Consider the following 57,360-nt stretch of genomic DNA (forward strand, 5'->3'; position numbering starts at 1 on the left):
CGCCCTGCTTGAGCACGGCAATGATCTGGGTCTCGGTGAACTTCGACTTCTTCATACAACCTCCTGGCGGGGAAAAGATGCCAGAAAGTTCTACTTATTGGGTGTCTACCGACCGGGGAAGCTTACGCAGTCACCGATCACGCGGCTGGCGTGTTGCGGGAAAGGAGACGGAGGCAACTAAGACAGATTAACCACCTTCGTCCCTGTTGCTCTGGATTAATCACCTCCGTCCACTTTAGCTCGATTACATCGAGACCTTCTACAACCGGACACGCATGCACTCGGCTCTAGGCTACCAATCGCCGGCAAAGTACGAAGAGCGGCTCAATCGCCTGGGGTATGTGCCCTAGGTCCACTGTCCGAAGAACCCGGGTCACTCCACTCCGTACCCTTTAGCCATTTTCTTTCTTTTCCCTGAATTTTGCTTCTACAGCGCTGTTCACGACCTCGTTCTTCACGCGCTCCATGAGATCAAGAACTTGAGACTGTATAGACTCGTACGCCTCGCGATCAATATCTACATCTTCGCCATGGCAGATAGCATTTCTCTTTGCCAGCAATGCCTCATCGAGGAAAATACTGGCCGTCTCAAATGATGACACATCAATTCCTGCGCAAGCGACTAATCCAATAAACCGATTCGCATTCAGATTAGATTCCGCGTCGATTAGCTTATCTGCCTTCAAGTCGACAGGCCTACTAAGCGATTCTTCGTAATCAACCAGTAGACGCACGCGATTCAATGAGCTCGGCGATAGTTCCAGCTGCCTCAGCTTGGATATAACCCCTCCCACGCGCATCGCTGGCGTGATCTCACGCAGCGTCAATCTCTGCATATGCACGTAACTAACATAGAGGCGCAGCGTCGCGACCACAAAACCTTCCCAATGTGCGTAGAGAAGCGCTACTGAAGCTCTCAAGTAAGTGGCACGGGCGCTCGATGCACTCCTGTCAATAGCAGTCTTGAGATAGGAAAGTTCCTTTTTTCTCCAACCCAACTCGCCGTCTACAAGCTCTGCAAGTTGCGATAAGGTTCTGACTTTTGGCGTCGCCATAGCGCCTACTTAAAGTGCGCCCGCGCAAACGGAACGATCTTAACGATGCGAGTGGTGCCGCGTACGCCTGCGCCGGTGTTCTTCTTGAACGCATCATCGGACCACATGTCGGCAACCTTGGCCACAAGCGTGCCGGGCTTCTTCGCGATAGCAGCTAGGTTAGCCCGTACGCCTATAGCAAGAGCCTCAAATGCCGCATCCGAGAACGATCCAACTATACGCCCAGAGGACTCCCTTCTGAAAGCCTTCTGCCCGAGTGCCTTGTTGATTAAATTGAAAACATCCTTGAACTTTTTCTCCTCCGCCACGCGATCAAACTTTTTGTCAAGAGCTAGACTTACCACCCCTTCGTCCAAGTAATCATGCAGGTCCCACTCGGCCTTGTACTCGACCAAATTGAAGACCAAGTACTTGATCACCAGCTCAACTCCCCGCTGACGCTCCTTAGCGCTGGGAGTCAACTTCGTGCAGTCCAGAAAATCTTTGTTCGAACTTAGCTTCTCCAGCCAAGTCTGGAAGCTCTCATCTGCCATGATCACTGAGCAAGTTCTGATCTCTTGCCTAGTGAGCAACGAGCCTCCGGTGTTGAGTCGCTGGAACAGCTCGAATCGGCTACGTGGGCTGCTACCTGTTTGGAGTATTTCCACCCGAATCCGGGCACGCTGCAATCGCAGCTTCAGCGGCTCCGGTAGAGCACCGGTTCCCTCCCAGGCAGCGCCTTCAAGCGCAGGCATAAGAGCTGTACCGGAAAGTTTAGACGCTACCTGCCTCTTTCCGGACTTTCCACGAAGAACCCCTCTAAACTCGAGCAGAGTAGAAACTCGCTGAAGACCATCCACCAGCTCCCACTTGCCATCTGACGACTGGAAAACAAATATTGGCGGTATAGGAATGCCGATCAGAATGGATTCAATGAACTTGCTTTTCTGATCGAGTGACCACCGGAAGAGACGTTGATATCGAGGTGATATTTGAATCTCACCTTTTTCATAGATGCTAATTAGCTCGCCGATTGACATCTCATATCCGTCGGCTCGCACTTCCGCTTGCGCCGCCGACAACTGAGCCTCTAGCTCACCCTTCTTCGCCTTCTTCTGTGCCACCGCGAACTCCTCATAAATAAACGTTCCGCGGAACTTCACATATTCCGCCGATACTCCCCCCCCACCTCATACAAGGCATGACTGATCTGCCCCAATGAGTGGGTCTTGACCGCGTCCATCAGCGCCTCGAACACGTTCCCCCGGCGGCGCGCGGTGTCCTGAAGATAGCCCAGGCCGTGCCCGTCGTGGGCCTCGGTGGCGATGGTTTCAGGTGAATTGGAATCGTCGGTGGTGGGGGTGCCCCCATCCCGGCCTTCCCCCGCGGGCGGGGGAAGGAGCGAGGCAAGGCGGTTGCGGATGGACTGCCAGTTGCGGACGTTGGCGATCTGCTGGGCCTTCTCTTCCTCCGTCGAGCGGATCAGCTCGATCTCGGCGGCCACCTCGCCGCCGTGCTCCTTGGGCAGGAATGTGTTGACGCCGATCAGGGGCAGGCTGCCGTCGTGCTTCTTCTGCTCGTAGTAGAGGCTCTCTTCCTGGATCTTGCCGCGCTGGTACATGGTGTCCATGGCGCCGAGCACGCCGCCGCGCTCGCTGATGGCCTCGAACTCCTTGTAGACGGCCTCCTCCACCAGGTCGGTGAGCTGCTCGACGATGAAGCTGCCCTGCCAGGGGTTCTCGCAGTAGTTCAGCCCCAGCTCCTTGTTGATGATCATCTGGATCGCCACGGCGCGGCGCACGCTCTCTTCGGTCGGCGTGGTGATGGCCTCGTCGTAGGCGTTGGTGTGCAGGCTGTTGCAGTTGTCGAACAGGGCGTACAGGGCCTGCAGCGTGGTGCGGATGTCGTTGAACTGGATCTCCTGGGCGTGCAGGGATCGGCCGGAGGTCTGGATGTGGTACTTCATCATCTGCGAGCGCTCGTTGGCGCCGTAGCGCTCGCGCATCGCTCTTGCCCAGATGCGGCGGGCGACGCGGCCGATGACGGTGTACTCCGGGTCCATGCCGTTGGAGAAGAAGAACGACAGGTTGGGCGCGAAGTCGTCGATCTTCATCCCGCGCGCCAGGTAGTATTCGACGATGGTGAAGCCGTTGCTTAAGGTAAAAGCGAGCTGGCTGATCGGGTTCGCCCCGGCCTCGGCGATGTGGTAGCCCGAGATCGACACCGAGTAGAAGTTGCGGACCTTGTGGTCGACGAAGTACTGCTGGATGTCGCCCATCATGCGCAGGGCGAACTCGGTGCTGAAGATGCAGGTGTTCTGGGCCTGGTCTTCTTTCAGGATGTCGGCCTGCACGGTGCCGCGCACGGTGGACAGCGTCTCGGCCTTGATTTTCGCGTAGGTCTCGGGGTCCACCAGCTGGTCGCCGGTCATGCCGAGGAAGGCCAGGCCGAGGCCGTCGTTCCCCTTGGGCAGCTCTCCGTGGTAGCGCGGGCGCTCACGGCCTTCGAAGAAGGCGTCGATCCTCGATTGCGCCTCGGCCCAGCGCTGCGGATCGGCCCGCAGGTACTTCTCCACCTGCTGGTCGATGGCGCAGTTCATGAACATCGCGAGGATGATCGGCGCCGGGCCGTTGATGGTCATCGACACGCTGGTGGTCGGCGCGCACAGGTCGAAGCCCGAGTAGAGCTTCTTCATGTCGTCCAGCGTGGGGATGTTGACGCCGGAGTTGCCGATCTTGCCGTAGATGTCCGGGCGCGGCGCCGGGTCCTCGCCGTAGAGGGTGACGCTGTCGAAGGCGGTGGACAGGCGCGCGGCCGGCTGGCCCAGGCTCAGGTAGTGGAAGCGGCGGTTGGTGCGCTCGGGCGTGCCCTCGCCCGCGAACATGCGGGTGGGGTCCTCGCCGGTGCGGCGGTAGGGGTACACGCCGCCGGTGTAGGGGTAGTAGCCGGGCAGGTTCTCCTTGCCGAGGAAGGCGAGCAGTTCGCCCCAGCTGCGGTACCTGGGCGCGGCGATCTTGGGGATCTTCTGGTGGCTGAGGGACTCTCGGTAGTTCTCGACCCGGATGGTCCTGCCGCGGACCTGGTACTCGTTGACCTCGTCGGTGATGGACTTCAGCCGCTGCGGCCACTCGCGCAGGTTGCGCAAATGCCCGGCTTCGATGGACTGGATGGCGTCGTTGTAGCGCTGGCGCAGGGTGAGCAGCGAGCGGTCGACGACCGCCGCCCCGTCCCCCGCGTGCGGGAGGTGAGGATGATCCGCTTGCGCGGCACTGCCGCGCGGACCGTCCGGGCGCCCGGCGCGCTGCGCGGAGCCGGACGGGTCGGGGTGGGGGGCGGCTTCGCTCGCGTCGGGCCCGCCCCCATCCCCCGCTTCGCGGGGACTTCCCCCGCTGGGCGGGGGAAGAGGGGTGCCGCCGCCGGCGAGCAGGTCGGCGGCGTCGTAGAGCTCGAGCGGCTTCGGCAGCCTGGGGTCGTCGAGCTCCTTCAGCGCCTGCCAGCAGGCCTGGGCGCGGTCGGCGGCCTCGGCCTGCTTCTCGATCGAGGCGTTGATGGCCCTGCCCTGCTCCGCGATCTCGGACAGGTAGCGGACCCGGTTGCCGGGGATCAGGACGGTGGCGCGCGGTTCGCGGACCGAGGTGTCGATGCGGGGGTTGAAGTCGCAGCGGGGGGCGGCGGGCACGGCCGCCGGGGCGGCTGCAGGAGCGGCTGTAGGAGCGGCTTCAGCCGCGACCGTCGCTCCAGGGGTTTCGTCGTTGGCCGGGGTTGGGGTCGCGGCTGAAGCCGCTCCTGCAGGGGCCACCGGGGTGCCCGGGAGGTTGAGTTTTTCGCGCAGCAGGCGGCACAGGTTCACGAACATCCAGCTGATGCCGGGGTCGTTGAACTGGCTGGCGATGGTGGGATAGACGGGAACGTCGTCGTCGGCGACGTTGAAGGCGGCGCGGTTGCGCTTCCACTGCTTGCGCACGTCGCGCAGGGCGTCCTCGGCGCCGCGCTTGTCGTACTTGTTGAGCACGATCAGCTCGGCGTAGTCGATCATGTCGATCTTCTCGAGCTGGCTGGGCGCGCCGTAGTCGCTGGTCATCACGTACATCGGGAAATCGACCAGGTCGACGATCTCCGAGTCGCTCTGGCCGATGCCGGCGGTCTCGACGATCACCAGGTCGTAGCCCAGGCCCTTGAGGAAGGCGATGCAGTCGGTGAGCACCGCGTTGGTGGCCACGTTCTGGCGGCGGGTGGCCATCGAGCGCATGTACACGCGGTGGCTGCGCAGCGAGTTCATGCGGATGCGGTCGCCCAGCAGCGCGCCGCCGGTGCGGCGGCGGGTCGGGTCCACCGAGACCACGGCAATGCGCATCTGCGGGAAGCAGGACAGGAAGCGGTTGAGCAGTTCGTCGGTCACCGAGCTCTTGCCGGCGCCGCCGGTGCCGGTGATGCCGATGACCGGCGTGGGACCGGCATGGCCGGCCGCGCCCGCGGCCCACCGTTTGCGCAGCATGGCCAGCTCGGCGTCGGAGTACGCGCCGTCCTCGATCGCGGAGAGCACGCGGCCGATGGCGATCTCGTCGTCCAGCGACGGGCGGGTGCCGGCCGGCTGGCGGGCCTCGGCCGCGCGCGCGTCGCGCGCCCTGGACACGCGCTCGACCACGTCCTCGATCATCTCCACCAGGCCCAGCTTCATGCCGTCGTTGGGGTGGTAGATGCGTTCGACGCCGTAGGCCTCGAGCTCGCGGATTTCCTCGGGCGTGATCGTGCCCCCGCCCCCGCCCACCACGCGGATGTGGCCGGCGCCGCGCTCGCGCAGCATGTCCACCATGTACTTGAAGTACTCGACGTGGCCGCCCTGGTAGCTGGACAGGGCGATGGCGTCGGCGTCCTCCTGCAGGGCGGCGCGCACCACGTCCTCGACCGAGCGGTTGTGGCCGAGGTGGATGACTTCCGCGCCCTGGGCCTGGATCAGGCGGCGCATGATGTTGATCGCCGCGTCGTGCCCGTCGAACAGGCTGGCGGCGGTGACGAAGCGCAGCGGGGTGGCGTTGGACTGGCGCGCGGGGAGCTGGTTGGCGGGCGTGGCCATGGCGCACTCCGGAATGATTTCAGATGTGACCAATTGTAGCGCGGGGGTGTCGCGGCCTTCGGGCGGTTTCCTGCCTGCGCGGGGCGCGCAACCGGGTCCAGCGTGCCATGCCTTTGCCACGCTTGGCGCGCCGCCCCCCGCCGACGCCAGCGTTTCCAGCGCGGAGGTTCGGGAGGGCATGGCGTGGCAGCCCCGGAACGGCGGCCAGCCTCCGCTGGACGCCCGCGGCTGCCCTTTCCAGCGGGGGGAAGGACAGTGCGTGGCGCAAATGCCACACTTGCGACCCCATCCACCCCGCCCACCAGGCCCCGCCACGCCACGACGCCCCAGGACCCCGGCATCCGATGAAGCAGCGCATCAAACGCATCCTGGCCTGGGGCCTGTTCTCGCTGGCCATGCTGGTGGGCAGCGGCATGCTGCTGGCCGACCACCTGATGCCGCCGGCCACCGGCCTCCCCGGCTTCGCGCTGCCGGTGCAGCCGGGGCAGACCGAGCTCGACCGCGAACTGGAGCCGCTGCTGGCGCGGCACCCGGGCAAGACCGGGGCGATCCTGCTGCCCGACGGGCTGGATGCGTTCGCCGCCCGGGCCCTGTCCGCGCGCAAGGCCGGGCGCAGCCTCGACCTGCAGTACTACATCTGGCACGACGACCTCACCGGCCACCTGCTGATGCACGAGGCATGGAAGGCGGCCGAGCGCGGCGTGCGCGTGCGCATGCTGCTCGACGACATCAACACCTCGGGCAAGGACGCGGCGCTGCTGGCGCTGGACGCGCATCCGAACATCGAGATCCGCGTCTACAACCCGTTCCGCAACCGCGAGGGCCTCGGCCGCCTGGTCGAGATGGTGCAACGCATGTTCAGCATCACCTACCGGATGCACAACAAGGCCTGGATCGCGGACAACCGGGTGGCGATCGTGGGCGGGCGCAACGTGGGCACCGAGTACTTCGACGCCCACGGCGAGACCAACTTCCGCGACCTGGACGTACTGCTGTTCGGGCCGGAGGTGGAACAGGCCAGCGCCATCTTCGACACGTTCTGGAACAGCGACGCGGTGGTGCCGATCGACCGGCTCAACTCCAAGCCGCGGCAGAAGCTCGACACCGTGCTCACCGCGATCAAGGAGGAGGCGCGTGGCCGGCTCGCGCGGCGCTATCTCGACCGCGTGGACCTCTCGCCCAACCTGCGCGCCTACCTGGCCCAGGAACTGGAGCCGCACTGGACCGACCGGATCCGGGTGCTCTCCGACCCGCCGCTGAAGTGGAAGGAAACCCAGCCGGGCACCTACCTGGTGGCCGAGCTGTTCGAGGTGGTGCGCGAGACCCGGCGCAAGGCGCTGCTGATCTCGCCCTACTTCGTGCCCGGCGACGAAGGCGTGGCGGCGCTGGCGGCCCTGGTGCGCGAGCGCGAGGCGCACGTGGGCGTGATCACCAACTCGCTGGCGGCCAACGACGTGGTGGCCGTGCACGGCGGCTACGCCAACTACCGCAAGCGCCTGCTGCGCACCGGGGTGAAGCTGTACGAGATGCGGCCGCAGGTGACGCAGTCGGAGGCGAGCCTGTTCGGCAGCAGCGGGGCCAGCCTGCATACCAAGGCGTTCGTGGTGGACGACCGCTACGGCTTCGTCGGCTCGTTCAACATCGACCCGCGCTCGATCGACCTCAATACCGAGATGGGCGTGCTGTTCGACGACGTGCCGCTGGCGCTCGCGTTGCGCGAGGAGTACCTGCGGCTGTCGGACAAGGACAACAGCTACTGGGTGTACCTGGACGGGGACGGCGAGCTGCGCTGGCTGGACCGCGCCTCGGAGCCGCCGGTGGTGCTCGACCACGAGCCCGAGTCCGGCCTGTGGCCGCGGATGCTGGCGCGACTGGTGGGGTGGCTGCCGGTGGAATCGCAGCTCTGAGGGATGGGGCCCTTCCGGCTCCCTCGCCGCCCGCCCCCACCCCGGCCCTCCCCGCAAGCGGGGGAGGGAGCCAACGCAGCCACGCTCCTGCCCCTTCCCCCGCTTGCGGGGGAAGGCCGGGATGGGGGCACGCCACGAAGCCGCGATGCCCGACCGTGCCCCCTCGCCCACCCCCGCCCTCCCCTGCCGAAAGTCACGGGCAATTTCCGCTTGCCGGCGTAGAATTCGCTCACCTGAAACTTTCCGGCTGCCCCTGCGGGCGATCCAGACCGCCGGCCAACCCATGCCATCCAGCCGAGCCTGGAAGGGCCCCGCGACCACGCGCGCGGCGCCCGCGACGGAGTTATATCCATGATCTTCGAACAGATTGGACACTACGGCCACGAGCAGGTCGTGTTCTGCCACAACCCCGACGTCGGCCTGAAGGCCATCATCGCGATCCACAACACCGTGCTCGGCCCGGCCCTGGGCGGCACCCGGATGTGGCCGTACAAGAATGATGCCGAGGCCCTGGACGACGTGCTGCGCCTGTCGCGCGGCATGACCTACAAGAACGCTGTGGCCGGCCTGAACCTGGGCGGCGGCAAGGCGGTGATCATCGGCGACCCGGCCAAGGACAAGTCCGAGGCCCTGTTCCGCGCCTTCGGCCAGTTCGTCGATTCGCTGGGCGGTCGCTACATCACCGCCGAGGACGTCGGCATCGACGTCAACGACATGGAGTTCGTGTTCCGCGAGACACAGTTCGTCACCGGCGTGCACCAGGTGCACGGCGGCTCGGGCGACCCCTCGCCGTTCACCGCCTACGGCACGATGCAGGGCCTGATGGCCGCGCTCAACCGTCGCTTCGGCGACGAGGAGATCGGCAAGTACAGCTTCGCCGTGCAGGGCCTGGGCCATGTCGGATTCGAGTTCGCCAAGCTGCTGAGCGAGCGCGGCGCCAAACTGTTCGTCACCGACATCCACCAGGACCGCATCGACCGTGCGGTGAGCGAACTCGGCGCCGAGGCCGTGGCCCCGGACGACATCTACGACGTGGACGTGGACGTGTACTCGCCCTGCGCCCTGGGCGGCACGCTCAACGAGCAGACCCTGCCGCGGATCAAGGCCAAGGTGGTGTGCGGCGCGGCCAACAACCAGCTGGCCAGCAACGCGATCGGCGACGAGCTCGAGCGCCGCGGCGTGCTGTACGCGCCCGACTACGCGGTCAACGCCGGCGGCGTGATGAACGTGTCTCTGGAGATCGACGGCTACAACCGCGAACGCGCGATGCGGATGATGCGCACGATCTACCACAACCTTACCCGCATCTTCGAGATCGCCGAGCGCGACGGCATCCCGACCTACCAGGCCGCGGACCGCCTGGCCGAGGAGCGCATCGCCACCATCGGCAAGCTCAAGCTGCCGATGGGCCGCAGCGCCCCGCGCTTCCAGGGGCGGATGCGCGGCGGCTGAGGCTGCCCGCAAGTTCCAGCACCACGCCGGCGCACCGCTTTCGCGCGCTACTCCTTCCCCCGCTTGCGGGGGGGAGGCCGGGATGGGGGCCGCCTGGCCCTCGCTGTGGCATCCCCGTTCCCGTGCTCCGATGCCCCCACCCCACCCTCCCCCGCACGCGGGGTAGGGAGCCAAAGAAGCCGCGCCGCGCGCTCCTGCCCCTTCCCACGCTTGCGGGGGAGGGAGCCAAGGCGGTTGCGCCGCAAGCGCCCCGACTCCTTCCCCCGCTTGCGGGGGAAGGCCGGGATGGGGGCCACCTGGCTCTCGCCGTGGCATCACCGTTCCCGTGCTCCGATGCCCCACCCCAACCCTCCCCCGCACGCGGGGAGGGAGCTGGAGGTTGGCGCGTGGACGGTGGCCGCGTTCGCGTTTCGGGACACGCGAGTGGGTACGCTACGTGGATCTGGGCGATTGAAGCGGGCGCCGTGCCGGGTCGTCGGCGGGCGCGGCCGGTCCCGCCCGGCAAAGTAGTAGCATGTGAAACAGTCCATCAGGGAGCATGGAATGCGGACGTTTCCGCTTGGCGAGGAGATCGATGCGCTGCGCGAGGCGGTGAGGCGGTTCGCCGAGGCCGAGATCGCGCCGCGCGCGGCGCGGATCGACGAGGAGAACGCGTTCCCGCAGGACCTGTGGCCCAGGCTCGGCGAACTGGGCCTGCTCGGCATGACCGTGCCCGGCGAGTTCGGCGGCAGCGACATGGGCTACCTCGCCCACCTGGTGGCGATGGAGGAGATCTCCCGCGCGTCCGGCTCGGTCGGCCTGAGTTACGGCGCGCACTCCAACCTCTGCGTGTCGAACCTGTACGCCAACGGCAACCAGGCCCAGCGCGAGAAGTACCTGCCAAAGCTGTGCAGCGGTGAGTGGAAAGGCGCGCTGGCGATGAGCGAGCCGGGCGCCGGCTCCGACGTGGTCGGCTCGATGAGCTGCCGCGCCGAACTCAAGGGCGACCGCTGGATCGCCAACGGCAGCAAGATGTGGATCACCAACGGCCCCGAGGCCGACGTGCTGGTGGTCTACATGCGCACCGCCAGCCGCGAACTCGGCAGCAAGTGCATGACCGCCTTCATCGTCGAGAAGGGCTTCAAGGGCTTCCGCACCGCGCAGAAGCTCGACAAGCTCGGCATGCGCGGCTCCAACACCTGCGAGCTGGTGTTCGAGGACTGCGAGATCCCGGCCGGGAACGTGCTCGGCGAGGTCAACAACGGGGTCAAGGTGCTGATGAGCGGGCTCAACACCGAGCGCCTGGTGCTCACCGGCGGGCCGTTGGGGCTGATGCAGGCCGCGCTCGACATCGCCCTGCCCTACGTGCGCGAGCGGCGCCAGTTCGGGCAGCCGATCGGCAGCTTCGGGATCATGCAGGCCAAGATCGCCGACATGTACACCGCGCTGCAGTCCTCGCGCGCCTACGCCTACCAGGTGGCGCGCGACTACGACGCCGGGCACCGCTCGCGCATCGACGCGGCGAGCTGCCTGCTGCATGCCAGCGAGGCCGCGGTGCAGGTGGCGCTCGAGGCGATCCAGGCGCTGGGCGGGAACGGCTACATCAACGAGTACGCGACCGGGCGGATCCTGCGCGATGCGAAGCTGTATGCCATCGGGGCAGGGACCAACGAGATCCGGCGGATGCTGATCGGGCGGGAGTTGTTCGCCGGGAACCACTGAGGGCAGCAGCTCCTGCGGGGGCCTTGCCTGCGTTCCGGGCTTGCTTCCGGCCGTGACGGGCGAATGGCCGGCGGCTGCGCCCCTCCAGCCGGCCATCGGTGAAGGGGGCAGCGTCCCTGCCCCTGCCCCTGTTACAACCGTCCATCCCTTCCTCGTCCCATTCAGAACGCCAGCAGGTATCGCAGGTGCGCCATGCGGTCGCCGCCGCGCGGTCCGAAGCGCTGGTCGACGCCCAGCTCCAGGCGACCAGCGCGGCCCAGCCAGGTGTCGAGGCCGAGGCCGACCAGGCCGCCCGGCTTCGCGGCGTCGGCCAGCGGCAGCGGCGACCAGCTGTCGATCCCGGCGAGGCTGGCCTGCAGCGCGAAGCCCTCGGCCTGCAGGGTCTGCTGCCATTCCGACCAGGCGCGGAGGCTTGCGCCGCGCCAGTCGCGGCGGGCGCGCAGGCCCACGGTGGCCTGGGTGCGGGCCAGCGTGGCATCGGCCGTGCGCAGGGCGAAGGCGCTGCCCCATTCCTCGAAGCCGTCGCTACGCATTCGCACATGGTCGGCGCCCAGGTAGGGAGTGAGTCGCCACGCGCCGCGATGCAGGTGGCGGCCGGCCTCTACCGCGAGGCTGGCGTAGCCTCCGGAGGTGGTGCCGTGCACCCCGGCGCGGGCGTCCGGACCGTCGAACAGCCAGCGTTCAATGTCGCGATCGAAGCGGCCCGAAGTGGCCTGGCCCAGGGCGTAGCCGTCCGCGCCCAGGCGACCGAGGTAGACGCTGGCCGCCGTCTGCCGGCCGCGGCTGCGGTCGTGGTTGCCGCCCACCCGGCCTTCGGCGCGGACCTCGCCGAACGCGAAGCCGGACACCAGGCCCGGCGCCGGCGCGTGGTCGCGGCCGATCATCCAGCCATCGAGGTGGAAACCGCCACCGGCGATGCCGGTGCCCTGCCCGCTCACGCCCAGCGCCTGGCGCCAGGCGCCGGCGGCGTTGCCGGGACCCATCCGCTCGACCCGCGCCGACAGCGCACGGCGGCCGATGTCGATCGCGTCGAAGGCCAGGCTGGTGGCCAGCGCGTGCGATTCGCCGGACAGGCTGTCGAGCGCGGACGCGGCAGCGCGTTCGTCCGCCAGGGCCTGGAAGCGGCCGGCCAGCGCGAGCACGGCATCGTCCGCCGCGTCCGCGCCGCCGGCGTCGATCCGCGCGAACGCCTGCTCCAGCCGCCGCGCCGCGGCCAGGCCCGCGGGCGATACGGACGGCAGGCGCTTGGCGGCGGCCATGACGTCCAGGCGCGCGATCTCCAGGATCACCTCGTCCAGGTCGTAGTCGTAGGCCAGCCCGGCCTCCAGGAACAGGCTCGCGGCGTAGCTCAGCGCATCGAACCGGCCTTCCAGGCCGCCGAGCGCGGTGAGCACGGTTTCGCTGGCCTGGGCCACGTAGCCCGGCGCGAGGCCGGACACGTGCAGCGTGCCGCCCTCGATGGTCGCCGTACCGTGCACCCTCAGCTGGCTGCCCACCTGCACCGACAGCGTGCCCGAGGCGGCCTGCACGTAGTCGCCCCGCGCGACCAGCGCGTTGTCGACGTCGACCGCCACCGTCCCGGAGTTGTGGATCTGCATGCCGATCCCGCCACGGCCGGTCAGGGTGCCGTCGCGACCGACCAGCACGCGGGTGTTGGCAAGCTCGCCATCGACCACGAGCGTGCCCGCCTCCACCCGCGTGTCGCCGCGGTAATCGCCTGGGGCGGTGAGCACCAGGCGGCCGTCGCCGCGCTTGACGATGCCGCCGTCGCCGGTGATCGGGTTGCGCCAGGCCGAAGTGAGCCCGTCGAAGTCGGCGACCACGTCGCCCCAGTCCAGCCGCTCCGGTCCGCGCACCGCGGCGCCGACGTCGAGGCGCCCGTGGCCGAACACCGGGTCCACGCCCGGCGCACCGATGTCGGTGGCGGTGCCGAGCAGGGTCTGCCGCACCAGGTCGTTGTCGAAGTACGGGAACGCCTCCCAGACCAGGGCCGCGGCGCCGGAGACGATCGGCGCGGCGAACGAGGTGCCCGACCAGCGCCAGTAGCTAGGCGCGTCGGGGGCATCGTCGGTGCCGGTCACCACCACCGTGCCCGGCGCGGAGAGGCAGTAGTCCATCGCCAGCCCGCAGGCGTTGGAGTAGTAGGCCAGCTGCGAGTCGCTGCCCTCGGCCAGCGCGGCCACCGCCAGCCAGCCGCGTTCGAGGTCGGCCGCGGGCCGGCTTCCGCCGCTGCCCGGCTGGCTCGGCAGCGCGGCCGTGTCGGACGGGTCTTCGAAGCCGGAGTTGCCCGCGGAGAACACCACCAGGCCGCCGCGCTCGACGACGAAGGGCCGGTATTCGGCGGCGATCTGCGCGGTCGCCGCGGGGTCGGTCCAGTACAGGCCGCCCCAGGAGTTGTTGATGATCCGCACGCCCTGCGCGACCAGGTCGTCGTGGATCGGGCCGATGCCCAGCGGGCCGGAGATCTCGTTGCCCTGGCCGCTGCCGTCGTCCTCGGGCGGGGTGTCGCTGATGATCCGCGCCGAGACGATCTCCGCACCCGGCGCCAGGCCGCCGGGCCATCGGCCGAACGGCCGGCCGGCGATCACCTGCGCCACCGCGGTGCCGTGGCCGTGGACGTCGTCGACCGACAGGTCGTTGCTGCGCGGATCGAGGTAATGGAGGTTGGCCACCACCCGGCCGGCGAGCGCGGGATGGTTGCGCTGCACGCCGCTGTCGATCACGCCGATGCGGATCCCGGCGCCGTCCAGCCCGGCTTCGTGCGCCTGCGCGGCGTTGGTCCAGGCGAGGTGGTGGCTGTAGGCGGGCTCGGGCGGCTGCACCACCGGCGGCGATGGCGGCGGCGCGGGCGGAGGCGGCGGCGGTGGCTCGGGCGGCGGGCCCTGCGGCGGCGGATCGGCGCGCGTGCCGCCTCCGCCACCCCCGCAGGCGCCCAGCGCCAGGGCGACCGCCAGTCCCACCGACAGCCGCGACAGCCAACCGCACGCCATTTGCGACATCGCCGTGTCCTCCCGCTGCACGCCCGTCCCGGGCGCCCGATGACTCTATACGCGACGCGGGCCGCGCGACCAGCACCGGGTTTGCCGCCCCGCCGGCGCGGGCGCGATAATCGGGTTCCTTCTACTCCCCCACCCCCGGAGTCCCGCCATGAGCGACGTCGTCATCGTCGGTGCCAAGCGCACCGCCATCGGTTCCATGCTCGGCCAGTTCACCGGTGTGCCCACGCCCACCCTCGGCGCCGCCGCGATCCGCGCCGCCGTCGAGCAGGCCGGGGTCAAGGGCGAGGACGTGTCCGAGGTGATCATGGGCTGCGTGCTGCCGGCCAACCTCGGCCAGGCGCCCGCGCGCCAGGCCTCGCTCGCCGCCGGCCTGCCCAAGTCGGCCGGCTGCACCACCATCAACAAGGTCTGCGGCTCCGGCATGAAGGCGATCATGCTCGGCCACGACCTGATCAAGGCCGGCTCGGCCACGGTCGTCGTCGCCGGCGGCATGGAGTCGATGACCAATGCCCCGCACATGGTCTCGGCGCGCCCGGGCCTGCGCTACGGCGACGCCAGGCTCGTCGACCACATGGCCTGGGACGGCCTGACCAATCCCTACGACGGCCAGTCGATGGGCGTGTTCGCGGAAGCCTGCGCCGACAAGTACGGCTTCACCCGCGAGGAGCAGGACGCGTTCGCGATCGAGTCGGTCACGCGCGCCAAGGCGGCGATCGAGTCGGGCGCGTTCAAGGACGAGATCGTCCCGGTGAAGGTGGCCTCGCGCAAGGGCGAGGTGGAGGTCGCCACCGACGAGCAGCCGGGCAAGTCCGACGTGGCCAAGATCCCGACCCTGCGCCCGGCCTTCCGCAAGGACGGCACGGTCACCGCGGCGAGTTCCTCGAGCATCTCCGACGGCGCCGCGGCCACGGTGCTCACCAGCGCCGACGAGGCTGCCCGCCTCGGGCTCAAGCCGCTGGCCCGCATCGTCGGCCACACCACCTGGTCGCAGGAGCCGGAGTGGTTCACCACCGCCCCGGTCGGCGCCATCCGCAACCTGCTCGACAAGGTCGGCTGGAAAGTCGAGGACGTGGACCTGTTCGAGGTCAACGAGGCCTTCGCGGTGGTGGCGATGGCGCCGATCCGCGAACTCGGGATTCCGCACGAGAAGCTCAACGTCAACGGCGGCGCCACCGCCCTGGGCCATCCGATCGGCGCCAGCGGCGCGCGCCTGGTGGTGACCCTGCTGCACGCCCTGCGTGCGCGCGGCGGCAAGCGCGGCATCGCCTCGCTTTGCATCGGTGGCGGCGAGGCCACGGCGGTGGCCGTGGAGCTGGTCTAGCCCTGCATCTGGTGGCGTCCGGTTAACATCCTGTTGACAAAATGGCCAGTGGATTCCGCTTGACAGCCGTCAACGGCTTGTCATCATGTTGGCGGCGCGCAGGCTTGCGCGTTTTTCACCTTTTACGACGAGGAAGAAACGACATGACCATCAACAAGGCTCTGCTTGCGCTGGCCCTGGGCTTCGCCCTTGCCGCCTGCAGCAACGAGCAGCAGGCGCAGAACGCCGCTGCCGACGCCGCCGAGGAAGCCGCCGACGCTGCCGAGGCCGCTGCCGAGGCTGCGGGCACCGCGACCGAGGAGACCGCCCAGGCGGCTGCCGACGAGGCCGCTGCTGCCGCCGACGCCGCTGCTGACGCCGCTGCCGACGCGGCTGCCGCCACCACGTCCGAGGCCGCGGACGCGGCTGCCGATGCCGCCGAGGAAGCCGAGGACGCTGCGGAAGCCGCTGCCGACGCCGCCGAGGAAGCCAAGCAGTAATCCCGGCGTCGCCAAGCGACAGTCGAGGGAAGCCGCCGGCCATCCGGCGGCTTCTCTTTTTCTGAACATTCGGGTCCGCAAAATGACGGGGCGGCCACGGGGACCCGGGGCCGGTCGCGACAATCCAATCCCTTGCACCGGAGAGACCATTTGAACGCCAAGCTCATCGCCATCGCCGCAGCGAGCGTGCTCGCCCTTGCCGCCTGCGAAAACACCGCCGACGGCGCCAGGCAGGACGCCGCCGCGGCTGCCGACGCCGCCGAACGGGCCGCGGCCGAAGCCGCTGCCGAGACCGAGCGGGCGGCTGCCGAGCTCGAAGCCGCCGCCGAGGAAGCGGCCGCCGAGGCCGACGCCGCCATGGATCAGGCTGCCGCCGAGGCCGAGCAGGCCGCGGACCAGGCTGCCGACGCCACCCGCGAAGCCGCTGCCGACGCTGCCGGCGCGGTGAAGGACGCCGCCGCGGAAGCCGAGGAAGCCGCCCGCGACTGATCGCGGTTGGCATGACCGGAGAGAAGGCCCGCCAAGTGCGGGCCTTCTTGTTCTCCGAACACCTGCCCCTGCTGCCGCCTGTTGAAACGCCACCTCCCGCCCCTCCCCCGCTTGTTGAAACGCCACCACCGGCCCCTTCCCCGCTTGCGGGGGAAGGCTGGGATGGGGGCAGCCCACAGACGACAACCCATCAGCTGCACCGACACGACCCGCCCCCACCCCCAACCCTCCCCCGCACGCGGGGGAGGGAGCCGGTCGCCGCCCCTGCTGCCGCCTGTTGAAACGCCACCTCCCGCCCCTCCCCCGCTTGTTGAAACGCCCCCACCTGCTCCTTCCCCCGCTTGCGGGGGAAGGCTGGGATGGGGGCAGCCCACAGGCGACAACCCATCAGCTGCACCGACACGACCCGCCCCCACCCCCAACCCTCCCCCGCACGCGGGGGAGGGAGCCGGTCGCTGCCCCTGCTGCCGCCTGTTGAAACGCCACCTCCCGCCCCCTTCCCCCTCCTGTTGAATCGCCACCATCTGCCCCTTCCCCCGCTTGCGGGGGAGGGAACCGGTCGCTGCACTCCTTCCCCTCGTGGCGAAGGGGTCAGCGGACGGGGGGCCGGCTCACGTATCCTTCGGGTCCGCCCAACCGCCACGTACCCATGACGGTCATCGAATCCCGGCTCGATCCCCGATCACAGGAATTCCGCGACAACGCGCAGTACCACCGCGCCCTGGTGGAGGAGCTCGAGCGCCGCCTGGCACGCGCCGCGGACGGCGGCGGCGAGGCCGCGCGTCGCAAGCACACCGGGCGCGGCAAGCTGCTGGCGCGCGACCGCATCACCGCCCTGCTCGACCCGGGCTCGCCGTTCCTGGAAATCGCGCCGCTCGCCGCCGAGGACATGTACGACGGCGCCGCGCCCGCGGCCGGCATGGTCTGCGGCATCGGCCGGGTGATGGGCCAGGAAGTCGTGGTCGTGGCCAACGACGCCACGGTCAAGGGCGGCACCTACTTCCCGATGACGGTGAAGAAGCACCTGCGCGCACAGGAGATCGCGCGCGAGAACCGCCTGCCCTGCGTGTACCTGGTCGATTCGGGCGGCGCCTTCCTACCGCTGCAGGACGAGGTGTTTCCCGACAAGGAGCACTTCGGCCGCATCTTCTACAACCAGGCGCGGATGAGCGCGGAGAACATCCCGCAGGTCGCGGTGGTGATGGGCAGCTGCACCGCCGGCGGCGCCTACGTGCCGGCGATGTGCGACGAGAGCGTGATCGTGAAGGAACAGGGCACGATCTTCCTCGGCGGCCCGCCGCTGGTGAAGGCGGCCACCGGCGAGGTGGTCGACGCCGAGGCCCTCGGCGGCGCCGACGTGCACGCCAGCGTGTCCGGCGTGGCCGACCACTTCGCCGAGGACGACCGCCACGCACTGGAGATCGCGCGCCGCATCGTGGGCCACCTCAACCGGCGCAAGACCCTGCCGGTCGCGGTGCGCGAGGCGCGCGAGCCGCTGTATCCGGCCGAAGAACTCTATGGCGTGGTGCCGAAGGACACCCGCCGGCCGTTCGACATCCGCGAGGTGATCGCGCGCATCGTCGACGGCAGCGAGTTCGACGAGTTCAAGGCGCGCTACGGCAAGACCCTGGTCACCGGGTTCGCCCACCTGCACGGCTATCCGGTGGGCATCGTCGCCAACAACGGCATCCTGTTCTCCGAGAGCGCGCTCAAGGGCGCGCACTTCATCGAGCTGTGCAACCAGCGCGGGATTCCGCTGGTGTTCCTGCAGAACATCACCGGCTTCATGGTGGGCCGCAAATACGAGAATGCGGGGATCGCCAAGGACGGAGCGAAGATGGTCACGGCGGTGGCGTGTTCGAGCGTGCCCAAGTTCACCGTGGTGATCGGCGGCAGCTTCGGCGCCGGCAACTACGCCATGTGCGGCCGCGCCTATGGCGCCCGCTTCCTGTGGATGTGGCCGAACGCGCGCATCAGCGTGATGGGCGGCGAGCAGGCCGCGAGCGTGCTGGCGACCGTGCGCCGCGACGGCATCGAGGCTCGCGGCGGCCAATGGAGCGCGGAGGAGGAAGAGGCGTTCAAGGCGCCGATCCGCGAGCAGTACGAAACCCAGGGCAGCCCGTGGTACTCGACCGCGCGGCTGTGGGACGACGGCATCATCGATCCGGCCGATACGCGGCGGGTGCTGGCGCTGGGGATCTCGGCTTCGCTCAATGCGCCGATCGAGCCGGCGAGGTTCGGGGTGTTCCGGATGTAGTGCGTGGGGGGTGGCGGCATCGCTGCGGCGACGTCCTGCCCCGGTCTCGGGGTTGGGACAGCGACCGCCCCCCACTCCTTCCCCCGCTTGCGGGGAGGGAGCTACGACCTGCTCCTTCCCCCCGCGTGCGGGGGAAGGTCGGGATGGGGGCAACTGCCGGAGGCTTGTCGTGCCCGTCGCAATGCCGCGTGCCCCACCCCAGCCCTCCCCCGCGTCGCGGGGGAGGGAGCCTGCGCCTGCTCCTTCCCCCGCTTGTGGGGAGGGGGCCGCCACCTGCTCTCCTTCCCCCGCTTGCGGGGGAAGGTCGGGATGGGGGCGACCGCCGGAGAGGCGCTGCGCGATGCGTCTGGTACCTTCGGCCGCTCCCTGGCTTCGTTCCGGTGACCATGCTCCAGACTTCCCATCGCGTCCTGCGCGCCTGCGTCCTGCTTCTCTCCGCATTCCTGCTGTCGTCCTGTGCCGGGCACCCGCAGCCTGGGGAGTCGCAGGCCGCCGGCGATGGCGCCACCACCAGGGCCGGCGCCGCGCACACGGGCGAATACCCCAACCTGTTCGTGGAAGCGGGTTACCCGCGCGACGTGGTCGACGCCCGGATCGAAGCCGCGTTCGCGCAGCTCTTCCATGGCGATCCGGACAGCGAAGCGGTCTATTACGAAGCCGGCGGGAACGAGCACGGCCCGCTCGCCTACATCCACGACGTCAACAGTGACGACGTGCGCTCGGAAGGCATGTCCTACGGGATGATGATCGCGGTGCAGATGGACCGGAAGCGCGAGTTCGACGCGATCTGGAACTGGGCCCTGACCCACATGTACCACGACGACCCCGGCCACCCGGCGTACGGCTACTTCGCCTGGTCGGTGCGCACCGACGGCACCGCGATCGACGAGATGCCCGCGCCCGACGGCGAGGAATACTTCATCACCGCGCTGTACTTCGCCTCGGCCCGCTGGGGCGACGGCGAAGGCCGCTACGACTACCGGGCGCACGCCGATCGCCTGCTGCACCACGTCCTGCATCGCGAGCCGGTCACCGGCCCGACCAACCGCGGCACGATGACCGCGGTGAACCTGTTCGACCGCGACACGAGGATGGTGCGCTTCACGCCCGACGTGGAGAACGCCGGCCACACCGATGCCTCCTACCACCTGCCTGCGTTCTACGAGCTCTGGGCGCGGGTGGGCCCGGAGGCCGACCGCGCGTTCTGGCGCGAGGCGGCGGCCGCCAGCCGTGACTACTTCGCCAGGGCCGCGCATCCGCGCACCGGGCTCACCCCCGACTACGGCAACTTCGACGGCACGCCCTGGGCCGCGCCATGGCGGCCGGAGGCGGCGGACTTCCGTTACGACGCCTGGCGCACGGCGATGAACTGGTCGATGGACTGGTCGTGGTGGCGCGCCGACCCGCGCCAGGTCGAACTGTCCAACCGACTGCAGGCGTTCTTCCTCGACCAGGGCCTCGACGACCACCAGAGCCTGTACTCGCTCGACGGACAGCCCCTCGGCGGCGGCCGCACCACGGCCCTGGTGGCGATGAACGCCACCGCCTCGCTCGCGGCCGACCACCCGCGCCGGCTCGATTTCGTGCGCGCCCTGTGGGACCTGCCGGTGCCGACCGGACAGTACCGCTACTACGACGGGATGCTGCAGATGATGGCCCTGCTCCACCTCTCGGGCCGCTACCGGATCTGGTGGCCGCCCGGCACCGCGCCGTGACCACGCGCGGCCGCGGCTCAACAAGATGCGCCAAGTGCTTGCCACGAAACGAATTCGGTGAGCCCCGTCACAGCGTGAAGCCGGTGTGTACGTGCTAGGCTCAGGCCCATTCCCCCGTCCGGCCGGCGTACCGGCCGTTCCCTGTCCAGCTCGAGGAACTCCGCGAATGGCCATCTTCAACTCCCAGAGCAACGCCCCCAAGAAGGACCAGCCCTCCTTCGCCGCCGACACGCCGGCCTCCGTGCCGCCGCGCGAGGCGCCGGCCGTCGCCGATTTCACCCCGACCCAGGTCACCCCTCCGCGGGCGGCCCCGCCCGAGCCGGTGGCCAAGGAATCGCTGATCGCCGCCGACCTGACCATCGAGGGCAAGATCGAGGGCAGCGGCCACGTCCGCATCGCCGGCAAGTTCAAGGGCGACGTGAACGTGCAGGGCAACCTGCGGATCGAGGAGGGCGCCAGGCTCAACGGTGGCGTCAAGGCCCGCCAGGTGGTGGTGGCCGGCGAGCTGGATGGCAACATCCAGTCGGCGGAGAAGGTGGAATTGCTCGCCTCGTCGGTGCTCACCGGCGACGTCAAGGCCGGCTCGATGACCGTGGCGGCCGGCTCGAAGATCCGCGGCCACGTCGAGTGCGGCTGGGACGCGTCCGAGGCGTCGGCGCGTCGCGGCGGCAAGGCCGAGGCGGTGGAGCAGCGCGAGCGCGCCACGGCCTCCTGAGCTCCCGGTGAGCACCCCGAAGCCGGGCACGGCAGGTGCGACCCGCACCTGCCCCCACTGCAAGACCACGATCCTGGCGAGCGCGGCGATCTGCCCGTCGTGCCGGCACTACCTGCGCTTTGATTCGCCGCGCGCCGAACCGGGCGCGGCGCCTGCCGAAAGCACCACTGCGCTGCAGGTCGAGGGCATGATCCGGCATCCGGCCGAGGGGGGCGCCTGGGAATACTCGGTGCTGCTGACCGTACGCGACGACGAAGGCAACGAACTGGCGCGACACGTGGTCGGTGTGGGCGCGATGCACGCCGGCGAGGAGCGCACCTTCCACCTGTCCGTGGAAGTGACCCCCACCAACGACACGCGACGTCCCCCGCGCGCGCCCAGGCGGGTATTCAGCAAGCACTGACCGGCGCTGGCGAGGAACATCGGCGAGTCCTGCGTGTGTACTTGCCGTTGGACGCACGCGGATATGCCTGCCTGCTCCTTCCCCCGTTTACGGGGGAAGGTTGGGATGGGGCCGGGACCGAAGGCGGGGGGCATCCACTGCCGCGCCCGCTTTGCCCCCACCCCAGCCCTCCCCCGCAAGCGGGGGAGGGAGTTGTCTGCCCTTTCCCGCCAGCGGACGGAGTTGTCTGCCGTTCCCCGCGAGCGGTGGAAGGGGTGGTCTTTCCTCTCCTGTATGCGGGAAGGGGTCATCTGCTCCTTCCCCCGTTTCCGCGGAAGAAGCGGCTTTCCTCCCTTGTCGGGGTTGGATGCCTGGCGTGGCGCTGGCGGCGGGTCAGGCAGCGGCCGCCCGCGCCTTGCGTCCGGACCAGGCGAAGCCAGCGACCAGCACCGCCACTACCAGCAGCTGCACGGCCACGCCCAGCAGGGTTGGGGACAGCCCCAGCCACTCCAGGCGGGGCCAGCCGTCGAGCCAGGTCACCGGCAGCCAGCCCGCCTCCTGCAGCGCGGACACGGCCTTGCCGGCCAGCACCACCGCCAGCACCGCGATCAGGATCGCGCTGTAGCGGAAGAACCGCGCGATCGGCAGGCGGCGGCTCCAGCGCATCAGCGCCCAGCCCACCACCGCCAGCGCCAGCGCGCCGGCGGCGCCGCCAGCAACCACGCTGCTACGGCTGCCCTGGCCCCACAACGCGGCGAAGAACAGGATCGTCTCGAACACCTCGCGGTACACGACCACGAACACCAGCGCCAGCAGGAACAGGCCCGACCCGCGCCCCAGCGCCTGGCCGAGCTTCTCGCGCACGTAGCGCTGCCAGGCGTCGGCCTGGCCCTTGCCGTGCATCCAGATGCCGACCCAGACCAGCACCACCGCCGCCAGCAGCGCGCCGAAGCCCTCGGACAGTTCGCGGCTGGCGCCGCTGATGCCGATCACCCAGGTCGCCAGCGCCCAGGTCGCCGCGCCGGCCGCCAGCGCGGCGATCCAGCCGCCGTGCACCCAAGGCAGCATCTCGTCGCGCCCGGCCTTGCGCAGCAGCACGATCATCGCGACCACGATCAGCAGTGCCTCCAGGCCCTCGCGCAGCAGGATGGTGAAGGCGGCGAGGAAGCTCGCCGCAGACGAGGTGCGTCCCTGCCCCAGCGCCGCCTCGGCCTGCGCGAACAGCCCGTCCAGCGCGTCGACCTGGGCCTGCAGCACGCCAGGATCGGCGTTCGCGGCGATGCCCGAGCGCAGCTGCGCCATTGCGGCCTCGATCCGCACCATCAACGGCTTGTCGCGCGCGGCCAGCAGCGGTTCGACCGGTTCGAAGCCGTCGAGGTAGGCCGACAGCGCCCGCTGCCGTGCGCCGGTGGCATCGCCGGCGCGGTAGGCGTCCATCGCCTCGCGCAGCAGCCGGCGCGAGGTGGCAAGCGCCGCGCCCTCGGCATCGGTCGCCTGCCGCAACGCCTCGGGATGGCGGCGCAGGTAGGCGACGACCGCGGCCGCGTCCTCCGCCGATCCCAGTTCCGCGGCGAGGTCGGCGGGCGTCTGTCCGACGAAGCGCGCCAGGTCGAACGACGCACGCAGCGCCGGATCCCCGTCCAGTCGCGCCCTGCCCGCTTCCACCAGCGCTTCGGGGTAGGCCAACGCGCCGCTGTAGGTCGCCAGCGCCCACAGGTCGTCCGCCGGCAGGCCGCGGTAGCTCGCCATCGAGGTGCCCTCCAGGCCCTGCTCGATGACCTGGTAGAGCGCGAACACGCTGCGCTCGTCGGCGCGTTCGCGGTCGGTGAAGTCGATCGGCGGCGGGTCCAGGCCCGCGCCGGCAGGGCCGTCGCCGGCGCCGGTCGGGCCGTGGCAGCTGGCGCACAGCCGGGCGTAGAGCTCGGCGCCGCGGGCATGGTGCGGCAGGGTGTCGGGGACCAGCGGGATCGGATGCGCCTGCACCAGCAATGCCGCCAGCCCGCGTGCGCGTCGGGCGATGTCCACCGGGTCGCCCTTGTCCAGGATCGCCTGCCGCAGCGCCTGCGCATCGCCCTGCAGCCGGCCGGCCTCGGGCGTCGGCGGCAGCGCCGCGATGGCCTCCGCCGCGGTCTGCGAGAACTCGAGCATCTCGTCGTACTCGAGCTGGTTCACGACTTCGCCCTCGGCCACGGCCTCGCGGTAGTCCACCGCGATGTAGTCGAGCAGCCGCCAGGTGGTGGCCACGCTGGACTCGGAGGCGCCGGCGGGGAGGCAGGCGAGGATCAGGGCGAGACCGGATAGCAGCGTCGCCAGCAGCAGGCGTGGGGACATGGCAGAAGTGAGAATGGGACTCATCCAGTGTACGCCATGTCCCGGCCGCCGCACACTCCGGCCGCCCCGCCGATGCCCCGCCCGTGGCCCGGCCAGCGCCGGGGGCTGTGGCTATCATGGCTGCTCGCTTCCAGCCGCCCTGCCACGCCATGACAGAACCGCTTTCGACCCGCCGCGCGGGCCCGGTCGTGCACCTGGTGCTCGACCGCCCTGCCCTCCACAACGCCTTCGACGCGGCCCTCATCGCCCGCCTGACCGGCGCCCTGGAGGAGGTCGCGGCGGACGATGCGGTGCGCGTGGTGGTGCTGTCGGGCGCCGGCGCCTCGTTCTCGGCCGGCGCCGACCTCAACTGGATGCGCGGCATGGCTGCCGCCGGCGAGGCGGAGAATCGCGCGGACGCCCTCGCCCTCGCCCGGCTGATGCGCACCCTCGACGAACTGCCCAGGCCGACCATCGCCCGGGTGCATGGCGCGGCCTTCGGCGGCGGCGTGGGCCTGGTCGCGTGCTGCGACATCGCCATCGGCGTGCCCGGCGCGAAGTTCGGCCTCACCGAGAGCCGCCTGGGCCTGCTGCCGGCGGTGATCTCGCCCTATGTGGTGGCCGCGATCGGCCCGCGTCAGGCCCGGCGCTGGTTTGCCACGGCGGAAGTCTTCGACGCGGCGCAGGCCTTGCGCATGGGGCTGCTGCACGAGGTGGTCGAACCCGAGGCCCTGGACGCCGCGATCGAACGCCAGATCGCCCTGCTGCTCAAGGCCGGCCCGATTGCCTCCGCCCGCGCCAAGCGCCTGGTGCGCGAGGTCGCCCTGCAGCCCGACCGCGACCGGCTCGACCGCGCCAACGCCGACCTGATCGCCGCGCTGCGGGTCTCGCCCGAGGGCCAGGAGGGCCTGGGCGCCTTCCTCGACAAGCGCGCCCCGCGCTGGGTGCAGGAGGACTGAAGGATGATCGACCACATCGGCCTCACCGTCGCCGACTATGCCCGCAGCCGGGCGTTCTACGAGCGCGCGCTCGCGCCGCTGGGCTACCGCCTGGTGATGGAACTGACTCCGGAGCAGACCGGCGGCAGCTACCATGGCGGCGGGTTCGGCGACGGCAAGCCGGACTTCTGGATCGGCGCCGGCCGCGACGGCCAGACGCCGACCACGTCCATGCACGTCGCCTTCGCCGCGAACAGCCGCGCCGCCGTCGATGCCTTCCACGCCGCGGCGCTGGCCGCCGGCGCGCGCGACAACGGCGCGCCGGGGCTGCGCCCCGATTACCACGCCAATTATTACGGCGCGTTCGTGATCGACCCGGACGGCCACAACATCGAGGCGGTCTGCCACCTGCCCGAGGACGCGAGCCGCTGATGTTCCGCAAGATCCTGATCGCCAACCGCGGCGAAATCGCCTGCCGCGTGATCCGCACCGCGCGCCGGCTCGGCATCCGCACCGTGGCCGTGTATTCCGAGGCCGACGCCGACGCGCTGCACGTGCGCCTGGCCGACGAGGCCTGGCCGATCGGCGGCCCGCGCCCGGCCGACAGCTACCTGCGCGGCGACGCGATCGTGCGGGCCGCCCTCGACAGCGGCGCCGGGGCCATCCACCCCGGCTACGGCTTCCTGAGCGAGAACGCCGGGTTCGCCGACGCGGTCGAAGCGGCGGGCCTGGCGTTCATCGGCCCGAAGGCCGCATCGATGCGGAAGATGGGCAGCAAGGCCGGCGCCAAGGAGCTGATGCAGGCGGCCGGGGTGCCGGTGGTGCCCGGCTATACCGGCGAGGACCAGTCGCCGCAGGCCCTGGCGCGCGAAGCGGAGCGGATCGGCTTCCCGCTGATGATCAAGGCCGCGCACGGCGGTGGCGGCAAGGGCATGCGCGTGGTGCGCGACGCGGCGGAGTTCCTGCCCGCGCTCGAGAGCTGCCGGCGCGAGGCGGCCAACGCGTTCGGCCGCGACCGCGTGCTGCTCGAGCGCTACATCGAGTCGCCGCGCCACATCGAGATCCAGGTGTTCGGCGACGCGCACGGCAACGTCATCCACCTCAACGAACGCGAATGCTCGGCCCAGCGCCGCTACCAGAAGGTGCTGGAGGAGTCGCCCTCGCCCTTCCTGACCCCGCCGCTGCGCGCGGCGATGGGCGAGGCGGCGGTGCTGGCCGCGCGCGCGATCGACTACACCAACGCCGGCACGGTCGAGTTCATCGTCGACCCCGACGGCGGCTTCTACTTCATGGAGATCAACACCCGGCTGCAGGTCGAGCATCCGGTGACCGAGATGACCACCGGCCTGGACCTGGTGGAATGGCAGCTGCGCGTCGCCGCCGGCGAGCCGCTGCCGCTGGCCGCGGACGCGGTCCGCAGCCACGGCCACGCGATCGAGGTGCGGCTGTACGCGGAAGACCCCGACGCCGGCTTCCTGCCCGCCTCCGGCCGCCTGCACCACCTGCGCCTGCCGCGGCCGTCGCCGCACGTGCGCATCGACGCGGGCGTGACGCAGGGCGACACGGTGAGCATCTTCTACGACCCGATGATCGCCAAGCTCATCGTCCACGACCGCGATCGCCCGGCCGCCCTCGCCCGCCTGCGCGAGGCGCTGGCGGCCTGCTCGGTGGACGGGCCGAAGACCAACATCGCCTTCCTCGAGGCGCTGGTGCGGCATCCCGCGGTCGTCGAGGCGCGGATCGACACCGGCTACCTCGACCGCCACCTCGACGAGTTCATCGCCGCTGCGGCGGTGGACGAACCCGCGCTGCTGCTGGCCGCCGCCACCGCGTACCTGCTCGACCAGGAACGCGCGCAGCGCGACGCGGCCGCGGCGTCCGCCGACCCCACCTCGCCGTGGGCGCTGGCCGACGGCTGGCGGCTGGGCCACGCCGGGCAACGGCCGCTGGCGTTCGAGCACGCCGGCGGCCGCATCGACCTGCTGGCGCGCGGCCACGGCGGCGACTACCACATCACCCTGGACGGGCGCACGGTGGCGATCGAGGGCGCACGGCTGTCCGGGGACGCGCTCTGGCTGCGTATGGACGGCAAGGGGAGCCGTTTCCATCTCGCGCTGCAACCCGGGCGCATCGAGGTGCACGACGGTGACCGCCGGATCACGCTGCGGCCACTGGCGGCGTACCGGCACGAGGAGTCCGGACAGTCGGCGGCCGACGATCGCGTGCGTGCGCCCATGCCCGGGCGCGTGGTGGCGCTGCGCGTCGCGGCCGGTGACCGGGTGGAGGCAGGACAGGAGCTGGTGGTGCTCGAAGCGATGAAGATGGAACTGGCCCTCAAGGCTCCGCGCGCGGGCGCGGTCGCCGAACTGCGCGCCGCGGCCGGCGACTTCGTCGAGGCCGACGGCGTGCTGGTGGTGCTGGAGGACTGAGGTGGCCCTGCCCGACCGCGTGCGCATCGTGGAGGTCGGGCCGCGCGACGGCCTCCAGAACGAACGGGCCATGGTGCCCACCGCGGCCAAGATCGAGCTGGTCGACCGCCTCTCCGCCACCGGGCTGCAGACGATCGAGGCAACCAGCTTCGTCAGCCCGAAGTGGGTGCCGCAGCTGGCCGATGCCGCCGAGGTGTTCGCCGGCATCACCCGGCGGCCCGGCGTGTCCTACCCCGTGCTGGTGCCCAACCTGCAGGGCTACGAACGCGCGCTCGCGGCCGGTGCGCGCGAGGTGGCGGTATTCACCGCCGCTTCCGAGGCGTTCAACCTCAAGAACACCAACGCCGGGATCGACGCGTCGCTGGAGCGGTTCGCGCCGGTGCTCGAGCGCGCCCGCGCCGACGGCGTGCGCGTGCGCGGCTACGTCTCGACGGTGCTCGGCTGCCCTTACCAGGGCGAGGTGCCGCTGGCCGACGTGGTCCGCGTCGCCCGCGCCCTGCACGCGATGGGCTGCTACGAGGTCTCGCTCGGCGACACCATCGGCGTCGGCACGCCGATGCGCGCGCGGGACATGCTGCGCGCGGTCGCGGCCGAAGTGCCGATGGCCGCACTGGCGGTGCATTTCCACGACACCTGGGGCCAGGCGCTGGCGAACGTGCTGGCCTGCCTGGAGGAAGGCGTGGCGGTGGTCGACAGCGCCGTGGCCGGCGCCGGCGGCTGCCCCTACGCGCGCGGCGCCTCGGGCAACCTCGCCAGCGAGGATCTGGTGTACATGCTCCACGGCATGGGCCTCCACACCGGCGTGGACCTCGACCGGCTGGCCGACACCGGCCGCTGGCTGGCCGGCCTGCTCGGACGCGAGACCGGCAGCAAGGCGGGCCGGGCACTGGCGGCGGGCGGATGACGACGGCGGACCTTCCGGGCATCGCCCGCCCGCCGGAGGATGCGGCGGGAATCGCGGCCGGCCTGGAGGCCGCCAGCCGCGACCCCACCCTGCCGGCCGGCCTCCGGGCACTGCTCGCCGCCGCGCGCGACGCGCTGGTCGCGGCCGTGGGCGAAGCCGAGGACGCGCGCCTGGGCTACCGCGCCCTGTTCGACGCGGTGCCCGACCCGGTGAGCATCATCGACGAGGACGGCATCGTCCTGGACCTCAACAAGGCCGGCATGGCGGCCTACCGCCGGCCGCGCGAGGAGATCGTCGGCCAGCCGATCGAGGTGCTCAACCCCGACCTGCCGCGCGACCACATGGTGCCGGTGCTCGAGGCGCTCGACCGCGGCGAGACCTACGTGATCGAGGTCGCCAACATGCGCGGCGACGGCAGCCGCTTCCCGGTCGAGGTACACTCGGCCGGCTTCATGTACGGCGGCCGCCGCTGCATCGTCGCGGTGGCGCGCGACCTGACCGCGCGGCGCATGGCCGAGCTGCGCTACGGCCAGCTGATGGAGGTGATCGACAAGGGCGTGCTGGTGCTCGACGGCCGCGGGCGCATCGTCCAGGCCAATGCGGCGGCGATGCGCATCCTCGGCGCCGAAGGCCATGCCGACCTGCGCAGCTGGTGGAATCCCGACGACTGGACCATGGTCGACAAGGACGGCCGCCCGCTCACCTTCCGCGAACTGCCGCCGGCGCGCACCCTGCGCACCGGGCGCGCCACCGGCAGCGAGGTGGTCGGTCTGTACCACCGCCCCGAGCGGCGCCTGCGCTGGCTGTCGGTGAGCAGCGTGCCGCTGTTCGCGCCGGGCGCCAGGCGCCCGAGCCAGGCGCTGTCGTTCTTCAGCGACGTCACCGAACTCAAGCGCGACAGCGCCCTGTTCGACCGCGCCCAGGCCCTGGCCCGCATCGGCGGCTGGGAATGGGAGGTCGACCGCGACGCGCTGTACATGACCGACCAGGCGCTGCGGATCCTGGGCGACCGCCCGGTGCGCCGGATCGCCGACCTGCTCGTCGCGCTGGCCCGCGAGGACCGCGCGCGCCTGGAGCAGGCCCTGCGCAGCGCCACCACGGACGGCGGCACCGTGGACCTGGAGGTGCAGGCTTCGCGCGCCGACGGCAGTCCGCTGTGGCTGCGGATCATCGGCGAGGGCGAGGCCGGGCGCAGCGAGGGCACCAGCATCACCGGCACCTTGCAGGACATCACCGAGCGCATGCTCGAGCGCGAGACCCTGCGCGTGCGCGCGCGCACCGATCCGCTCACCGGCCTGCTCAACCGCGATGCGATGCTGTACGAGATCGAGACCCGCCTGCGCGAGCCGACCCACGGCGGGCTGGCGGTGCTGTACATCGACCTCGACCGCTTCAAGATGGTCAACGATGTGCTCGGCCACGCCGCCGGCGACGAACTGCTCGACGCCGCCGCGCGCCGGATCTCGCGCGCGGTCGGCACCGAGGGGCTGATCGCGCGCTTCGGCGGCGACGAGTTCCTGGTCGCCTGCAACACCCGCGACGACCCCGAGCGCCCCGAGCGCATCGCCGACGCGATCCTCGAAGCGTTCACCGAGGGGTTCCGCTTCGGCTCCGAGGAGTTCGCGATCACCGCCAGCATCGGCATCGCCCGCGCGCCGCGCGACGGCGACCGGCCGCAGCTGCTGATCCAGAACGCGGATGCGGCGATGTACGACATCAAGCGCCGGATCCGCAACGGCCGCCAGGAGTTCACGCCCGAGCTCGCGCAGTCGCAGGAGACCCGGCTGCGGATGGAAACCCAGCTGCGCCGCGCGACCGACAACGCCGAGTTCCGCCTGCTCTACCAGCCGCAGGTGGACCTGCGCGACGGCCGCACGGTCGCGGCCGAGGCGCTGATCCGCTGGCAGAACCAGCAGTTCGGCGGCATGCGCCCGGACCATTTCATCGGCCACGCCGAGAGCACCGGCGACATCGTGCGCATCGGTGGCTGGGTCCTGCGCGAGGCCTGCCGCCAGGTGGCGCAGTGGCGCGACCAAGGCCTGGGCCTGGTGCGGGTGGCGGTGAACGTGTCCTACCGCCAGTTCCTGGTGGAAGACTTGGCGCGCGCGGTGCGCGAGGCGCTGGAGGAGCACGACCTGCCCGGCCCCGCCCTGGAGCTGGAGTTCACCGAACGGGTGCTGATCGAGGACGCGCCCGACACCCTGCGCACCTTCGAGGCGCTGCGCGAGATGGGGGTGATGCTGACCATCGACGACTTCGGCGAGGGCTACAGCGCGCTCAACTACCTGCGTCGGCTACCCATCCACGGCCTCAAGCTCAGCCAGCTGTTCGTGTCCGGGGTGCCGGGCAACCAGTCCGACGTCGCGGTCTGCCAGGCGGTGGCCGGCATCGCCCGCAGCCTCGGCCTCGGGCTGGTGGCCGAGGGCATCGAATCCGATTCGCAACGGCGCTTCCTGCTCGAGCTCGGCATCCAGTTCGGCCAGGGCTTCCTGTTCGCGCCGGGCCTGCCCCCGGACGAGTTCGCGCGCCGCTTCGCCAACCGCTGACGCCGGCCGGCGGGCGCGCCGGCCGGCCGGGCGCGGCAGGCTAGAATGGGCACCTGTTTTCCTGACGGCAGTCCTCCATGCACGCCAATTCCGTCCGCGCCATCGTCACCGGCGGGGTTTCCGGCCTGGGCCTGGCCGTGGCCGAGCGCCTGGTCGCCGATGGCGGCCGCGTGGCCCTGTTCGACCTCAACGACGAGCGCGGCGCGGCCGCGGTCGCGACCCTGGGCGAGGCCAACGCGCGCTATTTCAAGGTCGACGTGTCGAGCGAGGACGCGGTCGCGTCCGCGGTGGATGCGGCGGCCGGCTTCCTCGGCGGGCTGAACGTCGCGGTCAGCTGCGCCGGCATCCTCGGCGCCGGCCGGGTGCTCGGCCGCGAAGGGCCGATGCCGCTGTCGCAGTTCGCCACCACCGTGGCGGTGAACCTGGTCGGCAGCTTCAACGTGGCCAAGGCCGCGGCCGCGCGCATGCAGCACAACGAGCCCGGCGAGGACGGCGAGCGTGGCGTGATCGTCAACACCGCCAGCATCGCCGCCTACGAGGGCCAGGTCGGCCAGGCGGCGTATTCGGCCTCCAAGGCCGGCGTGGTCGGCATGACCCTGCCGATGGCGCGCGAGCTCGCGCGCTTCGGGATCCGGGTCAACACCATCGCCCCGGGCATCTTCTGGACCCCGATGGTGGATGGCATGCCCGAGCAGGTGCAGCGGTCGCTCGCCGCGTCGATCCCGTTCCCGTCGCGCCTGGGCCAGCCGGCGGAGTTCGCCGACCTGGTCGCCACCATCGTGCGCAACCGCTACCTCAACGGCGAGACCATCCGCCTCGACGGCGCCGTGCGGCTGGCGCCGAAATAGGCCCGCCAGCGCCCGCTCCCGTCCCTCCGAACCCTCCCCCACCACGACCGTATGAAAGCTTCCGAGATCAAGAAGGGCACCGTCGTCGAGCACAACGGCGGCGTCTACCAGGTGCGCGACATCGAGCGCAGTTCGCCGCAAGGGCGCGGTGGCAACGTGCGCTACCGCTTCATCATGTACAGCGTCCCCGGCGGGAACAAGCTCGACGCCAGCTTCGACGCCGAGGACCAGCTGGCCGAGGTCGAACTGCTGCGCCGCCAGGCCACCTACTCCTACCGGGACGGCGACGCCTTCGTGTTCCTCGACGACGAGGACTACACGCCCTACACGCTCGACGCGGACGCAGTGGGCGAAGCGGCCGGCTACATCACCGACGGCCTGTCGGGCTGCCATGTGCAGCTGATCGACGAGCAGCCGGTGGCGCTGCAGCTGCCGCAGCACGTGGTGCTGGAAGTGGTCGACACCCCGCCCGAGCTCAAGGGCGGCACCGCCACCAAGCGGCCGAAGCCGGCCAGGCTCAGCACCGGGATCGAGATCATGGTGCCCGAGTACATCGGCAACGGCGAGCGCGTGCTGGTGAACACCACCACCGGCGAGTTTGGTGGTCGCGCCGACTGAACGTCCGGTGCCGGCTCAGTCCGGCGCTTCCGCGGCGAGCGCGCGCAGGCGTTCGCCGATCCGTTCCAGGTTGCCTTCGGCGTCCCGCAGCCGCCTGCGCTGCCGCTCCGGCAGCCAGGCGAGCGCGGTCTCGTACAGCCCTGCATGCGCCGCGCGCAGGCGCGCGTCGACCTCGGCGACGCGCGTGGCAAGCAGCTCGCGTTCGGCCTCCTGCGGCAGCCCGTAGCCGGGGCCGGGCAGCAGCACGGCCGGCCGGCCCGCGCCGGCGCCGTCCGACCACAGCGCCTGCAACAGCGCTTCGACCGTGCCGTCCCCCTCGCCATCGCGGCGGTAGCGGCGGCGCAGGGTCTCGCGCGCCCGCGCCTGCTCCTGCCGCAGCGCCGCCTCCTCCAGCACCAGCAGGGCCGCTGTGGCGCGCAGGCCGCCGCGCACGAGCCATTCGCCGCGTACCGCCGGATCGAGTCGCAGCCAGGCATCGGCGTTGCGCGCCGGCAGCGCCAGTTCCGCGGAGGCGACCGCGTACATCTGGCCGAAGTGGCGCGCCAGGGAATCGAAGCGATGCCCCAGGCGCAGCGCCTCGGCCTCGTCCCCGAACACCGACGCGTCGGCGATCCCGGCGCGTTCCAGGCGCCGCAGCAGCCCGGTGGGCGTGATGCTGCGCATGCGCTGGCCATCGAGCCCGGGCAGCGCGTCGTTGAGCAGCTTCCAGGCTTCCACCGCGCAGTTGCTGGTGACGAACCGGTAGCGGCCGTCGTAGCTCCAGTGCACGCGCGCGGCGCGTTCGAGCAGGCGTGCGACCTGGTCCGGCCCCAGCCGCAGCGGCACCGAGCGCAGGCCGCGCAGTTCGATCCGGGTGTACTCGTCCACCACCTGCGCCAGCGGAAGCACGAACAGGCGCGAGGGATAGCCGCCGGTCAGGCCGCGCCAGTTCGAGACCTGGAGGTCGTCGACGAAGGCGCGGAACGAGAGCACCAGGTGGTGTTCCAGGTCGAGCCGGCAGTCCGGCCCTGGCGCACGGCCGGGCGCGCACACCACCAGCCGCAGCATGCCGTGGCCCCAGCGGCTCATCGGCGAGGCGTCGGGTTCGGCGAGCAGGTAGTCCACCCCGGCGACGCGCGCCGGATCCAGCGCCAGCAGCTGCAGGCCCGCCCCGGCCTCGCCGGCGGCTACCAGCGGCAGGGCATCGTCGCAGTCCACCTCCGGCAGCCGGGGCGCTCCCAGGCGCGCGACGAAATGGCGATGCAGCGCCGGCCGGCGGCAGGCGTAGGCGGGGTCAAGGAGGAAGTGTTCGAGGTTGACCGCGAGGAATTCGGCCGGGGACGCCAGTTCGTAGGGATCCGGGCTGCGGTCGCGGAAATCGTTGCGCCCGGTTCGCAGGCCCAGCCGCAAGGGGCGCACCGGCCAGCCGGCCAGGTCGAGCAGGCGCGGATCGCGCGACAGGCCGCCCGCGGGCGAGCGGTCGAGGACGTGCGCCAACTCGTGCAGCAGCGCCGCCAGCGCGGCGCGTGCGCGCGGATCGTGGTCGTCGGCCCGGTCGCGCGCCATCCAGCCGGCCAGCAGGCGGCGGTCGAGGCCGATGCGGCCGTTGCGGGTGCGGCCGTGTACGCGCTCAGGCAGGTCGTCGCGCCAGCGCAGCATGACCTCGCGATCGAGTCCGGCGGCCAGACGCGGCGGCAGGCGCGAGGTCGCCGCCGCCACGAGGTCACGGCTGGCGGCCAGCTCGGCAGGCGACAGCCCCTCGCCGTCGACCGCCACGCGCGGCTGCGCCGCGGCCGCCGCGGCGCAGGCCAGCAGCCCGGAGAGGCAGAGCGCGCGGAAGCGTCCGCGCACGGGGATCAGCGGGCCAGGATCGCCCGGGCCAGGTCCAGGTCGCTGGCCCCGCGGGCCGCCGCGTCGTGCTCGCGCAGCTGGCGCAGGGCCGCCTCCAGGCGCGCGCCGCGGATGGCGCCGTCGCTGGCCACGAACAGGGCGGCGTCGTCGCGCGCGGCCAGCACCACCTTGTCGTCGCCCGAACTGCTGCCCGACGAGGCGGACGTCCCGGCCGAGGTGGCGCCGCCCGTGGTCCCGGCGAAACTCCCGGCCCAGGCCGGCGCGGTGCAGGCCAGCAGGGCGGCGGCCAACAGCAGTCGCTTCATCGCGGATGTCCTGAGGGAAAACGTGGCGGAAGCATATCGCGGCCTCTGCGGCAGCGGCTGAACAGCACTCTGGCGGCGGGCCTCAGGGATCGAACAGCTTGCCCGGGTTCATCAGCCCGTCCGGATCGAGCACGCGGCGGATGCCGCGCATCACCTCGATCTCCGCCGCGCTGCGGGTCGAGGACAGGTAGGGCTTCTTGACCAGGCCGATGCCATGCTCGGCCGAGATGCTGCCGCCGTGGCGCTGGAGCGCGCCGGCCAGCAGCCTGGTCACCCGTTCGCAGTCGGCCACGAATGCGTCCTGGGCCATGTCGTCGGGCTTGAGCACATTGATGTGCAGGTTGCCGTCGCCGATGTGGCCGAACCAGACCACGTCGAAGTGCGGGTACTCGCGCGCCAGCAGGGCCTGGGTCTCGGCGAGGAAGGCCGGCATCGCCGAGATCCGGACCGAGACGTCGTTCTTGTAGGGCACGTAGCGGGCCACGCTCTCGGTAATCCCTTCGCGCAGCCGCCACAGCTGCGCGGCCTGGGCCTCGCTCTGGCTGATCACGCCGTCCACCACCCAGCCCTCGCCCACGCAGTGCTCGAAGGCCTCCAGCGCCGCGGCCTCCTCCGCTTCGCCGGCGGCGAATTCGGTGACCACGTAGAACGGGTACGTCTCGGCGAACGGCGGCTGCGCGCCGTGCGCGACCACGTGGTGCAGGGCGCGGTCGGTGAGGAACTCGAAGGCCTCCAGCCGCAGCCGCGCGCGCAGGGTGGAGAACACCTGCATGAGCGCCTCGAAATCCGGCAGTGCCAGCAGCATCACGCTGGTCGGCGGCGGCGGGTCGGCCAGGCGCAGGGTGGCCTCGACGATGATGCCGAGCGTGCCCTCCGAGGCCACGGTCAGGTGGCGCAGGTCGTAGCCGCTGGAGTTCTTGACCAGGCCACGGCCGACGTCGAGCAGTTCGCCGCGCCCGTCCACCAGCTTCAGCCCGGCCACCCACTCGCGGGTGTTGCCGTAGCGGATCACGCGGATGCCGCCGGCGTTGGTGGCGATGTTGCCGCCGATGCTGCACGAGCCGCGCGCGGCGAAGTCCACCGGGTACGCGAGTCCGCGTTCGCGGGCGGCGTTCTGCACCGCCTCCAGCGGCGTCCCGGCCTGGACGGTGAGCGTGCGGTCGACCGGGTCGAAACCCAGCACCCGGTTCATCCGTTCCAGGCTGACGACCAGCTCGCCGTTGGCCGCGACCGCGCCACCGGACAGGCCGGTGCGTCCGCCGGAGGGCACGATGGCCACCCCGGCCCCACGTGCCCAGCGCACGATGGCCTGCACCTGCGCCACCGAGGACGGCAACGCGACCGCCAGCGGCGCGGGCGTCCAGCGCCGGGTCCAGTCGCGGCCGTAGTGCTCGAGGTCGGCGGGATCGGTGAGCAGGCGCAGGTCGGGCAGCGTCTGCACGAGCCCGGCCAGGCGCGGGTCGGTCATCGTCGGGAGTGCGTGCGGCGGGAGCGCAAGCGTGCCAGTCGCGATGTCGGGCGTCCAGCGCAGGCGCATTCGCCATCGCCTGGGGAACCGGTCGACCCGGCGCGTGACACTGCGCTCGACGCGGTTCGTTTCCGGCGCAACGAACCCCGCGCGCAGTGTTCCGTCCATCGCGGCCGTTGTTCCGCATGCCGCGCCAAAAATGTCCTTGTGCAGCGCGGAAAACCCCGTCGCTTCTGGGATAATGCCAAGCCCATCCACACAGCACGGGACTCCCACGCGCATGACCCCCCTCACCTCGTTCCCCAAGCAGGACATCCGCGTGGTGCTGTTCGAGGGCATCAGCCAGAGGGCGGTGGAGGTGTTCCATGACGCAGGCTACCGGCAGGTGGAGCTGCTGCCCAAGTCGCTCACCGGCGACGAGCTGATCGGGAAGGTGTCGGGCGCGCACATCATCGGCATCCGCTCGCGCACCCAGGTCACCGCCGAGGTGATCGCGCATGCGCGCAAGCTGATCACGATCGGCTGCTTCTGCATCGGCACCAACCAGGTCGACCTGGAAGCGGCGCAGCTGGCCGGCATCCCGGTGTTCAATGCGCCCTACTCCAACACCCGCAGCGTGGCCGAGCTGGTGGTGGCCGAGGCGATCATGCTGATGCGCGGCATCCCGCAGAAGAACGCCGAGTGCCACCGCGGCGGCTGGAGCAAGTCGGCCGCCGGCAGCCACGAAGTGCGCGGCAAGACCCTGGGCATCATCGGCTACGGCCACATCGGCACCCAGGTCGGCGTGCTGGCCGAGGCGCTGGGCATGCACGTGCTGTTCCACGACATCGAGGCCAAGCTGTCGCTGGGCAACGCGCGCGCCGCGGCCAGCCTCGACGACCTGCTCGAGCGCTCGGACGTGGTGACCCTGCACGTGCCCGAGACCCCGGCCACCCGGATGATGTTCGGCGCCGCGCAGATCGCGCGGATGAAGTCCGGTGCACACCTGATCAATGCTTCGCGCGGCACGGTGGTCGATATCGACGCGCTGGCCGCGGCGCTCGAATCGGGCCACATCGGCGGCGCGGCGGTGGACGTGTTTCCGGTCGAGCCCAAGGGCAACGGCGAGCCCTTCGAGTCGCCGCTCACCCGCTTCGACAACGTGATCCTGACCCCGCACGTGGGCGGCAGCACGCTCGAGGCCCAGGACAACATCGGCGCCGAGGTCGCGGCCAAGCTGGTGCGCTACAGCGACAACGGCTCCACCCTGTCGGCGGTGAACTTCCCCGAGGTCACCCTCCCCGAGCACGCCGGCAGCCACCGCATCCTGCACATCCACCGCAACGTGCCGGGCGTGCTGTCGCGGATCAACGAGCTGTTCTCGCGCGAGGGCGTGAACATCAACGGCCAGTTCCTGCGCACCGACGCCAAGGTCGGCTACGTGGTGATGGACATCGCGTCCACGCCGGAGATCACCTCGCGCCTGCGCGCCGCGCTCAACGCCATCGAAGGCACGCTGCGCACCCGCGTCCTGTACTGAGCGGCCGCGCAAGCCGGCGTCGTCCGCGCGGCCGGCGGAGACGCGGCGGCCGGCACGGAACCGTGGCGTCGGCGGGCCGCCATCGCGCCTTCATCGGCCGTGGCTATGCTGGGCGGGTCCGCAGCACGCCGGACCGCCCGCGCCGATGCAGGCAGTAACGGCGCCCATCGCAGAGGAGTCCGCAATGCCCCGAGTTCCCACCGCGTTCCTGTTCGACCTCGACGGCACCCTCGTCGACAGCGTCTACCAGCACGTGCTGGCCTGGAAGGAAGCGCTCGACCGTGAAGGCGTGGACCTGTCGGTCTGGCGCATCCACCGCAAGATCGGCATGAGCGGCGGCCTGTTCACCAACATCCTGCTGCGCGAGACCGGGCTGGAGATCACCGAAGACCGGCTCGAGCGCCTGCGCGCCTGGCACGCAGAGGCCTACAACCGCCAGGCCGCGGCCGGCGCGATCCGTCCGCTGCCCGGCGCGCCCGAACTGCTCGCCTACCTCAGCGCCGAAGGCATCCCCTGGGCGATCGCGACCAGCGGCCGGATGGAGACCGCGGCGCCGAACATCGCCGCGCTCGGGGTCGATCCGGCAAAGGTGCCGGTGATCACCCGCGACCAGGTGCGCTACGCCAAGCCCGACCCGGACCTGTTCATCGCCGCCGCCGAACGCCTGGGCGTGGACATCGCGCATTCGCTGGTGATCGGCGACAGCATCTGGGACATGCTGGCCGCGCAGCGCGCCCGCGCCCTGGGCGTGGGCCTGCTCTCGGGCGGCTACGGCCGCGAGGAGCTCGAGCGCTCGGGCGCGTTCCGGGTGTACGACGACCCGGCCGACCTGCTCCGCCACGTGGACGAAGTCGCGGCGCGGCGCTGACGCGGCCGCCGCGGCGGCCGGCTCAGGCCGGCGCCGGCGACCGTTCCACCAGCCAGCGCCGCGCCATCCGCCGCAGCGAGGGATCGGCACCGGCGTCCGCGGCCACCGCCTGGATCCCGCGCCACGCCAGCGCCAGCGATTCCTCGCCGACCACGAAGTCCTCGTCGTCCCCCGCCCGGACCACGTAGCGCACGTCGTAGTGCCAGTGGCCCGGCACCCCGCGATGCTCGGGGATCCAGTGCCGGTCGAGGTCGAAGATGGCCGGCTCCACCCGCAGGCCGTGCAGTCCCGACTCCTCCTGCGCCTCGCGCAGCGCCACGCGGGCGAGATCGCGGTCGCCGTCGGCATGCCCGCCCGGCTGCAGCCAGCGGCCGAGCTTGCGATGGTGGGTGAGGAGCGTGCGCGATCCGGTGCGGTCCACCAGCCAGGCCGAGGCGGTGAAGTGCCCCTCCAGGCGCTCGCGCACGAACGGATCGGCCCGGTCCTCCAGCAGCCGCGCGAACCCGGCCGCCTCCGTGGCCTGGGCGGGGTGGCGGCGTGCAAACCCCGACAATGCCCGCGCCAGCCGCGCCCGTGCGTCCACGTCCACCGCATCCCCTCCCCGGTCCAGGCCCCGCATTCTCGCCCATGCGGAGGGGAATGTTGTGCGACGCATCGCCGCCCGGTAAGGTCGCGACGGTAACCTTTCGTCCTCGCGCATCGCGCCAGGTCCATTCTCCAGGGGAAACGCCAATGTCGAAGAGTCTGTTCAGGGTCAAGCCGGTCGAGCCGGCGCCGCACGTGGATGCGGGCGAACCGGTCGAGGGCTCCCTGCACGGCGAGGCGACGCTCAAGCGGACCCTGACCGCGCGCCACCTGGTACTGCTGGGCGTCGGCGCGGTGATCGGCGCGGGGATCTTCGTCCTCACCGGCCAGGCAGCGGCCAACCATGCCGGCCCGGCGATCATGCTCAGCTTCGTGTTCGCGGGGATGGCCTGCGCCCTGGCCGGGCTGTGCTACGCCGAGTTCGCGGCAATGATGCCGGTCTCCGGCAGTGCGTATTCGTACTCCTACGCCACCCTGGGCGAGTTCACCGCCTGGTTCATCGGCTGGTGCCTGGTCCTCGAATACCTGTTCGCGTCCTCCACCGTGGCGGTGGGCTGGTCGGGGTACATGGTGAGCTTCCTGACCACCACCCTCGGCGTGCCCTTCCCCGCCGAGCTGGCCACGGCCCCGATCACCTGGTCCAACGGCGAATTCGTGCGCACCGCCGGCATCGTCAACCTGCCGGCGATCCTGATCGTGGCCGCCGTCAGCGGTCTGTGCTACGTCGGCATCACCCAGTCGGCGTTCGCCAACGCAGTGGTGGTGGCGATCAAGGTGGCGGTGATCGCCGCGTTCCTGGGCTTCGGCGTGATGTACGTCGATCCGGCCAACTGGACCCCGTTCATCCCCGCCAACGAGGGGCCGGGCCAGTTCGGCATGGACGGGGTGTTCCGCGCCGCGACCATCGTGTTCTTCGCCTACATCGGCTTCGACGCGGTTTCCACGGCCGCCGGCGAGGCCAAGAACCCGCAGCGCGACATGCCGATCGGCATCCTCGGTTCGCTGGTGGTATGCACGCTGATCTACATCTCGGTGTGCGCGGTGCTGGTGGGCATGGCGCCGTTCCGCGAACTCGACACCGCCAAGCCGGTGGCCACCGCGATCGAACTGGCCATGCGCGCCGACCCGGGCGCCAACCTGGGATGGCTCAAGACCGCGGTCGAGGTGGGGGCCATCGCCGGCCTGTCCTCGGTGATCCTGGTGATGCTGATGGCGCAGCCGCGCATCTTCTACTCGATGTCGCGCGACGGCCTGCTGCCCCGCGTGCTGGGCAAGGTGCACCCGAAATACCAGACCCCGCACGTGGGCACGATCCTGGTCGGCGTGGTCGCCTGCCTCCTGGCCGGGTTCATGCCGCTGAGCGTCCTGGGCGAACTGGTGTCGATGGGCACCCTGATCGCATTCGCCACGGTCTGCCTGGGCGTACTGGTGCTGCGCTTCACCCGCCCCGACTTGCCACGTCCGTTCCGGGTACCGCTGTTCTGGCTGGTCTGCCCGCTCGGCGTGCTCGCCTGCCTGTTCCTGTTCCTGCAGTCGTTCATGGAGCACTGGCTGATCTTTGTGTTGTGGACCCTGCTGGGCCAGGTGATCTACTTCGCCTACGGCTATCGCCACAGCCGGCTCAACCGCGCCGCGGGCGCCGCTACCGCCTGACCGCCGCGGGCCGGCGACGCCGGCCCGCTCCACGCAGACGTATCGATCCAGCCAGCGCACGCCATGAGTTCTCCCGCCCCCCGAGCGCCCAGCCTGCTGCAGGCGCTGACCCCGCTGCTGTTCCTGGTCGCGCTGCTGGTGCTGGGCATCATGCTGTTCGCCGACGACGCGGTGTACGGCGCCAGCCAGATTGCGCTGCTGCTCGCCAGCGGGGTGGCCGCCCTGGTCGGCCTGCGCAACGGGATGCGCTGGAAGGAGATCGAGGACGCGATGGTCCAGGGCGTCGCCCACTCGGTCGGCGCGATCCTGATCCTGCTCTCGGTCGGCGCCCTGATCGGCAGCTGGCTGCTCAGCGGCACCGTGCCGACCCTGATCGTGTACGGCATGAAGCTGCTGCACCCGGCCTACTTCTACCCGGCCGCGTGCCTGGTCTGCGCCGTGACCTCGCTGGTCATCGGCAGCTCCTGGACCACGGCCGGAACCGTCGGCGTGGCCCTGGTGGGGATCGGCCAGGGGATGGACATGTCGCTGCCGATCACCGCCGGCGCGGTGATCTCCGGCGCGTACTTCGGCGACAAGCTTTCGCCACTGTCGGATACCACGATCCTCGCACCCGCGGTCAGCGGATCGGAGCTGTTCTCCCACATCCGCAACATGGCCTGGACCACCTTGCCCTCGCTGCTGATCGCACTGGGCATGTTCACGGCGGCCGGCCTGCTGGGACAGGCGCCGTCCGGCGAGGCGACCTCGGCCGGCATGGCCGCCACGCTGGAAGCGCAGTTCAACCCGGCCTGGTACCTGCTGCTGCCGATGGTGCTGGTGTTCACGCTGGCGTTCCGCCGCTTCCCGGCGTATCCGACGATCCTCGTCGGCGCCCTGGTGGGACTGGCGTTCGCGGTCGTGTTCAACCCCGACCGTGTGGTGGCGCTGGCGGGCAACGAGGCGCTGTCGCGGCCGATGGCGCTGGTGGCCGGCGCCTGGACCGCGCTGTTCAACGGCTACCAGGCGCAGACGGGCAATGCCGCGGTCGACGAGCTGCTCAGCGGCGGCGGCATGTCCAACATGCTCAACACCGTGTGGCTGGTGATCTGCGCCATGTGCTTCGGCTCGGTGATGGAGCGCACCGGCCTGCTGGAGCGCATGGTGCGGGGCGTGCTAGGCTGGGCGACCACGGCCCGATCGCTGATCGCCGCGACCCTGGTAACCGCGTTCGGCACCAACGTGGTGACCGCCGATCAGTACATGTCGCTGGTGCTGCCGGGCAAGCTTTACCAGTCCGAGTACGCGCGTCGCGGGCTGTCGCCGCTGAACCTGTCGCGCGCGCTGGAGGACGGCGGCACGATCACCTCGCCGCTGGTGCCCTGGAACACCTGTGCCGCGTTCATGGCCGCCACCCTGGGCGTGGCGACGCTGGACTACCTGCCGTTCGTGTTCTTCAATCTGGTCAACTTCGCGCTGGCCTTCCTGGCGGCCGCGGTCGGCTTCCGGATCCTGCCGCGGCAGCCCGACGAAGGCCCGGCCGCGGCCCTGGCGCCCGGGGCGCCGGTCGCGGACACCGCCAGCAGCCCCTGAACGCGCGCCGGATCGCCTAGAATCGGCGCATGAGCGACCTTCCCTACGACCGCCAGCGCCTGGCCGCGCGCGCCGACGAGATCATCGTCAACGTGCGCGAGCTCGCGTCCCTGGGCTGGACCCCGGCCACCAGCAGCAACTTCTCCTCGCGCCTGGACGAGGGCCACGCGGCGATCACCGTGTCCGGCCGCGACAAGGGCCGGCTGGTGCCCGACGACATCATGGTCGTGAACCTGGACGGCAAGGCCGTGGGCAGCGACCACCGGCCGTCCGCCGAGACCCTGCTCCATACCCAGCTGTACCGCCGGTTCCCGGACGTGGGCTGCGTCCTGCACACCCATTCGCGCAACCAGACCGTCGCCTCGCGCCTGTTCGCCGGCGTCGGTCACGTGCGCCTGGCCGGCTACGAGCTGCTCAAGGCGTTCCGCGGCAACGAGACCCATGAGACCGCGCTCGACCTGCCGGTCCTGCCCAACAGCCAGCACATGCCCACCCTCGCCGCCCAGGTCGACGCGCTGCTCGACCGCCGCCCGATGTGGGGCTACCTGATCGACGGCCACGGCCTGTACGCCTGGGGCCGCGACATGGCCGAGGCCCGCCGCCACCTGGAGGCGTTCGAGTTCCTGCTGGGCTGCGAGCTGGACCTGCGCCGGCTGTCCACGGTCCGCTGACCGCCCGCGTTGCGGCTCGCGAACGCCGGTGTTGCACCGATGCCGGCCACGGCGGCGGCGCCAGCTGCTAGCCTGTCGTTCTGCCCCACCATCCCTGCGAGGGAGCCCGCGATGAGCCGACTGCGCATCTTCTCAGACACCAACCCCGACGCGCCCGATTTCACCAGCCACGACGGCGACGAGATCGCGCGCGAGCTGGCGAAGATCGGCGTCCGCTTCGAGCGTTGGCAGGCCAGCCAGCCGGTCGCCGCCGGCGCCAGCCAGGAGGAAGTGATCGCGGCCTACAAGGCCGACATCGACCGGATTTCGGCCGAGCGCGGCTTCACCACCGTGGACGTGATCAGCATCAGCCCGGACAACCCGAAGAAGGATGAGCTGCGCGCCAAGTTCCTCGACGAGCACTACCACAAGGAAGACGAGGTGCGCTTTTTCGTGGAGGGCTCGGGCCTGTTCACCCTGCACGTGGGCGACAAGGTCTACGAGATCGAATGCGTCAAGAACGACCTGATCGCCGTGCCCGACGGCACCACCCACTGGTTCGACATGGGGCCGGAACCGAACTTCGTGGCGATCCGCTTCTTCCAGCAGCCCGACGGCTGGATCGGCCACTTCACCGGCACCGACATCGCGCAGAAGTTCCCGCGCTACGACAAGCGCGGCGCCGCCTGAGCCACCGCCCCGGCCGCCCGCCGCGCGGCCGTGGGTTACGCTCTCCCGTCCCAGTCTCCGGGCCTGCCATGCGCACCGTGATCCTCACCGACATCGAGGGCACCACGTCCTCCATCTCGTTCGTCAAGGACGTGCTGTTCCCGTACGCGCGCCGCGAACTCCCGCGTTTCGTCGCCGAGCACGGCCACGAGCCGGAGGTGCGGCGCTGGCTGGACCAGGTGGCGATCGAGAACGGCGGCCTGTGCCAGGACGCGATGATCGTCGAGACCCTGCAGGGCTGGATCGACGAGGACCGCAAGCACACCGCGCTCAAGGCGCTCCAGGGCATGGTCTGGACCGCCGGCTACCGCAACGCCGACTTCACCGCGCCGGTGTACCCCGACGCGGTCGCCGCGCTGCGCCGCTGGCACGGCAACGGCCACCGGCTGGCGGTGTACTCCTCCGGCTCGGTGCCGGCGCAGAAGCTGCTGTTCTCGCACACCGACGCCGGCGACCTGTCGGGCCTGTTCTCGGGCTGGTTCGACACCACGGTGGGCGGCAAGCGCGAAGCGGCGAGCTACGCCCGCATCGCCGGTGAACTGGGGGTCGAGCCCGGCGCGATCCTGTTCCTGTCCGACGTGGTGGCCGAACTCGACGCCGCGCGCGAGGCCGGGCTGCGCACCACCCTCGTCGACCGCGCCAGCGACTACCCGGAGCCGCGCACGGGTGCGGCTGCGGGCGGCCACCCACGCGTGACCGGGTTCGACGAGGTCGCGGTGGCGTAATGCGCCGGCCGGGGGCCGCGGGCGGACCGGGCGATGCGCGAAGGGCGCGCGCGTCCCGCTCTGCCTGGCTCTGGCTGGCGCTGCTGGTGGCCGCCTTCGCCGGCAACACCCCCGCCGCTGCGCAGGGGCCCGAGGGGCCGGACCCCGCCGGTCCCGCAGGCGACCAGGCCACCGCTCCGGACGAGGCCACCGCGCGCGACCGCGCCCTGATCGACGACCGGCTGTCGCGGATGCCGCCCCAGCGCCCGGGCCAGGTCGACCTGTTCGCCCTGGCCGTGGCCGGCGACGGGCGCGAGAACGTGTTCCGCAACGAGGCCGCCTATTTCGAAGACCTGGCGACGGCACGCTACGGCGCGCAGGGCCGCACCCTGGCGCTGGTGAACCACCCCGACAGCGTCGGCCCCACCCCACGCCCGCTCGCCACTCCCGACAGCCTGCGCCATGCGCTGACCGGAATCGCCGCGCGCATGGACCCGGACGAGGACATCCTGCTGCTGTTCGCCACCAGCCACGGCAAGCGCCCCCACGCGCTGGTGCTGCACCAGCCAGGCGCCTTCGACCTGTCGCTCACGCCGACCGACCTGCGCGCCGCCCTCGACGACGCCGGCATCCGCCACCGGGTGCTGGTCGTCTCGGCCTGTTTCTCGGGCGGCTTCATCCCCGCGCTGGCAGGCCCCGACAGCATCGTGATCACCGCCGCCCGCCGCGACCGCAGTTCGTTCGGCTGCGGCGACGCCACCAGCGCCACCTGGTTCGGCCGGGCCCTGCTGGTGGAGGGACTCAACCGCGACGGCGGGCTGCTGGACGCCTTCGCCTACGCCCAGCGCCAGGTCGAGCGTCGCGAGAAGATGGAGGGCCATGCCCCCTCGCATCCACAGATCCACGTGGGCGAGGCGCTGCGTGCGCGCCTGCTGGCCTGGGAGGCGCAGCTCGAACGCGGGCCGCCGCTGCCCTACCCGCATCCGCTCTAGCGCCCCCGGGGCGCGGGACGGCTGCCCGCCCGGCGCCCGCGGCGATGTCCCCTTTATCTGGCCGAAAGCGTTAGCCATGATGGCCCCGTTGGCCGCCGTCGGGAGCGATTGGGGATGGAACCAGCGATGGACCGGTACTGGCGATGAACGTGCGCAGGTGTCTCCTGGCATGGCTGGCTACGCTGCTGAGCCTGCCCGCCTTCGCCGGCCCGGCGCTGGAGCTCGCGCCCGGAGTGCGTAGCGTGGCGCTCTCGCCCCACCTGAGCTACCACCACGACCGCCAGGCCAGCGACCGGCCGGTGGACGCCTGGCGGCGCGTGGCCGACGGCGGATTCGAACCCCTTCCCGACGGCAAGGACGCGTTCGGATTCCAGCGCGGGGCGTTCTGGTTCCACGCCACCATCGTCAACCACGCCCCGGACGAATCGCGCTGGCTGCTGGTGCAGGAGTATCCGCTCAGCGACCGGCTCGAGATCTACCTGCGCTATCCCGACGGACGCGTGGTCGAATACGTCGGCGGCGACCATGTGCCGTTCTCCGAGCGCGCCGTCCGCTACCGGCACCCCAACTTCTTCGTCGACCTGCCCGCCGGCACCCCGGTGGAGTTGCTGCTGCGGGTGAAGAGCGAAAGCTCGATGCAGGTGCCGCTGCAGCTGTACACCCAGGCCGCGTTCACCGAGGTCTCGCGCGACGCGCAGCTGGCGATCGGCCTGTACTACGGGATCCTGCTGGCCCTGTTCTTCTACAACCTTGTGCTGTGGATCTCGCTGCGCGACGCCAGCTATTTCTGGTACCTGTGCCACATCACCGCGTTCGGGCTGGTGCTGTTCACGCTCAACGGCCTGGGCTTCGAGTACCTGTGGCCGCGCTCGCCGTGGCTGGCCGACCACATGGTGCCGATCTCGATCTGCCTGGCGCTGGTGGCGATGCTGCAGTTCGCGCGGATCTTCCTCGAGCTGCCGGACCGCGCGCCGCGGCTCAACGCGGGCACCGTGGCGCTGATCGCGTTCTTCGTGGTGTTCGGCGTGGCCTCGGTGTGGCTGCCCTACCGTATCTCCACCCCGGTCGCTTCGCGCGCGGTGCTGCTGGGCGTGCTATGGATCGTGCTGGCAACGCTGTACGTCCTGCGCCGCGGCTACACGCCCGCCCGGCTGCTGCTGCTGGCCTGGTCGATGTTCCTGCTCGGCACCGCGATCTTCACCCTGCTGGCCTTCGGCGTGCTGCCGAAGAACTTCGCCACCGAGTACGGGGTGCAGATCGGCTCGGCGCTGGAGATGCTGCTGCTTTCGGTCGCGCTGGGCTACCGCTACGCGCAGCTGCGCAACGAGAACCAGCGCATCACCGCCGAGGCCAACCGCCGGCTCGAGCGCAGCGTCGCCGAGCGCACGCGCGAACTGCAGAAGGCGCTGTCGCAGCTGGAGGAGACCCATGAACGGCTGCAGGATTCCAGCCGCCGCGACGCGCTCACCGGGCTGTACAACCGCAGCTACTTCCACGAGGGCTTCGAACGGCTGCTCTCGCGCTGTCGCCAAGCGCGACGCCCGCTGTCGTTGCTGATGGTGGACCTGGACCATTTCAAGTCGATCAACGACCGCTACGGCCACCTCGTCGGCGACGACTGCCTGCGCTGGGCCGCGCAGCGGATCGGCCGCACCCTGCGCCCGCACGATGCGCTGCTGGCGCGCTTCGGCGGCGAGGAGTTCGTGGTGGTGCTGCCCGACCACGACCTGCGCTCGGCGGTGGCGGTGGCCGAGGAGGTGCGCAGGTCGCTGGTCGCCGAGGCCTGCGAATCGCAGGGCGTGCGGCTGCGGGTGTCCGCCAGCATCGGGGTGCACACCATCGCCCCGGACGCGGCCGACGACATCGACGACGCGCTCGACACCGCCGACAAGGCGCTGTACGCGGCCAAGGCCAACGGCCGCGACTGCGTGCGCACCTCGATCACGGCGGCGTAGGCGGGTCCGGAACCGCACGCCATGGGCGCGTTGGACCGCCGGGCTCGGGCGTGCCCCGCACCGGCCCTCCCCCGCGCGCGGGGAGGGGCAGGCCGGGCGAACCCGGTCATCTGCTGCGCGTTCCGCGGCAAGGGTGGCTGGCGCCGCGGGGGCCCTTCAACGCCGCCGCGTGCGCAGCTTCGCTTCCACGTCCTCCAGCCCCAGCCCGCGGGCGCGCAGCAGCACAAGCAGGTGGAACACCAGGTCGGCCGCTTCGCCCAGCAGCGCGTCGTCGTCCTGGGCCACGGACGCGAGCGCCGTCTCGACCCCCTCCTCGCCCACCTTCTGCGCGATCCGGCGCACCCCGCCCTCGAACAGCTTCGTGGTGTAGCTGCCTTCCGGCCTCAGCGTCGCGCGCGCCTCCACCAGCGCCGAAAGTTCGGCCAGGGTGGCGCCCGGCGCGGAATCGAAGCAGCTCGCGCGCTGCAGGTGGCAGGTCGGGCCGCGCGGGCTGGCCTGCACCAGGAGGGCGTCGCCGTCGCAGTCCACGTCCACCGACACAAGGTCGAGGAAGTGGCCGGACGACTCGCCCTTGGTCCACAGCCGGCCCTTGCTGCGGCTGAAGAACGTCACCCGGCGGCCGGACAGCGTGGCCTCGAGCGCGGCGCGGTCCATGTAGCCGAGCATCAGCACCCGCAGCGTGCGCGCGTCCTGCACCACCGCCGGCACCAGGCCGCCGGCCTTGTCCCAGTCGATGGCCTCCAGCGCCCCGGTCCGGACCTCAGTCATCGCGCACCTCCACCCCGCGCCCGCGCAGGTAACGCTTCAGTTCCGGGATCCGCAGCTTGCCGCTGTGGAAGACGCTCGCGGCGAGGGCGCCGTCGACGTCGGCCTCGCGGAACACCGCTTCGAAATGCGCCGCCTCGCCGGCGCCGCCCGAGGCCACCAGCGGCACCGAGCACAGCGCCCGCACCGCGCGCAGCTGTTCGATGTCATAGCCGCGGCGCACGCCGTCGCTGTCCATGCAGTTGAGCACGATCTCGCCCGCGCCCAGGCGCTGGGCCTCCACCACCCAGTCCAGGGTGCGCACCTTCGGCGCCCGCATCCGGTCCGGGTCGCCGGTGTGGGTGCGCACGCGCCACTCCCCGTCCGGCTCGCGGAGCGAATCGATGCCGACCACCACGCACTGGACCCCAAAGGCCTCGGCCAACTCGCCGATCAGCGCCGGGCGCTCGAGCGCCGGCGAATTGATCGAGATCTTGTCGGCGCCGGCGTGCAGCACCGCGCGCGCGGTGTCCACGTCGCGGATGCCGCCGGCCACGCAGAACGGGATGTCCAACTGTGCCGACACGCGCTCCACCCAGCCGCGGTCGACCGAGCGCCCCTGCGGGGTGGCGCTGATGTCGTAGAACACCAGCTCGTCGGCGCCCTCGTCGCGGTAGCGCAGGGCCAGCTCGACGATGTCGCCCATGTCGACGTGGTCGCGGAAGCGCACGCCCTTGACCACGCGGCCGTCGCGCACGTCCAGGCAGGGGATGATGCGGCGCGCGAGCATCAGGCCGGCTCCGGGCCGGCGGCCACGCGTCCGATCGCATCTGGCAGCTCCAGCCTGCCCTCGAGCAGCGAGCGGCCGAGCACGATGCCGGCGCAGCCCAGTTCCCGCGCCGCGAGCACGTCGGCCAGCTCGCGCACGCCGCCGGAGGCCTGCAGCGCCACCCCCGGGACCTCGGCCGCGAGCAGCCGGTACAGCTCGAGGTTCGGACCGGTGAGCATGCCGTCGCGGCTGATGTCGGTGCACAGCAGGTGGCGCAGGCCGCGCTGCGCATAGCGTCGCGCCATCTCCTGCAGGGTGCCGGCCGCGGTCTCGGTCCAGCCGTGCACCGGCAGGCGCCAGGTGCCTTCCCGGTCCCGCCGGGTATCGAGGGCCACGGTGATGCGCTCGGCGCCGAACTCCTCGATCCAGCCAGCCACCATGTCCGCCTCGCGCACCGCCAGCGAGCCGACCACCACCCGGGCCGCGCCGGCGTCGAGGATCCGCTGCACGTCCTCGCGCGAACGCACCCCGCCGCCGGTCTGCACCTGCAGTCCCGCCTCGCCCGCGATCCTGCCGACCAGCGTGGCGAGGGTGTAGCCGCCGGCGCGCGCCGCGTCCAGGTCCACCAGGTGCAACCAGCGCGCACCTTGCGCCGCGTACTCGCGCGCCAGCGCCAGCGGATCGTCGCCGTAGCGCGTCTCCTGCGCGTAGTCGCCCTGGGCCAGGCGGACGATGCGACCGCCGCGGACGTCGATCGCCGGATACAGGGTGAAGCTGTCCATATCAAGGGTCCACCTGCAGGAAGTTGGCCAGGAGCCTCGCGCCGGCCCCGGCCGAACGCTCGGGATGGAATTGCGCGCCCATCACGTTGCCACGCCGCACCACGGCCGCGAACTCGCGCCCGTGGCTGGTGCTGGCGATGCAATCGGCGGTGACGTCGGCGGCGTAACCGTGCACGAAATAGGCGTGGTCGCCCCCGGCGAAGCCGGCCAGCAATGGATCCCCGCGCAGCGGGCGCAGGCGGTTCCAGCCCATGTGCGGCACGCGCAGGCCTTCCCCGGCCCGCAGCCGGCGCACGCGGCCCGGGAGCAGCCCGAGGCACGCGGTGTCGTCCTCCTCGGAGTGCTCGAACAGCAGCTGCATGCCCACGCACACGCCCAGCAGTGGCTGGCGCAGGCCGCGCAGGGTCTCCACCAGTCCGAGCTCGCGCAGCCGGCCCATCACCGTGGCCGCGGTCGAGACCCCGGGCAGGACCACCCGGTCGGCCAGGCGGATCGCCTCGGCGTCGCACGCCAGCACCGGCTCCACGCCCAGGCGCCGCAGCGCGTAGCGGACCGAGCCGAGGTTGGCGCCGCCGGCGTCGACCAGGACCACCCGCCTCACAGCACGCCCTTGGTGCTCGGCAGCTCCGCGCCTTCGCGCCGCACCGCCATCCGCAGCGCCCGCGCGAAGGCCTTGAAGCAGGCCTCCACCTTGTGGTGGTCGTTCTCGCCCTCGACCTTCAGGTTGAGGTTGAGCGCGGCCGCGTCGCAGACCGAACGGAAGAAGTGCTCGACCAGCTCGGTCGGCATGTCGCCCACCTTCTCGCGCCGGAACGAGCCCTCGAAGACCAGGTACGGGCGGCCGCCCAGGTCGAGCGCGGCGCTGGCCAGGGCCTCGTCCATCGGCAGGGTGAAGCCGTAGCGCGCGATGCCGCGCTTGTCGCCCAACGCCTGCCTCAGCGCCTGGCCCAGGGCGATGCCGGTGTCCTCGATGGTGTGGTGCTCGTCGATGTGCAGGTCGCCCTCGGTGCGCACCTTCAACGCGATGCCGCCATGCTTGCCGACCTGGTCGAGCATGTGGTCGAAGAACGGCAGCCCGGTCGAAACCTCGGCGTCGGCGACGCGGTCCAGGTCCAGCTCGACCCGGATCCGGGTCTCCTTCGTGTTGCGCTCCACCACCGCGCGGCGCGGCGCGTCGGCCAGTTCATGGGCGATGCCGGCCCAATCCCATTCGCCGCCGAACTGCTCCGTGCGCAGCTGGAAGCCGCGGATGCCCAGGTTGGCGGCGAACTGCAGGTCGGTCTCGCGGTCGCCAACCATGGCCGAGGCGTCGAGGTCGATGCTGCGGTCGCGCAGGTAGTGCTGCACCAGGCCGAGCCCGGGCTTGCGCGTGGGCGCGTTGTCGGCGGGGCAGCTGCAGTCGATCAGGACCTCGCGGAACACGATGCCCTGGCTCTCGAATACCTGCAGCATGAGGTCGTTGGGGCCGTCGAAACGCTCGCGTGGATAGGCCTCGCTGCCCAGCCCGTCCTGGTTGCTGACGATCACGAACTCGAAGCCGGCGTCGCGCAGCTTCAGCATGGCCGGGATCACGCCGCGCACGAAGCGCAGCTTCTCGTAGGCGTCGATCTGGAAATCCGCGGGTTCCTCGATCAGGGTGCCGTCGCGATCGACGAACAGGATCCTGGTGGCCATCAGCGCCCTCCTCCTCCGGCGGCATCGCTCATCCCCGGCGGGACGGCGGTGGACGGACGCAGGGCCGACAGCACCGACAGCACGCGTGCGTTCTGCTCCGGCGTCCCGATGGTGATGCGCAGGGCGTCGCCCAGCGCGGGCGCGGCGCGCTGGTCACGGACCACGATGCCGGCGCCCAGCAGCGCGTCGAACGCGGCTTGCGCGTCCTCGAAGCGCACCAGCAGGAAATTGCCCTGCGAGGGATACACGCGGCGCACGCCGGACAGGCGCGCCAGTGCGGCCGCCAGTCGCGCGCGTTCGCTACGCACCTGGGCGATGCGCGCGGCGGTGGCCGCGCGCGCTTGCGGCGACAGCCCGGCGACCGCCAGCGCCGCGCACGGCGTGGGCACCGGGTACGGCGCCTGGCAGCGGCGCAGCACCCCGGCCAGGGCCGGATCGGCGATCGCCGCGCCGATCCGCGCCGCGGCCAGCGCATGCGCCTTGGACAGCGTGCGCAGCACCACCAGGTTCGGGTGCGCCTGCAGCAGGGTCGTGGCCGACGGGAGGTCGGAAAACTCGGCATACGCCTCGTCGACCACCACCAGCGACCGCCCTTCGAGGGCCCGGGCGAGCGCGGCGATGTCATCCAGGGTGATCGCCTGCCCGCCCGGGTTGGACGGCGAACACAGGAACACCAGCTTCGCGCCGCCCCCGCCGGCCGCCCGTGCGATCGCCGCGAAGTCGGGCACCAGGCCCTGCCCCGGATCGTCGAGCAGCGGCACCTCCAGCAGCGGCGCGCCCTGCAGCCGCGCGCTCACCGCATACATGCCGAACACGGGCGGCGTCACCAGCACCGCGTCGCGCCCCGCCTCGCAGGTGGCACGCACCAACAGGTCGATGGCTTCGTCGCTGCCGCGGCCGACCACCAGGCGCTCGGGCGCCACCGCATACAGGTCGGCCAGCGCTGCGCGCAGCGCCTCCGGCTGCGGATCGGGATAGCGCCGGCAGGTGGCGTCGGCGTCGGCGGGGTTCGCCCAGGCGGATTCGTTGGCATTGAGCCACACCTCGCCCTGCAGGCGCGACGAACGGGCCGAGCTGTAGCCGGCGAAGTCGCGCAGGTCCTCGCGTACCAGGGCGAGCACGTCGTCCGCGCTCACGCCGCCTCCCGCTCGTCGGGCCGCCGCAGGCGCAGGCGTACTGCGTTCGCGTGCGCTTCCAGCCCCTCGGCCTCGGCCAGGGTCATCGCGCAGGGGCCGATCGCGCCGATCCCGGCGCGGCTGGCTTCCTGCACGCTCACGAAGTTCTGGAAGCTCGCCACCGACACCCCGCTGTAGGCATGCGCCGCGCCGCCAGTGGGCAGCACGTGATTGGTGCCGCTGCAGTAATCGCCCAGCGCCTCGGGCGTGCAGTCGCCGAGGAACACCGAGCCGGCCGCCTCCACCCGGTCCAGCCAGGGGCGCGGCTCGCGCAGGGCCAGGATCAGGTGCTCGGGCGCGTAGGCGTTACTGATGTCGAAGGCCGCGTCCAGCGTCGGGACGCGCACCAGGCGCGACTGCGCCAGCGCCTGGCGCGCGATCTGCGCCCGCGGCAGCACGGCCAGCTGCGCCTCCAGTTCGGCTTCCACCCGGTCGAGCAGCCCCTGGTCGTCGCTCAGCAGCAGCACCTGCGAATCGGGCCCGTGCTCGGCCTGCGACAGCAGGTCGGCGGCGACGAAGGCCGGATCCGCGCCAGCATCGGCGATAACCAGCACCTCGGAGGGACCGGCGGGCATGTCGATCGCCGCCACGCCGGCCTGCGCCACCTGCTGCTTGGCCTCGGTCACGTAGCTGTTGCCCGGCCCGAACAGCTTGGCGCAGCGCGGCACGCTGGCGGTGCCAAAGGCCATCGCCGCGATCGCCTGCGCGCCGCCGAGCTTGAACACGCGGTGCACCCCGGTCAGGCGCGCGGCCACCAGCACGGCGGGATCCGCGCTGCCGTCCCTGCGCGGCGGCGTGCACAGCACCACCTCGCGGCAGCCGGCCAGCCGGGCCGGCACCCCGAGCATCAGCGCGGTGGACGGCAGCGGCGCGCTGCCGGCCGGCACGTACAGGCCCACGCGCGCGATCGGCCGCACCACCCGCTCGCAGGTCACGCCGGGCGCGGTCTCGACCGCGTAGCCCTGGGCCATGCCGGCGCGGTGGAAGCGTTCGATCCGCGCCGCCGCCTCCTCCATCGCGGCCCGGAGCTCCCCGGGGACCGCCGCTTCGGCGGCCGCGAACTCATCCGCGGTGACCTCGAACGACGCCGGCGCGACGCCGTCGAAGCGCAGCGTGATCTCGCGCAGCGCATCATCGCCGCGCGCGCGCACCTCGTCGATGAGCCTCGACACCGCCGCCCGCGTGCGCGCCTCCACCGCCTGGACCGGCCGTTGCAGGGCCTGCGCGCGCGCCGCGGCGTCGAGCACCTCCCAGTCCAGCCGCTGGACGAGGCCGGCGCTCACGCCAGCATCCTCTCGACCGGCAGCACCATCAGCCCGCGCGCGCCGGCACGCTTGAGGTCCTCCAGCCGCTGCCAGGTCATCGCGCCGTGGCACAACGCCTGCAGCGCCAGCGTGTCGGCACCGTCGACCTGCAGCACCGTGGGCTGCTCCGCGTCGGGCAGCATCTCCAGCAGGGCCGGCACCTGCGAACGCTGCGCCTGGAACATCAGCAGGCGGCTGTCCCGCAACCGCAGCACGCCATCGAGCCGCCGCAGCAGCATCTGCGCCAGTTCGCCGCGGATGTCGGCGAACGGCTGCAGCGGGCCGGCCAGCACCGCCTCGCTGCGCATGATCGTGGCCACCGGCCGCAGCTGGTTGGCGGTGAGCGTGGCGCCGCTGGACACCAGGTCGCAGACCACGTCGGCCTGGCCCAGGCGCGGCGCGATCTCCACCGAGCCCGACAGCACCACCACCGACGCCTCCACGCCCTGCTCCGCCAGCCAGCGACCCAGCAGGCCGGGGTAGCTGGTGGCGATGCGCAGGCCCTGCAGGTGCTGCGGACCCTCCCAGTCCCAGGCTTCGGGGATCGCGACATCCAGGCGGCAACCGCCGAAACCGAGCGCGCGCACCTCCTTCGATACCTGGGGCTTGCCCTCGGCCGCGCGCAGCGCCGCCTGCTCGTCGAGCACGTTGCGGCCGACGATCCCGTAGTCGCACACGCCGTCGGCGAGCAGGCCGGGGATGTCGTCGTCGCGAACGAGCAGCAGGTCGACCGGCAGGGTCTCGCCGTAGCAGAACAGCTTGTCGCGGCTTTCGCGCCACGACAGCCCGCACGAGGCGAGCAGCGCCCGCGCCGGGTCGCTCAGGCGTCCGGATTTCTGGATGGCGATGCGCAAGCGGTCGCGCGCCGCGGGGACGGCCGTAGGACTCATCGTGTGGTTCCTTCAGTGGCCCGGCGCGAGCCGGGGGTACTGGCGCCGGACGGCGGCGGCATAGCCGCCCGCGCCATGCTCGAGCGTGCGCGCGACGCGGCCGACGGTGGTCACGCTGACCTGGGTGCGCTCGTGGATCTCGCGGTAGGGCAGGCCCTGCAGCAGCAGCGGGACCACGCGCCAGCGGTCGGCCATCGCCTCGAGCTCGGCCGGGGTGCACAGGTCCTGCAGGAAGGCGGCCACCTCGTCCACCCGCTCGAGGCTGGCAAGCGCCTTGGCCAGTGCCCGGAAGGAAGCGTTGGCATCGGATTCGGGCAGGGGATCGAGGCGCTGCTTCATAATGCGCTAATGTAATAGCACGTTATTACATTGGTCAAGCGCGCGATCGTGCACACCGCTCGCCCTGCCCGCTCGACGCGCAGGTGCCGACCCGGCACGCCGATGACTGGCGGCCGTCCTGCGGCGGCCCGCCCTCATGGGCACGGGCGGCGCGAAACCTGGAGTCAGGGCGAAAACCTATCGCTAATGATCTGATTTATATGGCGAATGCCATGGACGCGTGTGTCGTGGACGGGTCGAGGGGTGACGACTGTGCGCCCCGCCCCCTTTTGCGGGGGAAGGCCGGGATGGGGGTCGGCTCCGAGGCGACCCACTGCCCCCCACCCCAACCCTCCCCCGCAAGCGGGGGGTGCCGCAGCAACTGGTGCCATGCAGAAGGCGCACCAGTGTCCTCCGCCCCCGCCCGGCATCGCCTTGCACGCCCGGGCATGGCCGGCCAGGCGCCACGGACGTCCAGCGAGCGCCCCTGAGGCGCCGGCGCCTTCGCCTCACTCCCCCGGTGCCGGTCCCCGCCCACGCGCCAGCACCCAGCCGGCGACCACGCCCGCCAGCGCACCGCACCACTCCATGAACACGCGGGTGCCGAGGGAATCGGCGTCGTGCATCTTCGCCAGCGCGATCCGCGCATACAGCGGCGATTCCAGCCGGACCACGCCGAGGTAGAACAGGTTCCAGCTGTCGATCCCGGCCGCGATCGCGACCGCGCACACGCAGGCCCAGCCGATCGCGCGCGACTGCGGCCAGCCCGCGCGCAGGGCGATCCAGCGCCAGGCCAGCAGGCACAGCACGCCGACGGCGAACGCGATCAGCGTCGCCTCCAGCACGCCCAGCCAGCCCAGGTGCAGCGGCAGGTTCACCCGCCCCGCCCTGCCGTCATCGGCCGATCGCCTCGAGCAGCGTGCCGTCGGCGACCAGTTCCACGGCCGCCGCGACGTCGGCGTCGAGGGCGCGGTCGCGGTCGAGGAACGGGATCCGCCGCCGGATCGCCGCGTGCGCCGCGGCCACACGCCGGCCCGGATGGAACGGCTCGGCCTGGGCCAGCTCCTGGCGCAGCGCCTCGACCTCGGCGACGAACGCGGGATGGCGCGGATCGCCTTCCGGTACGCCGTGGACCTTGCGCAGCAGCGCCTGCACGTCGCCGCGCCGGGCGAGGTCGCGCGCGGCGTTGATCATGTCCAGGCGCAGGTCCAGCGCCTGCGCCGCGGTGTAGAGCTCCAGCGCCAGCACCTTGCCGAGGTCGTCGACCATCGACAGCACGTGCCGCGCCTCGTTGGTGCCCATCGACACGTGGTCCTCGGCGTTGGCGCTGGTCGGGATCGAGTACACGCTGGCCGGGTGCGCACGGGTGGCGAGGTCGTTGACGATCGCCGCCGCGGTGTACTGCACGATCATGAAGCCGGACTCGGTGCCGTCCTCGTTGCCGATCAGGAACCCCGGCAACCCGTCGCTGGTGGCCGGGTCGACCAGCTTGTTGAGCCGGCGCTCGCTGATCGAGGCCAGCACCGGGATCGCCGCCTTGACCGCGCTCATCGCCAGCGCCAGCGGCATGCCGTGGAAATGGCCCGCCGAGATCACCTGCTGCTCGACGTGCTCGGCCTCGCGGTCCGGGAACACCAGCGGGTTGTCGGTGACCGCGTTGAGCTCGACGTCGAACACGCGCGCGGCATGCGCCACCGCGTCGCGTACCGCGCCGTGCACCTGCGGGATGCAGCGCAGCGAATAGCTGTCCTGCGGCTGGTGCTTCTTGCCGCCGCGGAACGGCTTGAACCGGGTGTAGAACTTCTCGCGGCCGTGGCGCTGGTCGCTCGGCACCCAGTTCCAGCCGATGTCGAAGCTGAGCTGGCGCGACCCGGGCGTGTCCCAGCTCGCCGGCAGCCAGGGCCGGAACAGCGGCACCAGGTGGTAGGGGATGTCGGCCAGGGTCGAGCCTTCCAGCAGTTCGCGCAGGCGCGCGGCCGTCTGCACCTGCCCCGGATGCGGGCGCAGCGCGTGCACGTCCTCGGCGAACGCGCCCAGTCGCCCGGCGAAGGCGTCGATGGTCATCGCCGCGGCCAGGTCGGCGGTGTCGAGCATGCGCTCGAGCCGGTGCAGCGCCAGCGCGCCGGTCGCCAGCATCTGCGCGGTGCCGTTGTTGAGCGCCAGGCCTTCCTTGTACGACAGCCGTACCGGCGCCAGGCCCGCGGCGGCCAGTGCCTCGGCGCCTGGCATGCGCCGGCCCTGGTAGAACGCCTCGCCGCCGCCCAGCAGCACGATCGCCAGGTGCGACAACGGCGCGAGGTCGCCCGAGGCGCCCACCGAACCGAGTTCGGGCACCACCGGCACCACGCCGGCGTTGAGCAGCGCGGCGAGCGCTTCGAGCGTCTGCACGCGGATGCCGGAGTGTCCGCGGAGCAGCGTGTTGATGCGGATGCACAGCATCGCCCGGACCACGTCGGCCGGCAGCGGCGGGCCCACGCACACCGCGTGGGTGACGATCAGGTTGTGCTGCAGCTCCTCGTGCAGGGAACGGCCCGAGGGCTCGGCGCCCGGCAGTTCGTCGCGCAGCGGGTGCGCGCCCAGCAGCTTGTCGGCATTGCTGCCGAAGCCGGTGGACACGCCGTAGATCGGTTCCTCGCGCCGCACCTGCTCGGCCAGGAAGTGGGCGGCGCGCGCCACCGCGCGCAGCGCCTCCGGGTCGAGCCGCACCGCCGCGCCGTTCGCCACCGCGACCAGCTGGTCGCGGGTCAGCGACCGTC

46 protein-coding genes (1 of these 46 only partly in view) are annotated in these 57,360 nt (G+C 71.2%); 26 read left to right on the forward strand and 20 right to left on the reverse strand.

The window, feature by feature from the left end:
* Positions 1 to 392: 392 nt before the first annotated feature.
* From FQY79_RS00005 to FQY79_RS00015, 3 genes are read right to left on the reverse strand one after another with little or no spacing between them, the layout of a single operon-like run.
* On the reverse strand, positions 393 to 1,055 hold the full coding sequence (locus tag FQY79_RS00005; protein WP_146309580.1) for an MAE_28990/MAE_18760 family HEPN-like nuclease: 663 nt from the start codon (positions 1,053 to 1,055) through the stop codon (positions 393 to 395).
* Positions 1,056 to 1,060: 5 nt separating this feature from the next.
* Positions 1,061 to 2,158 carry a DUF262 domain-containing protein gene (locus FQY79_RS00010; protein WP_146309582.1) on the reverse strand — a complete coding sequence of 366 codons (1,098 nt, stop codon included), beginning with the start codon at positions 2,156 to 2,158 and terminating at the stop codon, positions 1,061 to 1,063.
* A 35-nt stretch (positions 2,159 to 2,193) separates the two neighbouring features.
* Positions 2,194 to 6,108, reverse strand: a complete 3,915-nt coding sequence (locus FQY79_RS00015; protein WP_146309584.1) for a methylmalonyl-CoA mutase family protein — start codon at positions 6,106 to 6,108, stop codon at positions 2,194 to 2,196.
* A gap of 344 nt (positions 6,109 to 6,452) precedes the next feature.
* Between FQY79_RS00015 and FQY79_RS00020 the strand changes: the two genes are divergently transcribed.
* From FQY79_RS00020 to FQY79_RS00030, 3 genes are all read left to right on the forward strand, one after another.
* Positions 6,453 to 8,015, forward strand: coding sequence for a phospholipase D family protein (locus tag FQY79_RS00020; RefSeq protein ID WP_146309586.1), 1,563 nt, complete (start codon positions 6,453 to 6,455; stop codon positions 8,013 to 8,015).
* Between the two features lie 351 nt (positions 8,016 to 8,366).
* Positions 8,367 to 9,467, forward strand: coding sequence for a Glu/Leu/Phe/Val dehydrogenase dimerization domain-containing protein (locus tag FQY79_RS00025; RefSeq protein ID WP_146309588.1), 1,101 nt, complete (start codon positions 8,367 to 8,369; stop codon positions 9,465 to 9,467).
* Positions 9,468 to 10,010: 543 nt separating this feature from the next.
* A complete protein-coding gene (locus tag FQY79_RS00030) occupies positions 10,011 to 11,168 on the forward strand; it encodes an isovaleryl-CoA dehydrogenase (protein WP_146309590.1) in 1,158 nt (385 codons plus the stop codon).
* A gap of 161 nt (positions 11,169 to 11,329) precedes the next feature.
* Here the strand turns inward: FQY79_RS00030 and FQY79_RS00035 are convergent, their stop codons facing one another.
* Positions 11,330 to 14,167: a S8 family serine peptidase gene (locus FQY79_RS00035; protein ID WP_146309592.1), complete on the reverse strand. Its 2,838-nt coding sequence runs from the start codon at positions 14,165 to 14,167 to the stop codon at positions 11,330 to 11,332.
* A gap of 148 nt (positions 14,168 to 14,315) precedes the next feature.
* Here FQY79_RS00035 and FQY79_RS00040 point away from each other — a divergent pair, with 148 nt between their 5' ends.
* The 7 genes from FQY79_RS00040 (at position 14,316) to FQY79_RS00070 (ending at position 21,546) form a co-directional block, all read left to right on the forward strand.
* Entirely contained in the window at positions 14,316 to 15,488 is a 1,173-nt protein-coding gene (locus tag FQY79_RS00040) for a thiolase family protein (RefSeq protein WP_146309594.1), read from the forward strand.
* Positions 15,489 to 15,631: 143 nt separating this feature from the next.
* Positions 15,632 to 15,967 carry a hypothetical protein gene (locus tag FQY79_RS00045; protein ID WP_146309596.1) on the forward strand — a complete coding sequence of 112 codons (336 nt, stop codon included), beginning with the start codon at positions 15,632 to 15,634 and terminating at the stop codon, positions 15,965 to 15,967.
* Positions 15,968 to 16,117: 150 nt separating this feature from the next.
* Positions 16,118 to 16,456: a hypothetical protein gene (locus FQY79_RS00050; RefSeq protein WP_146309598.1), complete on the forward strand. Its 339-nt coding sequence runs from the start codon at positions 16,118 to 16,120 to the stop codon at positions 16,454 to 16,456.
* 649 nt (positions 16,457 to 17,105) lie between these two features.
* Entirely contained in the window at positions 17,106 to 18,713 is a 1,608-nt protein-coding gene (locus tag FQY79_RS00055; protein WP_146309600.1) for a carboxyl transferase domain-containing protein, read from the forward strand.
* Between the two features lie 386 nt (positions 18,714 to 19,099).
* A complete protein-coding gene (locus FQY79_RS00060; RefSeq protein WP_146309601.1) occupies positions 19,100 to 20,428 on the forward strand; it encodes a family 8 glycosyl hydrolase in 1,329 nt (442 codons plus the stop codon).
* A gap of 166 nt (positions 20,429 to 20,594) precedes the next feature.
* Complete coding sequence (locus tag FQY79_RS00065; RefSeq protein ID WP_146309603.1) at positions 20,595 to 21,143, forward strand: bactofilin family protein; 549 nt, start codon at positions 20,595 to 20,597, stop codon at positions 21,141 to 21,143.
* A gap of 7 nt (positions 21,144 to 21,150) precedes the next feature.
* The gene (locus FQY79_RS00070; protein ID WP_146309605.1) at positions 21,151 to 21,546 is read left to right on the forward strand and encodes a hypothetical protein; all 396 of its coding nucleotides are present in this window, start codon (positions 21,151 to 21,153) and stop codon (positions 21,544 to 21,546) included.
* A 372-nt stretch (positions 21,547 to 21,918) separates the two neighbouring features.
* Here FQY79_RS00070 and FQY79_RS00075 read toward each other — a convergent pair whose 3' ends face one another.
* The gene (locus tag FQY79_RS00075; protein WP_146309607.1) at positions 21,919 to 23,856 is read right to left on the reverse strand and encodes an FTR1 family protein; all 1,938 of its coding nucleotides are present in this window, start codon (positions 23,854 to 23,856) and stop codon (positions 21,919 to 21,921) included.
* 149 nt (positions 23,857 to 24,005) lie between these two features.
* Between FQY79_RS00075 and FQY79_RS00080 the strand changes: the two genes are divergently transcribed.
* From FQY79_RS00080 to yeiP, 7 genes are all read left to right on the forward strand, one after another.
* Entirely contained in the window at positions 24,006 to 24,794 is a 789-nt protein-coding gene (locus FQY79_RS00080) for an enoyl-CoA hydratase-related protein (RefSeq protein WP_146309609.1), read from the forward strand.
* Between the two features lie 3 nt (positions 24,795 to 24,797).
* On the forward strand, positions 24,798 to 25,205 hold the full coding sequence (locus tag FQY79_RS00085) for a VOC family protein (RefSeq protein ID WP_146309612.1): 408 nt from the start codon (positions 24,798 to 24,800) through the stop codon (positions 25,203 to 25,205).
* On the forward strand, positions 25,205 to 27,202 hold the full coding sequence (locus FQY79_RS00090; RefSeq protein WP_146309614.1) for an acetyl-CoA carboxylase biotin carboxylase subunit: 1,998 nt from the start codon (positions 25,205 to 25,207) through the stop codon (positions 27,200 to 27,202). The genes FQY79_RS00085 and FQY79_RS00090 overlap by 1 nt, the downstream gene beginning before the upstream one ends.
* Before the next feature lie 7 nt (positions 27,203 to 27,209).
* A complete protein-coding gene (locus FQY79_RS00095; RefSeq protein ID WP_146310759.1) occupies positions 27,210 to 28,106 on the forward strand; it encodes a hydroxymethylglutaryl-CoA lyase in 897 nt (298 codons plus the stop codon).
* The gene (locus FQY79_RS00100) at positions 28,103 to 30,652 is read left to right on the forward strand and encodes a sensor domain-containing protein (RefSeq protein ID WP_146309616.1); all 2,550 of its coding nucleotides are present in this window, start codon (positions 28,103 to 28,105) and stop codon (positions 30,650 to 30,652) included. The genes FQY79_RS00095 and FQY79_RS00100 overlap by 4 nt, the downstream gene beginning before the upstream one ends.
* 77 nt (positions 30,653 to 30,729) lie before the next feature.
* Positions 30,730 to 31,500: an SDR family NAD(P)-dependent oxidoreductase gene (locus FQY79_RS00105; RefSeq protein ID WP_146309618.1), complete on the forward strand. Its 771-nt coding sequence runs from the start codon at positions 30,730 to 30,732 to the stop codon at positions 31,498 to 31,500.
* Positions 31,501 to 31,551: 51 nt separating this feature from the next.
* On the forward strand, positions 31,552 to 32,118 hold the full coding sequence (yeiP, locus tag FQY79_RS00110) for an elongation factor P-like protein YeiP (protein WP_146309620.1): 567 nt from the start codon (positions 31,552 to 31,554) through the stop codon (positions 32,116 to 32,118).
* A gap of 15 nt (positions 32,119 to 32,133) precedes the next feature.
* On the opposite strand, the gene FQY79_RS00115 is transcribed toward yeiP, so the two are convergent.
* From FQY79_RS00115 to FQY79_RS00125, 3 genes are all read right to left on the reverse strand, one after another.
* Positions 32,134 to 33,957 (reverse strand): DUF7844 domain-containing protein, encoded by a 1,824-nt coding sequence (locus tag FQY79_RS00115; protein WP_484177361.1) that lies wholly within the window; start codon positions 33,955 to 33,957, stop codon positions 32,134 to 32,136.
* Positions 33,954 to 34,253 (reverse strand): DUF2388 domain-containing protein, encoded by a 300-nt coding sequence (locus FQY79_RS00120; RefSeq protein WP_146309624.1) that lies wholly within the window; start codon positions 34,251 to 34,253, stop codon positions 33,954 to 33,956. The genes FQY79_RS00115 and FQY79_RS00120 overlap by 4 nt, the downstream gene beginning before the upstream one ends.
* Positions 34,254 to 34,335: 82 nt before the next feature.
* A complete protein-coding gene (locus FQY79_RS00125; protein ID WP_146309625.1) occupies positions 34,336 to 35,721 on the reverse strand; it encodes an FAD-binding oxidoreductase in 1,386 nt (461 codons plus the stop codon).
* Between the two features lie 280 nt (positions 35,722 to 36,001).
* Here FQY79_RS00125 and serA point away from each other — a divergent pair, with 280 nt between their 5' ends.
* Positions 36,002 to 37,240: a phosphoglycerate dehydrogenase gene (gene serA, locus FQY79_RS00130; RefSeq protein ID WP_146309627.1), complete on the forward strand. Its 1,239-nt coding sequence runs from the start codon at positions 36,002 to 36,004 to the stop codon at positions 37,238 to 37,240.
* 184 nt (positions 37,241 to 37,424) lie between these two features.
* The gene (locus tag FQY79_RS00135; protein ID WP_146309629.1) at positions 37,425 to 38,108 is read left to right on the forward strand and encodes an HAD family hydrolase; all 684 of its coding nucleotides are present in this window, start codon (positions 37,425 to 37,427) and stop codon (positions 38,106 to 38,108) included.
* Between the two features lie 22 nt (positions 38,109 to 38,130).
* Here FQY79_RS00135 and FQY79_RS00140 read toward each other — a convergent pair whose 3' ends face one another.
* Positions 38,131 to 38,727, reverse strand: a complete 597-nt coding sequence (locus FQY79_RS00140) for an NUDIX hydrolase (RefSeq protein ID WP_146309631.1) — start codon at positions 38,725 to 38,727, stop codon at positions 38,131 to 38,133.
* Positions 38,728 to 38,840: 113 nt separating this feature from the next.
* On the opposite strand from FQY79_RS00140, the gene FQY79_RS00145 reads away from it, so the two are divergent.
* The 7 genes from FQY79_RS00145 to FQY79_RS00175 all read left to right on the forward strand — a co-directional run bounded on the left by FQY79_RS00145 (position 38,841) and on the right by FQY79_RS00175 (position 46,948).
* The gene (locus FQY79_RS00145) at positions 38,841 to 40,346 is read left to right on the forward strand and encodes an amino acid permease (RefSeq protein WP_146309633.1); all 1,506 of its coding nucleotides are present in this window, start codon (positions 38,841 to 38,843) and stop codon (positions 40,344 to 40,346) included.
* A gap of 63 nt (positions 40,347 to 40,409) precedes the next feature.
* Positions 40,410 to 41,918: a Na+/H+ antiporter NhaC gene (nhaC, locus tag FQY79_RS00150; RefSeq protein WP_146309634.1), complete on the forward strand. Its 1,509-nt coding sequence runs from the start codon at positions 40,410 to 40,412 to the stop codon at positions 41,916 to 41,918.
* Positions 41,919 to 41,947: 29 nt separating this feature from the next.
* On the forward strand, positions 41,948 to 42,589 hold the full coding sequence (locus FQY79_RS00155) for a methylthioribulose 1-phosphate dehydratase (RefSeq protein ID WP_146309636.1): 642 nt from the start codon (positions 41,948 to 41,950) through the stop codon (positions 42,587 to 42,589).
* Positions 42,590 to 42,700: 111 nt separating this feature from the next.
* Positions 42,701 to 43,258: a 1,2-dihydroxy-3-keto-5-methylthiopentene dioxygenase gene (locus FQY79_RS00160; protein ID WP_146309638.1), complete on the forward strand. Its 558-nt coding sequence runs from the start codon at positions 42,701 to 42,703 to the stop codon at positions 43,256 to 43,258.
* Between the two features lie 68 nt (positions 43,259 to 43,326).
* Positions 43,327 to 44,022 carry an acireductone synthase gene (gene mtnC, locus FQY79_RS00165; protein ID WP_146309640.1) on the forward strand — a complete coding sequence of 232 codons (696 nt, stop codon included), beginning with the start codon at positions 43,327 to 43,329 and terminating at the stop codon, positions 44,020 to 44,022.
* Positions 44,023 to 44,108: 86 nt separating this feature from the next.
* On the forward strand, positions 44,109 to 44,993 hold the full coding sequence (locus FQY79_RS00170; protein WP_186759655.1) for a C13 family peptidase: 885 nt from the start codon (positions 44,109 to 44,111) through the stop codon (positions 44,991 to 44,993).
* Between the two features lie 143 nt (positions 44,994 to 45,136).
* Positions 45,137 to 46,948, forward strand: a complete 1,812-nt coding sequence (locus FQY79_RS00175; RefSeq protein ID WP_146309644.1) for a sensor domain-containing diguanylate cyclase — start codon at positions 45,137 to 45,139, stop codon at positions 46,946 to 46,948.
* Positions 46,949 to 47,104: 156 nt separating this feature from the next.
* On the opposite strand, the gene hisIE is transcribed toward FQY79_RS00175, so the two are convergent.
* The 11 genes from hisIE to FQY79_RS00230 form a co-directional block, all read right to left on the reverse strand.
* Positions 47,105 to 47,716, reverse strand: a complete 612-nt coding sequence (hisIE, locus tag FQY79_RS00180) for a bifunctional phosphoribosyl-AMP cyclohydrolase/phosphoribosyl-ATP diphosphatase HisIE (protein WP_146309646.1) — start codon at positions 47,714 to 47,716, stop codon at positions 47,105 to 47,107.
* Positions 47,709 to 48,482: an imidazole glycerol phosphate synthase subunit HisF gene (gene hisF, locus FQY79_RS00185; RefSeq protein ID WP_146309648.1), complete on the reverse strand. Its 774-nt coding sequence runs from the start codon at positions 48,480 to 48,482 to the stop codon at positions 47,709 to 47,711. The genes hisIE and hisF overlap by 8 nt, the downstream gene beginning before the upstream one ends.
* Positions 48,482 to 49,243 (reverse strand): 1-(5-phosphoribosyl)-5-[(5-phosphoribosylamino)methylideneamino]imidazole-4-carboxamide isomerase, encoded by a 762-nt coding sequence (gene hisA, locus FQY79_RS00190; protein WP_146309650.1) that lies wholly within the window; start codon positions 49,241 to 49,243, stop codon positions 48,482 to 48,484. The genes hisF and hisA overlap by 1 nt, the downstream gene beginning before the upstream one ends.
* 1 nt (position 49,244) lies before the next feature.
* Complete coding sequence (gene hisH, locus FQY79_RS00195) at positions 49,245 to 49,844, reverse strand: imidazole glycerol phosphate synthase subunit HisH (protein ID WP_146309652.1); 600 nt, start codon at positions 49,842 to 49,844, stop codon at positions 49,245 to 49,247.
* A complete protein-coding gene (hisB, locus tag FQY79_RS00200; protein ID WP_146309654.1) occupies positions 49,841 to 50,917 on the reverse strand; it encodes a bifunctional histidinol-phosphatase/imidazoleglycerol-phosphate dehydratase HisB in 1,077 nt (358 codons plus the stop codon). Before hisB ends, hisH begins: the two co-directional genes overlap by 4 nt.
* Positions 50,917 to 52,053 carry a histidinol-phosphate transaminase gene (gene hisC / locus FQY79_RS00205; RefSeq protein ID WP_146309656.1) on the reverse strand — a complete coding sequence of 379 codons (1,137 nt, stop codon included), beginning with the start codon at positions 52,051 to 52,053 and terminating at the stop codon, positions 50,917 to 50,919. The genes hisB and hisC overlap by 1 nt, the downstream gene beginning before the upstream one ends.
* The gene (gene hisD / locus FQY79_RS00210; RefSeq protein WP_425463170.1) at positions 52,050 to 53,351 is read right to left on the reverse strand and encodes a histidinol dehydrogenase; all 1,302 of its coding nucleotides are present in this window, start codon (positions 53,349 to 53,351) and stop codon (positions 52,050 to 52,052) included. Before hisD ends, hisC begins: the two co-directional genes overlap by 4 nt.
* A gap of 20 nt (positions 53,352 to 53,371) precedes the next feature.
* On the reverse strand, positions 53,372 to 54,286 hold the full coding sequence (gene hisG / locus FQY79_RS00215; protein WP_146309660.1) for an ATP phosphoribosyltransferase: 915 nt from the start codon (positions 54,284 to 54,286) through the stop codon (positions 53,372 to 53,374).
* 12 nt (positions 54,287 to 54,298) lie between these two features.
* Positions 54,299 to 54,625 (reverse strand): YerC/YecD family TrpR-related protein, encoded by a 327-nt coding sequence (locus tag FQY79_RS00220; RefSeq protein ID WP_146309662.1) that lies wholly within the window; start codon positions 54,623 to 54,625, stop codon positions 54,299 to 54,301.
* 488 nt (positions 54,626 to 55,113) lie between these two features.
* Positions 55,114 to 55,482 (reverse strand): hypothetical protein, encoded by a 369-nt coding sequence (locus FQY79_RS00225; protein WP_146309664.1) that lies wholly within the window; start codon positions 55,480 to 55,482, stop codon positions 55,114 to 55,116.
* Between the two features lie 16 nt (positions 55,483 to 55,498).
* On the reverse strand, positions 55,499 to 57,360 hold the 3' portion of the coding sequence (locus FQY79_RS00230) for an HAL/PAL/TAL family ammonia-lyase (RefSeq protein WP_146309666.1). 28 nt of this gene lie beyond the right edge of the window; 1,862 of the gene's 1,890 nt are visible here — the last part of the coding sequence; its start codon lies beyond the right edge, outside the window — the gene reads right to left on this strand; the stop codon is at positions 55,499 to 55,501.

Source organism: Luteimonas wenzhouensis, from assembly GCF_007859305.1.
Lineage (GTDB): Bacteria > Pseudomonadota > Gammaproteobacteria > Xanthomonadales > Xanthomonadaceae > Luteimonas > Luteimonas wenzhouensis.

Excerpts from the sequence above, each read along its gene's own strand:
- FQY79_RS00100 (WP_146309616.1), top strand. The coding sequence starts at position 28,103 with ATGACGACGGCGGACCTTCCGGGCATCGCCCGCCCGCCGGAGGATGCG.
- hisA (WP_146309650.1), bottom strand. The coding sequence starts at position 49,243 with ATGGACAGCTTCACCCTGTATCCGGCGATCGACGTCCGCGGCGGTCGC.
- hisIE (WP_146309646.1), bottom strand. The coding sequence starts at position 47,716 with ATGACTGAGGTCCGGACCGGGGCGCTGGAGGCCATCGACTGGGACAAG.
- FQY79_RS00045 (WP_146309596.1), top strand. The coding sequence starts at position 15,632 with ATGACCATCAACAAGGCTCTGCTTGCGCTGGCCCTGGGCTTCGCCCTT.
- FQY79_RS00220 (WP_146309662.1), bottom strand. The coding sequence starts at position 54,625 with ATGAAGCAGCGCCTCGATCCCCTGCCCGAATCCGATGCCAACGCTTCC.
- FQY79_RS00065 (WP_146309603.1), top strand. The coding sequence starts at position 20,595 with ATGGCCATCTTCAACTCCCAGAGCAACGCCCCCAAGAAGGACCAGCCC.
- mtnC (WP_146309640.1), top strand. The coding sequence starts at position 43,327 with ATGCGCACCGTGATCCTCACCGACATCGAGGGCACCACGTCCTCCATC.
- hisB (WP_146309654.1), bottom strand. The coding sequence starts at position 50,917 with ATGGCCACCAGGATCCTGTTCGTCGATCGCGACGGCACCCTGATCGAG.
- FQY79_RS00085 (WP_146309612.1), top strand. The coding sequence starts at position 24,798 with ATGATCGACCACATCGGCCTCACCGTCGCCGACTATGCCCGCAGCCGG.
- FQY79_RS00125 (WP_146309625.1), bottom strand. The coding sequence starts at position 35,721 with ATGACCGACCCGCGCCTGGCCGGGCTCGTGCAGACGCTGCCCGACCTG.
- FQY79_RS00145 (WP_146309633.1), top strand. The coding sequence starts at position 38,841 with ATGTCGAAGAGTCTGTTCAGGGTCAAGCCGGTCGAGCCGGCGCCGCAC.
- FQY79_RS00005 (WP_146309580.1), bottom strand. The coding sequence starts at position 1,055 with ATGGCGACGCCAAAAGTCAGAACCTTATCGCAACTTGCAGAGCTTGTA.
- FQY79_RS00090 (WP_146309614.1), top strand. The coding sequence starts at position 25,205 with ATGTTCCGCAAGATCCTGATCGCCAACCGCGGCGAAATCGCCTGCCGC.
- FQY79_RS00030 (WP_146309590.1), top strand. The coding sequence starts at position 10,011 with ATGCGGACGTTTCCGCTTGGCGAGGAGATCGATGCGCTGCGCGAGGCG.
- FQY79_RS00055 (WP_146309600.1), top strand. The coding sequence starts at position 17,106 with ATGACGGTCATCGAATCCCGGCTCGATCCCCGATCACAGGAATTCCGC.
- FQY79_RS00025 (WP_146309588.1), top strand. The coding sequence starts at position 8,367 with ATGATCTTCGAACAGATTGGACACTACGGCCACGAGCAGGTCGTGTTC.
- FQY79_RS00155 (WP_146309636.1), top strand. The coding sequence starts at position 41,948 with ATGAGCGACCTTCCCTACGACCGCCAGCGCCTGGCCGCGCGCGCCGAC.
- serA (WP_146309627.1), top strand. The coding sequence starts at position 36,002 with ATGACCCCCCTCACCTCGTTCCCCAAGCAGGACATCCGCGTGGTGCTG.
- FQY79_RS00135 (WP_146309629.1), top strand. The coding sequence starts at position 37,425 with ATGCCCCGAGTTCCCACCGCGTTCCTGTTCGACCTCGACGGCACCCTC.
- yeiP (WP_146309620.1), top strand. The coding sequence starts at position 31,552 with ATGAAAGCTTCCGAGATCAAGAAGGGCACCGTCGTCGAGCACAACGGC.
- hisG (WP_146309660.1), bottom strand. The coding sequence starts at position 54,286 with ATGAGTCCTACGGCCGTCCCCGCGGCGCGCGACCGCTTGCGCATCGCC.
- FQY79_RS00060 (WP_146309601.1), top strand. The coding sequence starts at position 19,100 with ATGCTCCAGACTTCCCATCGCGTCCTGCGCGCCTGCGTCCTGCTTCTC.
- hisF (WP_146309648.1), bottom strand. The coding sequence starts at position 48,482 with ATGCTCGCGCGCCGCATCATCCCCTGCCTGGACGTGCGCGACGGCCGC.
- FQY79_RS00040 (WP_146309594.1), top strand. The coding sequence starts at position 14,316 with ATGAGCGACGTCGTCATCGTCGGTGCCAAGCGCACCGCCATCGGTTCC.
- FQY79_RS00160 (WP_146309638.1), top strand. The coding sequence starts at position 42,701 with ATGAGCCGACTGCGCATCTTCTCAGACACCAACCCCGACGCGCCCGAT.
- FQY79_RS00105 (WP_146309618.1), top strand. The coding sequence starts at position 30,730 with ATGCACGCCAATTCCGTCCGCGCCATCGTCACCGGCGGGGTTTCCGGC.
- FQY79_RS00035 (WP_146309592.1), bottom strand. The coding sequence starts at position 14,167 with ATGTCGCAAATGGCGTGCGGTTGGCTGTCGCGGCTGTCGGTGGGACTG.
- FQY79_RS00015 (WP_146309584.1), bottom strand. The coding sequence starts at position 6,108 with ATGGCCACGCCCGCCAACCAGCTCCCCGCGCGCCAGTCCAACGCCACC.
- FQY79_RS00120 (WP_146309624.1), bottom strand. The coding sequence starts at position 34,253 with ATGAAGCGACTGCTGTTGGCCGCCGCCCTGCTGGCCTGCACCGCGCCG.
- FQY79_RS00075 (WP_146309607.1), bottom strand. The coding sequence starts at position 23,856 with ATGTCCCCACGCCTGCTGCTGGCGACGCTGCTATCCGGTCTCGCCCTG.
- FQY79_RS00175 (WP_146309644.1), top strand. The coding sequence starts at position 45,137 with ATGAACGTGCGCAGGTGTCTCCTGGCATGGCTGGCTACGCTGCTGAGC.
- nhaC (WP_146309634.1), top strand. The coding sequence starts at position 40,410 with ATGAGTTCTCCCGCCCCCCGAGCGCCCAGCCTGCTGCAGGCGCTGACC.
- FQY79_RS00080 (WP_146309609.1), top strand. The coding sequence starts at position 24,006 with ATGACAGAACCGCTTTCGACCCGCCGCGCGGGCCCGGTCGTGCACCTG.
- FQY79_RS00020 (WP_146309586.1), top strand. The coding sequence starts at position 6,453 with ATGAAGCAGCGCATCAAACGCATCCTGGCCTGGGGCCTGTTCTCGCTG.
- FQY79_RS00140 (WP_146309631.1), bottom strand. The coding sequence starts at position 38,727 with ATGCGGGGCCTGGACCGGGGAGGGGATGCGGTGGACGTGGACGCACGG.